General features: G+C 64.1%; 45 protein-coding genes and 2 pseudogenes (1 of these 47 only partly in view). 18 read left to right on the forward strand and 29 right to left on the reverse strand.

All coding sequences use genetic code 11. The features are described from left to right. The first annotated feature begins 173 nt into the window (after positions 1 to 173). Positions 174 to 515, forward strand: a complete 342-nt coding sequence (locus BLQ92_RS25740; RefSeq protein ID WP_244106301.1) for a hypothetical protein — start codon at positions 174 to 176, stop codon at positions 513 to 515. 125 nt (positions 516 to 640) lie between these two features. Here the strand turns inward: BLQ92_RS25740 and bamA are convergent, their stop codons facing one another. The 3 genes from bamA to BLQ92_RS25755 all read right to left on the reverse strand — a co-directional run bounded on the left by bamA (position 641) and on the right by BLQ92_RS25755 (position 4831). Beyond that, positions 641 to 2956 (reverse strand): outer membrane protein assembly factor BamA, encoded by a 2316-nt coding sequence (gene bamA / locus BLQ92_RS25745; RefSeq protein WP_090688193.1) that lies wholly within the window; start codon positions 2954 to 2956, stop codon positions 641 to 643. A 96-nt stretch (positions 2957 to 3052) separates the two neighbouring features. Next, positions 3053 to 3451: a hypothetical protein gene (locus BLQ92_RS25750; protein WP_090688196.1), complete on the reverse strand. Its 399-nt coding sequence runs from the start codon at positions 3449 to 3451 to the stop codon at positions 3053 to 3055. Positions 3452 to 3934: 483 nt separating this feature from the next. Continuing rightward, complete coding sequence (locus tag BLQ92_RS25755) at positions 3935 to 4831, reverse strand: LysR family transcriptional regulator (protein WP_090688201.1); 897 nt, start codon at positions 4829 to 4831, stop codon at positions 3935 to 3937. Between the two features lie 104 nt (positions 4832 to 4935). Here BLQ92_RS25755 and BLQ92_RS25760 point away from each other — a divergent pair, with 104 nt between their 5' ends. Next, positions 4936 to 6171 (forward strand): MFS transporter, encoded by a 1236-nt coding sequence (locus BLQ92_RS25760; protein WP_090688204.1) that lies wholly within the window; start codon positions 4936 to 4938, stop codon positions 6169 to 6171. A 55-nt stretch (positions 6172 to 6226) separates the two neighbouring features. Then, positions 6227 to 7120 carry an alpha/beta fold hydrolase gene (locus BLQ92_RS25765; protein WP_090688207.1) on the forward strand — a complete coding sequence of 298 codons (894 nt, stop codon included), beginning with the start codon at positions 6227 to 6229 and terminating at the stop codon, positions 7118 to 7120. 22 nt (positions 7121 to 7142) lie between these two features. Here BLQ92_RS25765 and BLQ92_RS25770 read toward each other — a convergent pair whose 3' ends face one another. Beyond that, on the reverse strand, positions 7143 to 8951 hold the full coding sequence (locus BLQ92_RS25770) for a putative bifunctional diguanylate cyclase/phosphodiesterase (protein ID WP_090688210.1): 1809 nt from the start codon (positions 8949 to 8951) through the stop codon (positions 7143 to 7145). Positions 8952 to 9103: 152 nt separating this feature from the next. Then, complete coding sequence (locus BLQ92_RS25775; RefSeq protein ID WP_090688213.1) at positions 9104 to 10021, reverse strand: LysR family transcriptional regulator; 918 nt, start codon at positions 10019 to 10021, stop codon at positions 9104 to 9106. A 147-nt stretch (positions 10022 to 10168) separates the two neighbouring features. Here BLQ92_RS25775 and BLQ92_RS25780 point away from each other — a divergent pair, with 147 nt between their 5' ends. The 4 genes from BLQ92_RS25780 to BLQ92_RS25795 all read left to right on the forward strand — a co-directional run bounded on the left by BLQ92_RS25780 (position 10169) and on the right by BLQ92_RS25795 (position 14494). Next, positions 10169 to 11116 carry a hydroxymethylglutaryl-CoA lyase gene (locus BLQ92_RS25780; protein ID WP_090688216.1) on the forward strand — a complete coding sequence of 316 codons (948 nt, stop codon included), beginning with the start codon at positions 10169 to 10171 and terminating at the stop codon, positions 11114 to 11116. A gap of 20 nt (positions 11117 to 11136) precedes the next feature. After that, the gene (locus BLQ92_RS25785; RefSeq protein ID WP_090688219.1) at positions 11137 to 12288 is read left to right on the forward strand and encodes a CaiB/BaiF CoA transferase family protein; all 1152 of its coding nucleotides are present in this window, start codon (positions 11137 to 11139) and stop codon (positions 12286 to 12288) included. A gap of 147 nt (positions 12289 to 12435) precedes the next feature. After that, positions 12436 to 13872 carry an MFS transporter gene (locus BLQ92_RS25790; RefSeq protein WP_090688222.1) on the forward strand — a complete coding sequence of 479 codons (1437 nt, stop codon included), beginning with the start codon at positions 12436 to 12438 and terminating at the stop codon, positions 13870 to 13872. A gap of 154 nt (positions 13873 to 14026) precedes the next feature. Then, positions 14027 to 14494, forward strand: coding sequence for a VOC family protein (locus tag BLQ92_RS25795; protein ID WP_090688225.1), 468 nt, complete (start codon positions 14027 to 14029; stop codon positions 14492 to 14494). A 78-nt stretch (positions 14495 to 14572) separates the two neighbouring features. Here BLQ92_RS25795 and trpS read toward each other — a convergent pair whose 3' ends face one another. The 9 genes and pseudogenes from trpS to BLQ92_RS25840 all read right to left on the reverse strand — a co-directional run bounded on the left by trpS (position 14573) and on the right by BLQ92_RS25840 (position 23551). Next, positions 14573 to 15607 (reverse strand): tryptophan--tRNA ligase, encoded by a 1035-nt coding sequence (trpS, locus tag BLQ92_RS25800; RefSeq protein WP_090688228.1) that lies wholly within the window; start codon positions 15605 to 15607, stop codon positions 14573 to 14575. Between the two features lie 274 nt (positions 15608 to 15881). Continuing rightward, a pseudogene (locus tag BLQ92_RS25805) lies at positions 15882 to 16151 on the reverse strand (type II TA system antitoxin MqsA family protein); the annotation flags it as partial. 59 nt (positions 16152 to 16210) lie between these two features. After that, positions 16211 to 16345, reverse strand: a pseudogene (locus tag BLQ92_RS25810) (mRNA interferase MqsR); the annotation flags it as partial. A 335-nt stretch (positions 16346 to 16680) separates the two neighbouring features. Continuing rightward, on the reverse strand, positions 16681 to 16905 hold the full coding sequence (locus BLQ92_RS25815) for a hypothetical protein (RefSeq protein ID WP_090688235.1): 225 nt from the start codon (positions 16903 to 16905) through the stop codon (positions 16681 to 16683). Positions 16906 to 17086: 181 nt separating this feature from the next. Then, entirely contained in the window at positions 17087 to 17917 is an 831-nt protein-coding gene (locus BLQ92_RS25820) for a transglutaminase-like domain-containing protein (RefSeq protein ID WP_090688239.1), read from the reverse strand. A 28-nt stretch (positions 17918 to 17945) separates the two neighbouring features. Further along, a complete protein-coding gene (locus BLQ92_RS25825) occupies positions 17946 to 18863 on the reverse strand; it encodes a transglutaminase N-terminal domain-containing protein (RefSeq protein ID WP_090688550.1) in 918 nt (305 codons plus the stop codon). Between the two features lie 327 nt (positions 18864 to 19190). Next, a complete protein-coding gene (locus tag BLQ92_RS25830; protein ID WP_090688242.1) occupies positions 19191 to 20603 on the reverse strand; it encodes an HdeD family acid-resistance protein in 1413 nt (470 codons plus the stop codon). A 278-nt stretch (positions 20604 to 20881) separates the two neighbouring features. Continuing rightward, a complete protein-coding gene (locus tag BLQ92_RS25835; protein ID WP_090688245.1) occupies positions 20882 to 22009 on the reverse strand; it encodes an OpgC domain-containing protein in 1128 nt (375 codons plus the stop codon). 618 nt (positions 22010 to 22627) lie between these two features. Next, on the reverse strand, positions 22628 to 23551 hold the full coding sequence (locus BLQ92_RS25840) for a recombination-associated protein RdgC (protein WP_090688553.1): 924 nt from the start codon (positions 23549 to 23551) through the stop codon (positions 22628 to 22630). A 368-nt stretch (positions 23552 to 23919) separates the two neighbouring features. On the opposite strand from BLQ92_RS25840, the gene BLQ92_RS25845 reads away from it, so the two are divergent. From BLQ92_RS25845 to BLQ92_RS25850, 3 genes are all read left to right on the forward strand, one after another. Further along, positions 23920 to 24477 carry an ester cyclase gene (locus tag BLQ92_RS25845; RefSeq protein WP_090688248.1) on the forward strand — a complete coding sequence of 186 codons (558 nt, stop codon included), beginning with the start codon at positions 23920 to 23922 and terminating at the stop codon, positions 24475 to 24477. 89 nt (positions 24478 to 24566) lie between these two features. Beyond that, positions 24567 to 24713, forward strand: a complete 147-nt coding sequence (locus BLQ92_RS40160; protein WP_175772598.1) for a hypothetical protein — start codon at positions 24567 to 24569, stop codon at positions 24711 to 24713. Continuing rightward, positions 24703 to 25008 (forward strand): hypothetical protein, encoded by a 306-nt coding sequence (locus BLQ92_RS25850; protein WP_090688251.1) that lies wholly within the window; start codon positions 24703 to 24705, stop codon positions 25006 to 25008. Before BLQ92_RS40160 ends, BLQ92_RS25850 begins: the two co-directional genes overlap by 11 nt. A gap of 46 nt (positions 25009 to 25054) precedes the next feature. Here the strand turns inward: BLQ92_RS25850 and BLQ92_RS25855 are convergent, their stop codons facing one another. From BLQ92_RS25855 to msbA, 5 genes are all read right to left on the reverse strand, one after another. Then, on the reverse strand, positions 25055 to 26338 hold the full coding sequence (locus BLQ92_RS25855) for a glycosyltransferase (protein ID WP_090688254.1): 1284 nt from the start codon (positions 26336 to 26338) through the stop codon (positions 25055 to 25057). Between the two features lie 66 nt (positions 26339 to 26404). Beyond that, positions 26405 to 27694: an O-antigen ligase family protein gene (locus BLQ92_RS25860; RefSeq protein ID WP_090688257.1), complete on the reverse strand. Its 1290-nt coding sequence runs from the start codon at positions 27692 to 27694 to the stop codon at positions 26405 to 26407. Next, a complete protein-coding gene (locus BLQ92_RS25865; RefSeq protein WP_090688261.1) occupies positions 27694 to 28821 on the reverse strand; it encodes a glycosyltransferase family 9 protein in 1128 nt (375 codons plus the stop codon). The genes BLQ92_RS25860 and BLQ92_RS25865 overlap by 1 nt, the downstream gene beginning before the upstream one ends. Positions 28822 to 29186: 365 nt before the next feature. Beyond that, positions 29187 to 30269, reverse strand: coding sequence for a glycosyltransferase family 4 protein (locus BLQ92_RS25870; protein ID WP_175772599.1), 1083 nt, complete (start codon positions 30267 to 30269; stop codon positions 29187 to 29189). Positions 30270 to 30416: 147 nt separating this feature from the next. Then, positions 30417 to 32213, reverse strand: coding sequence for a lipid A export permease/ATP-binding protein MsbA (msbA, locus tag BLQ92_RS25875; RefSeq protein WP_090688556.1), 1797 nt, complete (start codon positions 32211 to 32213; stop codon positions 30417 to 30419). A gap of 221 nt (positions 32214 to 32434) precedes the next feature. On the opposite strand from msbA, the gene BLQ92_RS25880 reads away from it, so the two are divergent. After that, a complete protein-coding gene (locus tag BLQ92_RS25880) occupies positions 32435 to 33196 on the forward strand; it encodes a glycosyltransferase family 2 protein (RefSeq protein ID WP_090688266.1) in 762 nt (253 codons plus the stop codon). A gap of 72 nt (positions 33197 to 33268) precedes the next feature. Here the strand turns inward: BLQ92_RS25880 and dnaE are convergent, their stop codons facing one another. Then, positions 33269 to 36844, reverse strand: a complete 3576-nt coding sequence (gene dnaE / locus BLQ92_RS25885) for a DNA polymerase III subunit alpha (protein WP_090688270.1) — start codon at positions 36842 to 36844, stop codon at positions 33269 to 33271. A gap of 326 nt (positions 36845 to 37170) precedes the next feature. Between dnaE and BLQ92_RS25890 the strand changes: the two genes are divergently transcribed. Both BLQ92_RS25890 and gluQRS read left to right on the forward strand, forming a co-directional pair. Continuing rightward, entirely contained in the window at positions 37171 to 38034 is an 864-nt protein-coding gene (locus tag BLQ92_RS25890) for a sulfurtransferase (protein WP_090688273.1), read from the forward strand. A 184-nt stretch (positions 38035 to 38218) separates the two neighbouring features. Further along, positions 38219 to 39154: a tRNA glutamyl-Q(34) synthetase GluQRS gene (gene gluQRS / locus BLQ92_RS25895; protein ID WP_090688559.1), complete on the forward strand. Its 936-nt coding sequence runs from the start codon at positions 38219 to 38221 to the stop codon at positions 39152 to 39154. Positions 39155 to 39643: 489 nt separating this feature from the next. Here the strand turns inward: gluQRS and BLQ92_RS25900 are convergent, their stop codons facing one another. From BLQ92_RS25900 to purT, 6 genes are all read right to left on the reverse strand, one after another. After that, positions 39644 to 41122 carry a DEAD/DEAH box helicase gene (locus BLQ92_RS25900; protein ID WP_090688276.1) on the reverse strand — a complete coding sequence of 493 codons (1479 nt, stop codon included), beginning with the start codon at positions 41120 to 41122 and terminating at the stop codon, positions 39644 to 39646. Positions 41123 to 41487: 365 nt separating this feature from the next. Beyond that, positions 41488 to 42924 carry an aldehyde dehydrogenase family protein gene (locus BLQ92_RS25905; protein ID WP_090688277.1) on the reverse strand — a complete coding sequence of 479 codons (1437 nt, stop codon included), beginning with the start codon at positions 42922 to 42924 and terminating at the stop codon, positions 41488 to 41490. A 93-nt stretch (positions 42925 to 43017) separates the two neighbouring features. Beyond that, a complete protein-coding gene (locus tag BLQ92_RS25910; protein ID WP_090688281.1) occupies positions 43018 to 44670 on the reverse strand; it encodes an acetolactate synthase large subunit in 1653 nt (550 codons plus the stop codon). A 272-nt stretch (positions 44671 to 44942) separates the two neighbouring features. Beyond that, positions 44943 to 45311, reverse strand: a complete 369-nt coding sequence (locus BLQ92_RS25915) for an MliC family protein (RefSeq protein ID WP_090688284.1) — start codon at positions 45309 to 45311, stop codon at positions 44943 to 44945. Between the two features lie 16 nt (positions 45312 to 45327). Next, a complete protein-coding gene (locus tag BLQ92_RS25920; RefSeq protein WP_090688287.1) occupies positions 45328 to 45540 on the reverse strand; it encodes a DUF6726 family protein in 213 nt (70 codons plus the stop codon). A 71-nt stretch (positions 45541 to 45611) separates the two neighbouring features. Next, entirely contained in the window at positions 45612 to 46826 is a 1215-nt protein-coding gene (gene purT, locus BLQ92_RS25925) for a formate-dependent phosphoribosylglycinamide formyltransferase (RefSeq protein WP_090688290.1), read from the reverse strand. A gap of 156 nt (positions 46827 to 46982) precedes the next feature. Between purT and BLQ92_RS25930 the strand changes: the two genes are divergently transcribed. Together BLQ92_RS25930 and BLQ92_RS25935 are read left to right on the forward strand one after the other, a co-directional pair. Next, on the forward strand, positions 46983 to 47519 hold the full coding sequence (locus BLQ92_RS25930; protein ID WP_090688292.1) for an META domain-containing protein: 537 nt from the start codon (positions 46983 to 46985) through the stop codon (positions 47517 to 47519). A 186-nt stretch (positions 47520 to 47705) separates the two neighbouring features. Continuing rightward, entirely contained in the window at positions 47706 to 51521 is a 3816-nt protein-coding gene (locus BLQ92_RS25935; protein WP_143016665.1) for an FtsK/SpoIIIE family DNA translocase, read from the forward strand. A 138-nt stretch (positions 51522 to 51659) separates the two neighbouring features. On the opposite strand, the gene BLQ92_RS25940 is transcribed toward BLQ92_RS25935, so the two are convergent. After that, entirely contained in the window at positions 51660 to 52868 is a 1209-nt protein-coding gene (locus BLQ92_RS25940) for a lactonase family protein (RefSeq protein ID WP_244106307.1), read from the reverse strand. Positions 52869 to 53165: 297 nt separating this feature from the next. On the opposite strand from BLQ92_RS25940, the gene BLQ92_RS25945 reads away from it, so the two are divergent. Next, positions 53166 to 53318 (forward strand): DUF3096 domain-containing protein, encoded by a 153-nt coding sequence (locus tag BLQ92_RS25945; RefSeq protein WP_090688297.1) that lies wholly within the window; start codon positions 53166 to 53168, stop codon positions 53316 to 53318. A 120-nt stretch (positions 53319 to 53438) separates the two neighbouring features. Here the strand turns inward: BLQ92_RS25945 and BLQ92_RS25950 are convergent, their stop codons facing one another. Then, on the reverse strand, positions 53439 to 53684 hold the full coding sequence (locus BLQ92_RS25950) for a hypothetical protein (protein ID WP_090688300.1): 246 nt from the start codon (positions 53682 to 53684) through the stop codon (positions 53439 to 53441). Between the two features lie 253 nt (positions 53685 to 53937). Here BLQ92_RS25950 and BLQ92_RS25955 point away from each other — a divergent pair, with 253 nt between their 5' ends. Both BLQ92_RS25955 and BLQ92_RS25960 read left to right on the forward strand, forming a co-directional pair. After that, positions 53938 to 55911 carry a glycoside hydrolase family 15 protein gene (locus BLQ92_RS25955; protein WP_090688302.1) on the forward strand — a complete coding sequence of 658 codons (1974 nt, stop codon included), beginning with the start codon at positions 53938 to 53940 and terminating at the stop codon, positions 55909 to 55911. A 184-nt stretch (positions 55912 to 56095) separates the two neighbouring features. Next, positions 56096 to 57373, forward strand: coding sequence for a polyhydroxyalkanoate depolymerase (locus BLQ92_RS25960; protein ID WP_090688306.1), 1278 nt, complete (start codon positions 56096 to 56098; stop codon positions 57371 to 57373). A gap of 288 nt (positions 57374 to 57661) precedes the next feature. Here the strand turns inward: BLQ92_RS25960 and BLQ92_RS25965 are convergent, their stop codons facing one another. After that, positions 57662 to 57671, reverse strand: partial view of a TetR/AcrR family transcriptional regulator gene (locus BLQ92_RS25965; protein ID WP_090688310.1) — the 3' end only. Its footprint extends 623 nt past the window's final position; the window shows 10 of its 633 coding nt (coding positions 624–633); its start codon lies off the right edge, out of view; it ends in the stop codon at positions 57662 to 57664.

Here is a 57671-nt window from a genome sequence, read left to right on the forward strand (position 1 = left end):
ATCACAGAAATCGCCGGCAGATCCGGCAGCAAATCCGCCGCCGAATCCGCCGAATCAGTAGGTATCCTCACTCGCTTACCCTTACCCGGCATGCCTTGACTTCATTGAATTTGGGCGTACCGTAAACGGCATCACCGCACGTCTACCGGGACGGTAACTCGCAAGGAAAGACCATGGGCAACAGATATGAACGCTCGCGCCTGTCGCGTTCGTTCACCTATAAAGGCATTCAGTACCATCCCGGCATGCTCCTCGTTCTGGCCGCCCAGGTCGTCTGTCTCGCCGCCTTTTCGTTTGCCGCCAATCTCCTCAGCCATGACAAATGGATGTCATTGACGCTCGGCTTCAGCCTGTTGTTCGGACTGATTCTGTCGCTGGGGTTTTTCGGCACCTGGAGTCAATTCCGTGACGATATCGACCTGTGGACGTTTCTCAACACCAATCCGGTGGAGTCCGCGGTGGCGATCGCCACGGCCGGCGAAGCCATCGCCATTCTGATGATGGGAACGTCCTGAGCGCCCCGGAGAAAATCCTGCCGCGCTGCACAAGCGAAAACAAAGAAAAACCGGCGCCGGAATAGACTGAGGGCAGCACCAGGCTGCCCTCATTACTACGGTAGATAACGCGTCGTCGCCGAGGCCTAGAACGCCGTCCCGATCTGGAACTGGAACTTCTGATACTGGTCGCCAGCGTGCTTCGTGAGCGGGAAACCCAAGCTCAGCTTGAGCGGCCCGATCGGCGAGATCCACGCGAGACCCGCACCGTACGCATAACGCAGACCGTTCGCGCCGATACTGTTGCCTTCGTCGCCCCAGACGTTACCGCCGTCGAAGAACGTGAAGACACGCAGCGTGCGGTCGTAGCCCGTGCCCGGCAGCGGGAACGTCAGTTCGATGTTACCCACCAGCATCTTCGAGCCGCCGATCGGGTCGCCCGTGGTTGCATCGCGCGGACCCAGCGAGCTCGGCTCATAGCCGCGCACCGAACCGATACCGCCGGCGTAGTAGTTCTTGAAAATCGGGTACGGCTTGCCGTCGAGACCGTTGCCGTAGCCGCCCTGGAAGTTCAGGCCTAGCACAAAGCCGCGCGCGAACGAGTAGTAATACTGCGCCTGCACGTCCGCCTTATAGTAAGGCGTACTGCCGATCGGCGAACCCCATTCGGCGTTCGCTTGCGTGAAGTAACCGCGGCTCGGTACCAGTGCGCTGTCGCGGTTATCGCGCGACCAGCCTACCGTCAGCGGAACGTTGTTCGACACGCGGCCGAAGTCGTTCACGTAGTCGATATAGCTTTGCGGTGTGGTCGAGTCGACGTCCAGACGGTTCTGCTCGAAGCCGAGACCGAAGTAGACCATGTCCGATTCGGAGAACGGAATACCGAACTTCATATCCGCGCCCGCCGTGATGATGCGGAAGCTCGTGTCGGTATTGTTCGAGTAGTACAGCGGCTCGCTGGTACGGTAGTAGACGTCGGTAATACGCTTGATGCCGTCCACCGTGAAGTACGGGTCCACCTGGGTGACCGTCAGCGTACGGAACGTCGTTGCCGTATTGATGTTCACCGCGAGGCTGGTGCCCGAACCGAACACGTTGTCCTGCGACACACCCGCCGAAATGATCGGGCCTTCGCCAGAGCCGTAACCGAGACCCAGCGTGACCGAGCCGGTCGGCTTTTCCGTGACCTTGACGTCCACGTCCACCTGGTCGGCCGTGCCTTCGACCGGCACCGTCGTCACGTCGACGTCGGTAAAGTAGCCAAGACGGTTGATACGGTCCTTCGACAGCGCCAGACGGCTAGAGTCGAACCACGAGCTTTCGAGCTGGCGCATTTCCCGGCGCACCACTTCGTCACGTGTGCGGGTGTTGCCAACGATGTTGATGCGGCGCACATAGACGCGGCGGCTCGGATCGACTTGCAGCGTCAGGTCGACCGTGTGGTGTTGCTGGTCGATCTGCGGCAGCGCGTTGACCGTGGCGAACGCATAACCATATTCACCGAGCTTGTCGACCACCGCCTTGGTGGCGGCCTTCAGCTTCGCAGCCGAGAAGCGGTCACCCGGTTTGATCTTGACGAGCTTGGTCAGCTCCGCTTCGCGGTCCAGCAGGTTGCCGGCCAGATGGATGCCGGAAATCGTGTACGGCTCGCCCTCGTGCAGGGTGAGCGTCAGGTACATGTCCTTCTTGTCCGGCGACAGCGAGACCTGGGTCGAATCGATGTTGAACTCGAGGTAGCCGCGGTCGAGATAGTACGAGCGGATGTTCTCGAGGTCGGTGGTCAGCTTGTCTTTCGAGTACAGGTCGTTCTTCGTGTACCACGAGAACCAGTTCGGCGTGGACTGCTGCATTTCGTCACGCAGCGTGCCGTCGCTGAACACCTTGTTACCGATGAAGTTGACCTGGCGGATCTTCGCGCTCGGACCTTCGATCACCGAAAACAGCAGGCCGACGCGATCGCGGTCGATCGGCGTGACCGTCGTCGTGACTTCGGCTGCATAGTAGCCGTGCGTCAGGTACTGGCGTTTCAGTTCCTGCTGGGCGCGGTCGACCAGCGACTTGTCGTAATAGCGGCCCAGCGACAGCCCGACCGAGTTCAGCGCCTTGGTCAGGTTGTCCTTGTCGAATTCGTGCAGACCCGAAAAATCGATCGTGCCGATCGCGGGGCGTTCCTGCACCTGCACCACCACGACATCGCCTTCGGTCGAGATCTTGACGTCGTTGAAGAAGCCCGTCGCATACAGCGCACGGATGGCTTCAGAGGCCTTGTCGTCGGTGAAGGTGTCGCCCTGCTTGATGGGCAGATACGCGAAAACGGTGTTGGGTTCGACGCGTTGCAGGCCTTCGAGGCGGATGTCGCGAACCACGAACGGGGTGGTGGCAAAGGCCGAGACTGCTGTAGCGCTCAGGCCAATAAATGTCAGCGCCCTGGAGCAGCGGGCCGTTAGTGTTTGAACCTTCATGCAGGATAAGCGACAAGAATTCAATGCAACATGGGAACCGCCGCCGCTTGATTTCCAATCTCTGGCCCACGGCGCGGATGGGGATGTCTCTTGGGTCTACTGCAGTCTGATGCCGGAGGTGTCACCGATGGGCGCGAGCCCGGTAGCAACCGCCAGCACTTCCGTCATATGGCGTGCTTGCGAGCGAGGCACCTGGAACGACAATTCGGCACCGCCCGACAGGCGGAAGGTCATGACCAGGTGCGGCGTTTCGCCTGCATCCTTGCCGATTTCCCATGCTTCGCACGGCATCGCAAACTTCACGCTCTGTTTCTTTTGACGGATACGTTCCGACCAGCCAATCGCGTTCGATACAGCCGCCAGCAACTGGTGCATCACCGAGCAATGCAAGGCAATCGGGTCGGGCTGATTACTTTGCAGCATCAGATACTGACCGTCCTCCGTCAGCTCGAATCCGTGGAGCGAGTCGATCGCGAGGGCCACCGTCTGGGACATACAAAGACTCCAGGATAAAGCCAGTTCGGGAGTATAGAACGGAATAGCCCCTGAGCGACCTACCTAGACTCCATACGGTTTACTTCAGCTCTATTACAAAATTCATACATTCCCTACGGTCACACTTACTCTCTCCGAGCATGCCCAGAGAATTTTCATACCATAGCACGAAAAATCTCGAACGCAACATTCTGGATGCCCGGAGCGACAACAACAAGCTTCTCAATCCAGGTATTCACCTGAATCTAACGATAGTCCCGCAGCAGCGCGCCGGTTCGAGCGGCAATTTTCTCTGGCAGACGCCGGTGAAGGACGCTCAGACGTATGCAAACCGTAATTTTACTACAAAGCGCATCGTAATATAGATTACGGGGCATTCTGGCACAAGCCTCGCGGCCGATTGGATAAATTTGTGAGACCTGCGGCCGGGAGGTTGCAAGAAACAGACAAGCTCGGGCCGCACGGCGCCCGAATCGCTGTGGCTTACAGGCGTTCGTTCATCAAGCGTGCGGCGAGGAAGTCGATCAGGAGGCGCGTGCGCGCCGGCAACTTGCGGGTACGCAGCCACAGCGCGTGCAGCGGCAACCCGGCAGGCTCATAGTCAGGCAGCACCAGTTCGACCCGCCCCGCCTCCAGCCAGTCGCGGATCTGCCAGAACGCCGCGAGCCCGATCCCCATACCCGCGGCCACGCCCGCGTTGACCGCCGCCACCCGGTCACTGTCGAAACGGCCGGACACGTTGACCGCGATCTCCTCGCCCTGGCGCGAGCGGAAGGTCCACCGCGACGGGTTCGGCAGGCCGGTGCGAACCACACACGCGTGACTAGCCAGGTCTTGCGGACGCAGCGGCCTGCCGTGCTGCGCGAGATAGCCAGGCGCCGCGTATGCGACCCGTCTGATGGTGCCGAGGCGCCGCGCGACGAGTCGCGAATCGGGCGTCTCGCCGATGCGGATCGTGACATCCGCACCGCTTTCGCTCGGGTCGCGAAAGTCGTCGCTCAGTTCGAGCGACAGCGTCAGGCCTGGATGACGCTGCAGGAACTCCCCTGCCAGCGGGGCGACATAGGCCGGGCCGAACAGCGTCGGAGCGTTGACGCGCAAGCGGCCGGCGAGCTGTTGCGCCTCTTCGGCCAGTTCCGTACGGGCCAGCTCGAGCTCGGCGAACGCACCTTTGACGCGCTCGTAAAACCGCACCCCGGCTGGACTCGGATGACAGGTACGCGTGGTGCGCACGATCAGCGTCGCCCCGTGCGCTTTCTCGAGCATCTGCAGCGACCGGCTGACCGCCTGCAGCGAGCGGCCGAGCCGGCGCGCCGCGTTCGTCAGACTGCCCTCTTCAACAACGGCCACCAGCGTTTCGAGTTCCCGCAACGCATCCATGCCCAATTCTCCCGTTTAACGTGATTATGTCTCCCTCTCTAGGCCAATTATGTTTTGCAAACGTGAGAGTAGCATCGAAAGCTCCTTCACTAGCCGAACTGACCATGACCGCTCCTTTGTTCGAGAACTCAGTGGAAGCGAACGGCGTGGCGCCCTTCGCAAGCCATGTCCCGACCCTGCGTTTTGCCCTGATGGTGGCCGTCGCGGTCCTGCCGCTCTATGCCTCGCAGACCTTGATCCCGGCGCTGAACGCGTCACTGCATCTCGGTTCTGCGATCACGCTCGTCACGGCCTTGACCCTGCTCGGCTATGCCGTGGGCCTGGTGTTGCTGGTGCCGCTGGTCGACCGCTGGCCGAACCGGGCCTTGATCGCCGGCACGCTGTCCGCCCAGGTGGTGTGCCTCGCCGTCGCCGCGGCAGCGCCGAGCGCCGCGCTGTTTCTCTGCGCGTCCTTCGCGGTAGGCGTAAGCGCAAGCGCGGTGCAGATGCTGGTGCCAGCGGCCGCGTCGCTCGCGCCGCCGCAGGCACGCGGCAAGGTAGTCGGCAACGTGATGAGCGGGCTGATGCTCGGCATCCTGCTCTCGCGGCCGCTCGCCAGCATCGTGGGCGGCGCCTTCGGCTGGCGCGGCTTTTTCGCCGCCGACGCCGTACTGGTTGCCGCCGCCACGCTGCTGGTGGTGCCGCGGCTGCCGGATATTCGCCCGAGCGGCGCGCCTTCGTATGCCGCGCTGATCGCCTCGATGGGCCGGCTGATCGCGACCGAACCGGTGCTGCGCCAGCGTGCGCTTTACCAGGGACTGCTGATGGCCGGCTTCAACGCATTCTGGAGCAGCGTCGCGGTCGTGCTGACGCGCACACCCCTCAACCTCGACACCACGCACATCGCGCTGTTCGCGCTGGCGGGCGGCGGCAGCGTGATCGTTGCGCCGCTGGCCGGGCGTCTGGGAGACCGAGGGCATACCACGCGGACGACGGCTGTCGCGCATTGCATCACGCTCGTGGCGACAGTCTGCGCCGCTTGCGCGTTGGGCGGCATGCCGCGCGGCGTGTCGATTGGGTTGCTGGTGGTGGCCGCCTGCGCGATCGACGGCGGCGTCATCGCCGATCAAGCACTTGGCCGGCGCGCGATCAACCTGCTCGCGCCGCAGTCGCGCGGACGCGTGAACGGCCTGTACACGGGGCTCTTTTTCATCGGTAGCGCCTGCGGCGCGGCGATCGCGGGTCCGGCGCTGGCGCGCTGGGGCTGGCCCGGCGTATGCACGGCGACCTTCATCTTCTTCGCCGCAGCCGCGCTGCTGCACATCGTCGACCGGTTGCGTGCGAACGCTCCCGGCCGGTGATCGCGACCGGTGTACCGAGCCGCGCTCTCCCACCATCCCTTAAGGAGGTTCTGTGATGCCATCCACTCGCGCAGACATGCGTTACCAAAGCGTCGACATCGACGGACTCGACATCTTCTACCGCGAAGCCGGGCGTGCCGATGCTCCTGTCATTCTTCTGTTGCACGGATTCCCGTCATCGTCGCGCATGTACGAGACGTTAATGCCCCTGCTCGCGCCGCACTACCGGTTGATTGCGCCGGACTACCCGGGCTTCGGTCATAGCAGCGCGCCGTCTCCCGGCGCGTTTCGCTACACCTTCGATCAGCTCGCCCAGGTGATGATCCGCTTCACCGAACGACTTGGACTCACCCGCTATGCGCTGTTCGTGCAGGACTACGGCGGCCCGGTTGGTTTCCGGCTGGCGCTCGCACATCCGGAACGCGTCGCGGCGCTGATCGTACAGAACGCGGTCGCCCATGAAGAAGGCCTTGGACCGTTATGGGAGACCCGCAAAGCGTTCTGGCGCGAGCGAGCCACGCACGAAGCGGCGCTGCGCGCCAACCTGCTGTCGTTCGAGGCGACCCGGTTGCGCCATGTCGGCCGCAGCCCGCATCCCGAGCGCTACGATCCGGATAGCTGGCACGACGAGTTTGCGTTTCTGTCGCGCCCCGGCCAGATCGACATCCAGACCGAGCTCTTTTACGACTATCGGACCAATGTCGAAAGCTACCCGCAGTGGCAGCGGTACCTGCGCGAGCACCGGCCTGCTACCCTCGTGTTGTGGGGCAAATACGATCCGTCGTTCGCGATCGAAGGCGCGCACGCCTACCGGCGCGATGTGCCCGAAGCGGAGGTTCATCTGCTGGAGGGCGGGCATTTCGTGCTCGACGAAGCGTGCGACGAAGTTGCGCAGCATACGACGCGGTTTCTTGCCAGGCTGGAAATGCGAACGGGTTCGTCTGCTTGACGGTAGAGTGGACCGCAAACCGTCAAGCCGACTCATGCCCCAACGGCTCCAGCAGGTTGCGCAGCGCCGCCAGGTTCAGCGGGCGCGCGAACCAGAACCCCTGGACTTCGTCGCAGCCCAGCTCGCGCAGCCGCTCGGCCTGCTCCTCGGTCTCCACGCCCTCCGCCGTGACACGGAGTTTCAAGGCGTGCGCCATGGCGATGATCGCGCCGACCAGCGCGGCGCATTGCGGATCGGTCGTCATTCGGATCACGAACGATCTGTCGATCTTCAGGCGGTTCAGCGGAAAGCGCGTGAGGTACGCGAGACTCGAATAGCCGGTGCCGAAATCGTCCACCGCCACGTCGACACCCAGCTTGCGCAGCGCGTGCAGCGTCTGCAGCGCCTGCTCGGTATCGCCCAGCAGGACGCCCTCGGTGATCTCCACTTCGAGGTAGGACGGATCGAGCGCGGCGTCCTGCAACGCGCTTTCGATCGTCGCCAGCAGGTTCTGCCGCTGGAACTGCTGTGGCGACACGTTCACCGCCACCCGCGGCAAGCTGCCGGTGAGCCGCAGCAACTTGCCTGCATCGCGGCAGGCGGTGCGAATCACCCATTCGCCGATCCGCTCGATCAAGCCCGTTTCCTCCGCCACCGGCACGAACTCGGCCGGACTGATCAGGCCGCGCTCCGGATGACGCCAGCGCAGCAAGGTTTCTACCTGGGTGATGCGCCCGGTCGCGAGCGTGATCTGCGGCTGATAGACCAGATGCAATTGCTGACGGTCGAGCGCCTCGCGCAGCATGGTCTCGAGTTCGAAGCGGCGCGCGGCCTGGCCCTCGAGCGCCGCCGAGAAGCGCCGCACGACGTTGCCGCCCGCTCCGCTCGCCGCCGACAGCGCGACGTGGGCCCGCCGCATCAGCGTCGGCACATCGTCGCCATCCTCCGGATAAGCTGCGCTGCCGAAGCTTGCGGTGATGGTGACCGGTGTGCCCGAGCAGTCGATCGGCTCGGCGATGCGGGCGAGCGCCGCAGCCGCCAGCGCATCGGCTGCGGCACCTGTCTCGTTGACCAGCAACGCGAATTGCGTGCCGCTCACCGAGGCGATCGTCCCTTCGTAGGCAATCAGGCTGCGCAGGCGCTCGCCGACAATCTGCAACACCAGTTCGGCCGCGTAGGAGCCCAGCGCGTCGCGCACTTTGCGCAAGGTGTTCAGTTCGACCAGCAGCACGGTAAAGCTCGCGCCGTCACGCCGGCAGCGCGTCAGCGTGAGGTCGAGCCGCTCGGCAAAGAGCGTCTGGTTCGGCAGACGCGTGACGCCATCGTGGTGCGACACGTACCAGAGCCTCGCTTCTGACTGCGCATAGCGCGTCATCTCGACTGCGATACCCACATAGCCGGCTGGATTGAGGCGAGCGCCGTCATCGAAAGCGACGGGTTCGTCGGCACGGTGAGGTTTCGGCGCTACCGCCGGGTCGCCTGCCGGGAGTGGCGAAAGTGGCGAGAGGGCCAGCATGACCGGGATGCGGGTGTTATTGCGCCGTACGTAGGTCCATTCGCTTTCGTAGCGGGTGGGGGCCATGACGGAGCCAGGCGAGACCGAGCCCGGCGTACCCACGCCCCAGCTTCCGACGCCTGGCAGCTCCGCGCGCCGCCTCGCGAGCTCTGCCGGATCGTGCAGCGAATCGAAACTGCGCCGGCCGATCAATTCCTCGGCCCGGTATCCGGTCAACTGCTCGTAGGCGGCGTTGACGTAGCGGAACCTGCCGTCCGCCGCGCAGATGAAGGCGCCATACGGCGCGGCGGCGAGCGCGCTCTCGTGCAGCAGCGTTTCGGCATTGCGATCTGGCATGACGCTATCCCGCCCTCTCAGTGATTCGAATGACAACACCCGCAACCGGAACGCCTCCCGAGCACCACTCCGGTTGAGCCGCCAAGCGATGAGCGGCGCATAACGCGAATCTGATCACAACGGCTTTTGTGCAGCCATCCGCATTTACGCCGTCATGCCACGGGCTGCGCGCGGGTAGCACGCTCGGCGAGATGGTCGACCATGCGCTGGGCGGCCGGCTGCAACGCGTCGAAATCCCGGTAGCACACCACGAAGCGGCGCCGCGCCCACGCGTCGGTGAGCGGAATCAACTGGATGCCGAGCGTCGGGCGATACGCGTCGCCCACTTCGACCGGCACGACGCTGATGCCGAGGTTGGCCGCGACAACCCTGAACGCCGCATCGAAATTCGACACGATCACCCGGTACGAAACCGTGTGTCCCGCCCGGGCCGCCGCGCGTTGCAGCATCGTATGCACGGCGGTGGACGGCGGCAGGCCAACGTGGTCGTAGCCGAGCGTCTGTTCGAAGGACACGCTCGCGCGGCTTGCCAGCGGATGCCCCGGATGAACCGCCAGCGCCAGCCGGTCCTGGCGGTAGGGGCGCACCTGCAGGCCTTCCAGATCGACGTTGTCCCAGCACACCCCCACCGACGCCGCCCCTTCGCGCAACTGCCGCACCAGATCCGCCGAGATCCGTTCCTCGATGTCCACCTTGATGTTCCGGTTGGCGGGCTCGCGCATGAAGGCGGCGACATCGTCCAGCAGCGCCTCCGCGATTGCCGAAGCCGACGCGCACAGGCTCACGCGCCCGGCCAGCCCGGCGCTGAACGCGGCCACGTCGGTGGCGATCCGCTCCATGGTGAACAGCATGCTGCGTGCATGTTCGAGCAACACCAGACCGGCCGGCGTAGGCTGCACGCCGCGCCGCGAACGGGTCAGGAGCGGCACGCCGAGTTCGTTCTCCAACTGGGCGATACGCTTGCTGACCGCCGACGGTTCGATATGTTCTTCTTCGGCGGCGCGCGCCATGTTGCGGTGCTCGCACACCGCCACCAGCAGGCGCAGCGTCTTCAGGTCGATGTCGCGCATGGTGGTCTCCCGGATGGTTTGTGGGTTTCCCGATGGGAAACCTAACGGTTCCAAAATACCTCTTTATAGAAGTTCTGGAATGCCTCAAGTTAGCACAATGCCAGCCGCAAGAGACTGGTGAGGCCCCAGCACTTAGGAGACACCCTCATGCCCCCGTTCCCCTCGAACGTCGTCGTCCGCGAAGTCGGCTTGCGCGACGGCTTGCAGAGCATCCAGACCGTGCTCCCGACCGCGCGCAAAATCGAATGGATCGCCGACGCCTATGCGGCCGGCCAGCGCGAGATCGAAGTCGGCTCGTTCGTGCCGGCCCGGCTGCTGCCGCAACTGGCCGATACCGCCGAACTGGTGGCGTTTGCCAAAACCCTCCCTGGGCTCTTCGTCTCGGTGCTGGTGCCCAATCTCAAGGGCGCCGAACGGGCCCTCGAAAGCCGGGCGGATCTGCTGCTCGTGCCGCTCTCGGCAAGTCACGCGCACAGTCTCGCCAATCTGCGCAAGACGCCCGACGAAGTGATCGCCGAAGTCGCGCGCATCCGCGCCGCCCGCGACGCTTCCGGCTCGAGGACATTGATCGAAGGCGGTATCGGCACCGCCTTCGGTTGCACGCTGCAGGGCGCGGTCGCGCCCGCCGAAGTGCTGCGCTGTATGCAGGCGCTGCTCGACGCCGGCGCGGACCGCGTCAGCCTAGCCGATACGGTCGGCTATGGCGGCCCCGCGGCCGTGCGCAGCCTGTTCGGCGCGGCCCGCAAGCTGGCTGGCGAGCGCTTCTGGTGCGGCCATTTCCACGACACCCGTGGCCTCGCGCTCGCCAATGTGTATGCCGCGCTGGAGACCGGCGTAGCCCGCTTCGACGCGACTCTTGCGGGTCTCGGCGGCTGCCCGCACGCACCGGGCGCCAGCGGCAATGCCGCCACCGAAGACCTCGCTTTCATGCTGGCCGACATGGGCATTGCCACCGGCATCGACCTGCCTCGCCTGCTGACGCTGCGCGCCAGGCTCGCGCAGTGGTTGCCCGACGAAACGCTGCGCGGCGCATTGTGGCGGGCGGGTCTGCCACAGACCTTTGCCGCCCCCGCCAACGTTCGAATTTCTGCCTAAGATTTCCGCCTGAGGTTTCCATGAGCACTCCCAACAACCTTCCGCTCGATGGCGTGCGCGTCGTCGAATTCACCCACATGGTGATGGGCCCGACCTGCGGCATGATCCTCGCCGACCTGGGCGCCGAGGTCATCAAGATCGAACCGCCCGGCGGCGACAAGACGCGCAAGCTGCCGGGACTTGGCATTGGCTTTTTCCGCTCGTTCAACCGTAACAAGAAGAGCGTGGTGCTCGATATCACGACGCCCGATGGCCACGCTGCCGCGGTTGAACTGATCGGTCAGTGCGATGTGATGCTGGAGAACTTCCGCCCCGGCTTGATGAGTCAGTTAGGCCTCGACTACGAGAGCTTGGCGAAGCGCTATCCGCGTCTGATCTACGTGTCGCACAAAGGCTTTCTGCCCGGTCCGTACGAGAAGCGCCTCGCGCTCGACGAAGTCGTGCAGATGATGGGCGGGCTCTCGTATATGACCGGCCCGGCGGGCCGGCCGTTACGCGCCGGCACCTCGGTCAACGACATCATGGGCGGCATGTTCGGCGCCATCGGCGTGCTGGCGGCGCTGCGCGAGCGCGATACCACCGGACGGGGCCAGGAGGTGCAAAGCGCGCTATTCGAAAACTGCGTCTTCCTCAGTGCCCAGCATATGCAGCAATATTCGATGACCCACGAGCCGCCGCCGCCGATGCCCTCGCGCGTCTCCGCATGGAGCGTCTACGACGTGTTCACGTTGGCAGGCGGCGAGCAGCTCTTTATCGGCGCGGTCAGCGACAAGCAGTTCCTCACGCTGTGCGACGTACTGCAATGCCCGGAACTGGCCGCCGAGCCGCAGTTCGCCAACAATGCGCTGCGGGTTGCCGTGCGGCCGGAACTGCTGGCGCGGCTCGGCGCGATCCTGAAGGACCATCGGGCGGAGGAGCTGTCGCCGAAACTGGAGGCGAACGGCATACCGTATGCGCCGATCGTGCGGCCCGATCAGTTGCTCGACGATCCGCATCTGAAAGCGAGCGGCGGCCTCGTGCCGATGGAGACCGAAGACGGCAGCACGACCGACGTCGTTCTGCTGCCGCTGCTGATGGGCGGCCGCCGCCCGGGCGTGCGCCAGGCGCTCGCCAAAGTGGGTGAGCACACCCAGGAGATTCTCGCCCGGCTAAAGGGGCGTGCCGCTTCTTAACCTGGCACTCGCTTATCGGCAGTCGCACCTTCAACCATACCGTCAGGCATCCTAAAACTAACCCGTGCCGGCGGCTCCAACCAACAAACATTTTGCATGCGATCGGAGTAAGCGTTGAAGCGCTAACTTCGATCGGGAGGAGACATCATGCAGCCCATCGTCGCGGCACGTACGCACCCGGCCGCCACCCGGCCCGTGGCCCCTGATGCATCGGCAACCGCGCTGTCTGCCCGCATGGACCGGCTGCCGGTCACACGCTATCTGTGGATGCTGGTGTTCCTGATCTCGCTCGGCGGCTTCTTCGAGATTTACGACCTGATCTTCACCGGCTATATCGCCCCCGGCATGGTCAAAAGCGGCCTGCTGAAAGCGACCACTGCGAGCTTCTTCGGCTTCGACGGCGTGGCTGGATTCATCGCCGCTACCTTCGCGGGACTCTTCGTCGGCACCTTCGGACTCGGCTGGTTGCCCGACCGCTATGGTCGGCGCGCGGTGTTCACGTTTTCGCTGCTGTGGTACTCGCTCGGCTCGGCGATCATGGCTTGCCAGCACTCGGCGGAAGGACTGGTGGTGTGGCGCTTTATCACCGGCATAGGTGTGGGCATCGAAATCGTCACCATCGACAGCTATATCACCGAACTCGTCCCGCAGCAGATGCGCGGCCGCGCCATGGCCTTCAACCAGGCGGTGATGTTCAGTGCCGCGCCTGTGGCGGCGATTCTGTCCTGGTGGTTGGTGCCCACGACGCTATTCGGCATAGACGGCTGGCGCTGGGTGGTGCTGGCCGGCTCAGCGGGCGCGGTAATCGTCTGGCTGATTCGCCGGGCCGTGCCGGAGAGCCCACGCTGGCTCGCGCTGCAAGGCCGCGTGAGCGAAGGCGACGAGGTCGTGCAGACGATCGAAGCAGCGGTGGCGCGGCAATCGGGAGCCGCGCTGCCCGCACCACCGCCGGTCGCCGAGCAGCCGCGGCGCGCCACCGCGACGTTTGCGCAACTGTGGCAACCGCCCTATCGCTCACGCCTGATCATGTTGATTGTCTTCAACTTCTGCCAGGCAATCGGTTACTACGGCTTCGCCAACTGGGTGCCGACACTGCTGATCGGCCAGGGCATCACAGTGACGAAGAGCCTGCTTTACTCGTTCGTGATTGCCATCGCATTGCCGGTCGGACCGCTCATCGCCATTCTGTACGCCGACAAAGTGCAGCGTAAATGGCTGATCGTCGGCGCGGCGCTTGCCGTGATCGTGTTTGGGCTGCTGTTCTCGCAGATGCGAAGCGCGCTTGCGCTGATCTTGCTCGGCGTGCTCATCAGTCTCGCGGGTCAGACCATCTCGGTGTGCTATCACGCCTATCAGGCCGAGCTGTTTCCCACCGGGGTACGCTGTCGCGCCAATGGCTTCGTCTATTCGGCAAGCCGCGTGGGCGCGATGATGTCGGGCTTTACCATTGCCTTCCTGCTGCGCGACTTCGGCGTGGTGGGTGTGTTCCTCGGCGTAACGGTGTGCATGTTGGTCGTGGCGCTGGCGGTCGGGGTGTTCGGGCCGCGGACCAATGGGCTGCGGCTGGAAGAAATTTCGCATTGACGGTGGGCTAAGGGCAGCCGGCCGTCGCCCTCGGCGACAAAATTTATTCAGACCGTGTCGATTCCCGGTCGGCTCGCTCGTCGTGGTGATGAAGCCCTGCTGAAAACAGCCGGAACTTCCGATTCATCAACCCGCCCATCCGAGGAGCGACACCATGTCTGCAGCCGCTGTAAAACCGATTCCGGAAGGAATGCACTCGCTGACCCCGCATCTGATTTGCGCCGGCGCCGCTGAAGCGATCCGGTTCTATGCCGAAGCGTTCGGCGCCGTCGAACAGTTCCGCCTGCCCGGGCCGGAAGGCAAATTGATGCATGCATGCCTGAAAATCGGCGATTCAATGCTCATGCTGGTCGACGAAATGGCCGGCTGCGGAATGCTCGGACCGCGCGCGCTGAAAGGCTCGCCGGTCGCGATTCACCTGTACGTGACGAATGTCGATGCCGTGGTCGAGCAGGCGGTCAAGGCCGGCGCCCGCGTCACGATGCCCGCCGCCGACATGTTCTGGGGCGACCGCTTTGCCCAGCTCGAAGACCCGTTCGGCCACCGTTGGTCCGTGGCGACGCATCAACGCGATGTGTCGATGGAGGAGATGCAGGAAGCCGTACGCGCGATGGAGCACTGATGACCGTGCCGACGCCCGAACCTGCGGACACGGAGGGCGTGCCCGCAGGTTGCTCGCAGGGTGCTTTAACCCAAAGGTTTAACGCGTTACGGCATCGAACGAAAACGTGCCGAGCGCCGCGCGCACTTCGTCGAGCGTGGCCTGGGTAACGGCTTTCGCCCGTTGCGTGCCTGCGCGCAGCACGTCGAACACATAGCCCGGCTCGCGCGCGAGCTGTTCGCGCCGCTCACGGATCGGCGCGATCAATGCCTGCAACTGCTCTTCGAGGCGGCGCTTGACCACCATATCGCCGAGGCCGCCTGCTCGGTACTCCGCCTTCAGGCGCTCGACGGTGGCACGATCTTCGTCGAAGGCATCGAGGTAGGTGAACACCATATTGCCCTCCACCGTGCCCGGGTCGGACGCGCGCAGATGGTTCGGATCGGTGTACATGCTCTTGACCGAATCGCGGATCGCGTCGGCGGAGGACGACAGCGGAATCGAGTTGCCCTGCGACTTGCTCATCTTGGCTTTACCGTCGACGCCGGGCAGCCGGCCCATGGTCGGAATCAACGCCTCGGCTTCCGGCAGCACGTCCTTGCCGACTTGCCGGTTGATGCGGCGCACGATTTCGTTGGTCTGCTCGATCAGCGGCGCCTGGTCTTCGCCGACCGGTACGACGTGAGCCTTGAAGCCGGTGATATCAGCCGCTTGCGCGACCGGGTAACAGAGAAAACCCGCCGGGATATCGCGGCCGAACCCGCGCGCCTGAATTTCGTCCTTGATCGTCGGATTGCGCTCGAGGCGTGCGACGGTCACAAAGTTCATATACAGCAGAGTCAATTCGGCCAGCGCCGGCAGCGCCGATTGCACCGCGATGGTGGTCTTTTGCGGGTCGATGCCGACCGCCAGATAGTCGAGCGCGACCTCCAGGACGTTACGGCGCACCTTGTCGGGGTCATGCGCGTTGTCGGTCATGGCTTGGGTGTCCGCGACCAGCACGAACTGCTGATGCGTTTCCTGCAGTGCCAGACGCGTTTTCAGCGAGCCGACGTAGTGGCCCAGGTGCAGCGCACCGGTGGGACGGTCGCCGGTCAGGACGGTACGGCGCGGGGAAGAGGTGTTGTCTTGCATAAACGGGCTCTTTTGAAACACCGCTGCAGGACAAGCTAACCGGGAATACAGCACCATGTCAGCCGGACTGCAGCGGCCATGGTCGTAGTAAAGACGTGACGATGCCGCTCTTTCAGGAGCGCCACCAAGCGTGAAGCAGGGAAAGGTTCATCGGGTACATGGCGTAAGGATGCCATATCCGGGCGGGGGTTGCCAATGAGGGGGCAATCGCGACACGGCTAACGGGTGCGACTTCGCGCCAGCGAAAATACCTGGTCAATCAATGGGCATGCTGCTACGCCGCCCTCACCTCGGCCAACAGTTCCGGATGCCGGTCCAGCACCTTGAGCAGTTTCACCAATGCCAACGGAGGCTTGGTCTTGCCGTTTTCGTAACGCGAGAAAGCATTGATGCCACCGCCGAAGATCTCGGCAGCTTCACGCTGGTCCAGTGCAAGTTTCTTACGAACGCTAGCAATGAAGGCTGGATCGACGGTCGATGCATTGACCTGCTTGTTGAACTCGAGCATCGCCGCACTGGTACGAGCCGATTCGGCCATGTCCAGCGATGATCGCCGTACGTCGTCATACTCTTATAGAAGTCGGTCGAGGTCAGCGCCATGAGGACACTGAGTATCCCGTCGAAGTCGAATCCTAGCGCACCGCCGCCTGCCAGCGCCGAGACGGTTGAGCGCACCTTCTTTGCCTCGATCCATGCTTTGACGACGGACAGCTTGCAATGTGGTGTGCTCTTTTCCATGGAATATTAACCTAGTTGGTTAGTTCCAGTGGATGCTTTCCCCTCTCAGTTGAGATCAGGCGTCCCCTTCCCGTTCGCGCATGACGTCTTCCGCCAACGTCCTGGTTATGTGGATTTCATCCGCCACAGCGCTAACAGGCCGTCACTTAACGTCAACTACCGGCCCGATTAAATTACCAAGGAGACCATAGAAAATTTTTGATCGGAAAGTGCATCCCGAAATTGAATCTGACGAGAGACATCAACGTCCTCGCGGACGGCGATATCTTCATGGCAGCAAGGGGGGAAGTGACGGCCCGATGGTGACGCATCGGGCCCGGGGGAGCGGAGAACAACTACGAGAAAAACGCAAACGGCAGCGTAGCCGCCAGATAAATCGCCAGCCCCGTCGACGGCAGGCCGGCAGAAATCGCGACGATCGCCAGCACGCTAGCCGTAACCGTCAGCACGAGCAGACGTATGCGGCGAGCACGCCGCGCCGTCAACGCCTCGCAGCGTTGCAACGCCGGCAAGTCCTCGGATGCCGGTGAGACATGCTGACCGATATTCGTTCCTGCCATGATCGTGCCTCGTCGATTGATCCGCCGATTCTGGCACCGCCGGCATATCGGATTTCTAAATAGCGCGCAGTGAAATGCAAAGGAAACGTATAGGACAGCCACATGCCACAACGAAAGCCGCGGCGGCCCAAACGACCAAGGCAACGGCCAGGGCCGAGGCCACAGCCACGCTCACGCCAACTCAAACCACCGGCGCAACAAACGGCTCGGCCTCCGGCGCGCAATGCACATTGAATCCGATCAGCTTCGCCGGACCAAACGTGTTGCTCAACGCCACGTCCGCAGCATCACGCCCGCGCGCCATCAGCACCCTGCCCGTGCGCGGCACGTTATTACGCGGGTCGAAGGTCTGCCAGGTCCCACCCAGATAAGCCTCGAACCACGCAGCAAAATCCATCGCGGAATGCGGCGGTGGCACGCCGACATCGCTGATATAGCCGGTGCAATAGCGCGCCGGAATATTCATCGCGCGGCACAGGGTCACGCCCAGATGCGCAAAATCGCGGCACACGCCGGTGCGCTCGTGCCAGGCCTGCCAGGCGGTTTTGGTCGGCCGTGCGTGGCCGTAGCCAAACACAATATGACGGTGCACGAAATCGCAGATGGCCTGCACGCGCTCGCGGCCGAGCGGCGTCTTGCCGAACAGGCGCCATGCGAGATCGGACAGCAGATCGGTTTCGCAATAGCGGCTGCCGAGCAGGAAGATCAACGTTTCGCTGGGCAGTTCCTCGACCGGATGCTGGTAGCCGTTCGCCTCGACCGTTTCGGGCTCGGGGGAAATCTCCAGCACCGCCGTAGTCGACAGCGCAATGCGCCCCGCCGGCGCCACAATGCGGCTGCACAGATTGCCGAAACTATCGCGGTACTGCGTGATCGGCACCGGCGGATCGACCTTCAGCACATCGGCGCTCAGCACATCCTGCACGCGCGAGTAATGCGTATTCAACATCAACAGCATCGGAGTGGCTTGCTCACACTCGTAGACCAGATCGTAACCAACGCGCAATTTCATCGAACCGCCCTTGCCTTACTCAGGATCATCAAACATCTTCTGTCACGCGGACATCCACTTGCAGGCCACGGAACGAATGCGCCGCGCCATGCCACGTGCCCCACAGCGGCAACGCCTGGTAGTAGTTCCAGGCCACCGCCACCCGAATCAGATGGCGGTTGCCGATAATGCTGTTGGTCGGATCGAAATCGACCCAGCCTGCTCCCGGCAGGTAAATCTGCAGCCACGCATGCGTGGCGCCACCGCCGAGCGTCGTGTCGAAATCGGGCACGAAGATATAGCCGCTGACGAAGCGCGCGGCGAGTCCGAGCGAGCGCACCGCGTCCATCATCAACACCGCAAAATCGCGGCAACTGCCGCTGCGGTGGCGCAAGGTATCGGCCGGACGGTAGACGCCCTTTTCCGAGCGCCGCATATAGCGAAAGCCGCTCTTGATCTCCTGGGTCATGGCCCGCAGCATCTTCATCGTGCTGGTCGGCCCGAGCGGCGCGAGAAAGCGGCGCGCCCACTGATCCACTTCGCCATCCGGGTATTGACGGCTGCGCGCATTCACGAGATCCGACGCTTCCTCGTTGGTGTACGCGAAGGGCCACGTCGCCGCGTAGGGTTCGAGCGCATAGTCGGGCAGCGGCGACTCGTAGTGCTCAAGGGTCACCTCGCTGTCGAACTGCAGCTCGGCCGCCTCGCCGCTAAAGCGGGCCACCGCCACCGAATTGTCGAACACGTCATGCAGCCAGTGCAGCCGCGCCGGCGTCGGCGTGATGACCAGTTGGGTGGCAACGACGCGAACGTCGTGCCCCGAGCGTGGCCGGAACATCATCCGGTGTTCGCCGAAGCGCACCGGCTCCGAATACCGGTAGACACTGACGTGCCGCACGGTCAAACGCTGCGGCTCGATCTTCTTGCTAGCCGCCTGGAGCAACTCGATGGTCACGTTACCGCCCATGAAAACCTGCTGCAACCGCAGGGCCGGCAGCATGTGCCGCCGGCGTTATGTTGCCGCGTCTAACGTTCAGGGTGGTTGGACTGATTGCGCAGAAAACATCCTCCGGCTCAGCATACACCTGCCAATTTGCCGCAAGGCACTCATTTGAGGGTGGTTTGTAAGATCGCGTGGAAAGCGGAGAGTTATCAACAGATTCTGTTTGCAAATCTGTTGATAACTCGCTGGCGAATCCCGTAAGTGCTTGATGCGGCTCGACTTTACTGGGTGAAGCCGAATCGGGTCAGATTGCCTGCGCCGCAGGGCCGCTGGCGAGCCTCATCGCGCGACTTACACGCCCCGGCCTGCCGTGTCGGTGCGTTCGGCCTCATGCACATTGGGCGCGCTTCTCTGTTCCTCGGCCCACTGCTGGCGCGAGCGGTACATCGTGGCGAGCGCGAGGCGCGCCATCTTGACCCAGCCCGACGGGCGCGGGTCGGCCAGCATGCTGAGCGCGCGTGCATAGTCGAGCGTGAGACCCGGCGTCCATGCCATGGTGGCGGCACGCTTGCGCACCTGCGCCGCCACCCACAACTCGGGCGTCGCGATCACGCGCAGGAACGGTTTCCAGCCGCGGTGACGGCCCCATACCCGGGCCGACGCGCCTTCGAGCGCCGCTTCCAGCGCGCGCGACACAGTGCTGGAGCAATTGCGGTAAGTGAGGTTGTAGGTCGTGTCCTGGCGATACGTCTCCCAGAAGCGCCGCAGCCGCTCGGGATCGTAGTTGCGGATCCGCACCTGTACCGTCGACGGGCACCATGCCTTCGATTCCGTCCCATAGTCGGGCTGAAACAGACCGGGTACGTCGTTCTCGCGTGTGGCGCGCAGCAGCCGCGTGAACTCGTCCGGCGAACGGTCGATTTCCACGCCTGGATAGAGGCTGATATAAACGCCGTCTGGCGACTCGAGGGCGGCGTGGCCGGTCGAGATCACGCCGTTGCGGTCCACAGCGGCAATGTAGCGGTCGATGATCGGCTGGCGGCGCGCTTCGCCCTTCGAGGTGCCGACCGGCGTCCAGACGTGCACGGTCAGCGCCGGTTCATCGGCGGCCGGCGGGCCATCCCACTCCCGCGCCGTGGGAGCCGCCTGCTGCGACCCGGCGGTCGCGCTGGCGGCCTGTGCAGCGCCGTCTGCGGCCACCGCCGGGTTCGATGACAGGCGCCGAACGCGCGAGGCCAGCAGGATCATGTTCCAGCCGCCAAACATCAGGCCGAGTCCTAAACAGTACGGCACGGTGCCCACGTAATGCGTCGGAAACGGCTGATAGAAGAATATCGCCAGCACGATTTCAACCACGCCGCCCGCCACCGCGAGACGCCAGGTCCGGAAGCGCACCACTCTTGCCGAGATGATCTGCAACAGGCCGTCGGCAAGAAAGAGCGTGCCGAAGATCATCGACAGGATGAAATTGCCGTGATGATGCCCGGCGAGGATCAGGGCCGCCGCCACGCAGAACGCCAAGCCCTTGACGTAGCGCAGCGTACGTTGGCCGCCCATGCCGGTCCACGCGACCGCGAGCGTGGCAAGCCCTTCGACGAGGAGCAGACAGGCGAACGGCGTGATCGGGAAGTACAGCGCGCTATCGAGCGCATCGATGAAGATTGCGATACCCACCAGAAGGCTGATCCAGCCGAGCGTCGTCAGCGTCCGCCAGCGGGTGCGAAGATAGTCGACTCCCAACAGGATCATCACCAGGCGAACCATCGTCAGTCTCCGGATGCCAGCGCTGTGATCGAGCGCCGCCGTGCCAACGAGGCCGGGCGGCGCAGTGCCTTTCAGCGTTATATAGCACGCGCCCGGCAAGCTGCAATGGAATTGCAGTGAGGCCGCGTGCGGCGCGCGCCGTCGGCATCGGGAGTGCTGCTGCCGCTCCCGGTGGAAGAGAACGTGATTGAGCCTGTTGCGCGCGGCTCTACGCCGCCTTGAGCAAGCGCTGGATCGCTTCTGCGATCAGATGATGGAGAAACGCCCGGACCACTGCTTCAACCGTCGCGCCGCCCCACCCGCACGGCAACCGCAGCACCGCGCATCGGCGCAGGACGCGCACGCAGCGCCTTCCATTTGCTGGCGACAACCGCAAGCAGCAACATCGTACCGATGGCCAGCAGGTCGCCGGCCAGCCCATTCAACCAGGCCGGCCCGCGCGCGAGCCGCACAGCCGTATCGACGCCGATCGACACCACCGTGCCGCCGACGAAGCACACGAGTCCCTGCTTGCCCACCGTCACCACCGCGGGCAAGCGCTCGGCGATCCGCCGCAGCATCTGCATGCGGACCGCCTGGGCCACCAGCCACGCAATGGCCAGAAAGCTAAGAACGCGCACCGCGGCGAGGTTCTGCTTCATATACCCGGGCGTCGCCTGGGTTTCGAGGCACAGCTTGATGAACGCGAAGGTCAACGCCACCGCAAGTGCCGCGCAACTCAACCAGCGCCCTGCCTTCGAGATCTGGAACTCATGCGACACCGGATGCAGACGGCACAGAATGCCCAGCATGAACATCAGTTGCCAGGCAAACGGATTGAACGCCCAGCCTCCGGGATCGGCACTCGGCAAGGCGCGCGCCAGCCACGCAGCGGCCAGCCACACCGCGAGGCTCAAGCCTAGCGCGACGGCCGGCCTCCGATTGGCGAGCGGCACCGAGAGTGGCACGCACAGCGCGAACAGGGTGTACATCGGCAATACGGCGGACAAGAACGGCTGATGCCGCAAGGTGAAGATACCCAGCAAGCTGCCCACCGGGTGGTGCAGCAGATCGGTCCAGCCAGTCTCTCCCAACACCGGCGAGTCGACGTGCCACAGCATGAGCGACGCGCCCGCCAGCAACATCAATGCGGCCGTGAGCAGATAGGCGCGGTAGATCTCCCATGCGCGCAGCAAGAAGCGCCGCTTGGCCGCGTGTTCGCTGCGATAGGTCGCGACATTCGTGTAGGCCGCAGCCGAGGCGTAGCCGCCCAGAAACACGAAGACTTCGGCCGCGTCGCAATACGCATAGTTGTGCAGCATGAAACGCGACAGGACGCTGCCCTGAATATGATCGAGGGCAATGACGATCAACACGACTCCGCGCAGGAAGTCGATTTCGAGCGAGCGCCGGACGGGGGAATTCATGAACGGTAACTCCGTTTGCTCTGCGGCCGTAACCTGCAAAGATTGCCGGGACGCGCGGGTGGATAACCGGACTGCATAAACGCTGCGTCCCTAGACCCTATGTCACGCGAGACTGCGATTCAATGACGTGCGCTCAGCGCGATTTTTCAACGTGTTACGTCGTGGCCAGCGAGGTCGTGATGCTTGTCCGACACAAGCCCCCATGGGCGGTTCCTCGCAGAACTGCATCAATATGTTTCATCGCATCGGTATGCCAATTGCTTGACGCGGATCGATGCGGCGTGCGCTCGAACAAGACGTGAGCGCACCTCGCAGAAGGAAGCTGCGAGGGTTAGCCAATGATGAGGGAGGGGTGATGACCGGAGGCTGGCAGCAGCCTGTCATTTCTGCAATCGCGCTAGCGCGGCCCGGCAAAGGCGAGCTAACGGCGCAGGAAGGAGCCCGCGTACTGGCACCTCGCAGCGGAGGTTCTGCGCTGCTGCGGTGAGCCCCACAGCAACGCCAGGATTGACACCTGGTTACAAAATAAACCGGCAGAAATCGAGCGACTTTCTGCCGGCTTGCGCAGCCCTTTCAGCTTACAGAGCGCGCTTGATTGAGCCCGCTGCAGCCGCTGCTTCAGGCCGCCGCGGCGTGCAGCAGCGCGTCGCCCTGCTCGCCGCCCAGCACTTCGACGATGTCGGCAAACATGCGCGCGAGTTCGCCCGTCATCAGCGTCATGTCCGAGTCGAATTGCTCGTCGTCGTTGTGCGCGGTCGGGTCGCTCGCTTCCTTGATGACGTCGAGCGGCGTCACGCGCTTGATGGTCAGCGACGGGGTCAGGACAAACGACACGCGGTCGTTCCATGTCATCGCCAGACGCATGCACTGCTTGCCCGCTTCGATGTGCCGGCGCATGTCCTCGACATCGAGCGCATGCCCCACATATCGCACGGTCGCGTTGCCCTGCGCTGGCGAGCGCAACTCGGTGTCCTGATCGAGCGTGAAGCCGGCAGGCGCATCGCCCGACAGGAGCCATTCGGTCATCGCCGCCACCGGCGATTGCGCAACCCGCACGCTGGCGAGCGGCAATTGATCGACCGATTTCACCAGCAGTCCGAGCACTTCGTCCGCGACGGCTTGCGACGATGCATCGATCACGAGCCACCCGTGCGCCGTGTCGATCCATACGCGCGTGTCGCGGCGAATGCTGAAGGCGCGCGGCAGCAGTTCGTCGGTGACCTGCTCCTTCAGTTCGCGCATCTGCTTGCGGCCGACCTTGAAGCCCTGTTGCTCTTCGAGCTCGAGCGCACGCGCCTTGGTCACCTGATTGACGACCGAGGCGGGCAGCAACTTCTTTTCGGTGCGGAACACCAGCAGCATCTGGCGGTTGATCGAGTAGACGAGCGAGTCGTTATCGCGCGGCGACGCCCATCCCTGCGTCTGCATCTCGACGCTGCTGCCCGGCTGGAACGCGTGCGGCGCGAGCCACTTGTCCATCTGCTCGGGGGTGACGGACCACGGAACGGGGAGACGATGAAGCTGAAGGTTTTTGAACCACATGGGCGTACGGGCAAAGCGCATCATTCTATACGACACTCGCCGCCGCGAGGGATCGCAATGCACGCAGCGAACAATTGCGGTGTATCGGTGAAGCGGCGTAGCCTGCCGCTACCCGAGCGCGGACGGCCTTCGCGCCATTGATTAGCATAACTACGGTAATTGCAAACACCGCGGCGAGGCAGGCTCACGAGGACCGGCCACAGCACACACACGCCCGCAGCACCCGCGCGCAGCGAGTCCCCACCGCTTGCGATTATCAAATCCGTTGGGACACGCCTTCAACCGCCAAACCCATTCTCAGCCGGCGCGGTCCGCATCGAGAATACGGCCAGTTTCAACCCCGAACCCACTCTTGAACGGAGCCGTCCATGTCTACTCTGCTTTCTCCAGCTATCCGCGTTGCGCTCGCCGGCGCGGTCTACGCCAGCGCCCTGCTCGGCACGGGCAGCGCAAGCGCTGCCACCGATGAAGCCTTGCCCGTGCCGCACCACGTCTCAGCCGACGCCGGCTCGCCCAGCGCGGCGCAGGTGGTCCTGACGGCACGCCGCTACGCCGCCTTCTGGAACACCGGCGACGAAGTCTATGCCCGTCTCGCGCTGTCGCCGGACTTCGTGGACCGCACCCTGCCGGACGGTCGCCCGCAGGGCCCCAGCGGGCCGCTGGCGGCTTCGAAAGGCTTTCGTACCGCCGTGCCGGATCTGAGCGCCGAAATCGACGATCTGGTCGTCTCCGGCGACCGCGCCGCAGTCCATCTGCATTTCCGCGGACATTTCACCGGACAGTTCCAGAACCTCAAAGGCACGGGCCAGACCGTCGACTTTCAGGCCTTCGATCTGTACCGGGTAGAGGACGGCCGCATCGTCGAAAACTGGCATCTGGAAGACAACCTGACGCTGCTCAAGCAACTGGGCGTCGTCAAACCGTAAAAAGGCGCGGGCGGCCGGGCCGCTGCCCTCCGCTTTCCGTGCAAATCACCTAGACTTTTGGCATGCAGTGGAAATGGATGGAGGCTGCCATGGCGGAATCAATGGTCAGCATCGTAGTGGGATTGGTGGTGATCGTCACCGGAGTCATGATCCTCGGCGCGCACTACCGGCGCGATCACCGGACCCGGTCGCTCGGGCGGCTGCACGGCCCGAATGGAGACAACCATGTCCGATGAAACCCATGCCTGGCAAATGGTTGAATACGAAGGCTTCGAAATCCATCTGTCGCCGCGCCCTACAGAGCCCGACGCGCCGCCCGGCCGGAACCGTTTCACGTACCTCGGCTACGTTTGCCACCCAGGCGCCGATCCGGCGATTCCCGGGCACGTGGTGCCGTTCCATGCGGGCGGCGAGGAATGGTTTGCCAGCCTAGAAGACGCGTGCTACGAGGCGGTGCATGCCGGACGCAGTATCGTCGACGGCACGCATCCGGACCTCTCGGTGCTCTCACTGGTGACAGGCGGCGTATAAGCCGCCGCCCGGGGCATCCGGCCCACGAAGGCCGACGACGTAAGGCCTAAGGCAGGCGCCCGGCCACCGCCGAGTCGCGCCCGTTCCACGCGAGGCCCGCAGGACCGTCGCGGCCGGAAATCTGCTGCGCGAGCAGCAGCATGCGCTGATTTGCGCTGTCCGGCGCAAACGTCGCCACTTTCTTCTGTGCGTTCTGCACCAGGGTTCGCCGCAACAAGGTGTCCGTATGCAGGCGTTCGATGGCGCGCGCCATTTCGTCGATATCGCCGATCGGCACCAGCATGCCGGCCTTGCCGCCTTCGAGCAGGTCGCGCGGGCCGGTCGGACAATCGGTGGAGATCACCGGCGTGCCGAGCGCCATTGCCTCGCCGAGCACCATGCCGAAGCCTTCGTAGCGGCTGCTCAGCACCAGCATTTCCGCCTGACGAATGTACGGGAACGGGTTCGAGCAGAAGCCGAGAAAATGAACGCACTTGCGAATGCCGAGTTCGACGGCCAGTTGCTCGAGCGCCGCCTGATCGGGCCCCTCGCCGATCAGCACGAGGTCGGCTGAACTCAGCCGTTGCGCCCGCACCTGGGCGAACGCGCGCAGCAAGGTCTTGTGATCCTTCTGCCCTTCATCGAGGCGCGCCACCGAGACGATAAAAGTCTCCGCCGGACGCTCGATCTCCTTGCGCGCCTTCAGGCGCAGCGACTCCACGTCGATGACGTTCGGCAGCTCCACCAGATTCACGCGATCGGCCGGGAACAGCTGCTGGGCTTCGCGCAACATGTCGGGCGTCAGCACGGCAATGGCGGCATAGCGGGAATATTGCTTGACGCGGCGCGCGAGGTAGCGCGCGCTCTTGTCGCCGAGGCGCGTAGCGAGACTGAAATGACTCACGCCGAACCACGGCACCTTGCCCGCGCCAGCCAGGTGGCGCAGCGAGAAATCGAAGTCGCAGACGATATCGTGATCGCGCACGAGCTGCCGAAAACGCATTCCTGCGAGGGGCCGGATCAGGCCATAGGTGAGCACCTTGTGCAGCAGCTTGAGCGGGGCGCCGAGCTTGCCCTGGCGGCGCGTCTCGTGCAGCGAGTGCATCCACTTCGACGCCGCCAGCACGTGCACGGGCACGTCGTCGGGAATCGAATGGGCGCGCCAGAACAGCAATTCGTCAGTGGGATAGGTGACACACACGCTGGGCGCAAAGAGCTGCCGGTCGAGCGTTTTCAACCACGCGAGCAGCGACGTTTCCGTGCCGCCCTTGCCGAAATCGTTGATGTGAAACAGGATGCGCCGCGGCGGATCGAGCAGTTCGGTGCGGTCGTGTCGACTATCGTATTTCATACTCTCAATGCGTCCAGACCTGACTTCAACGGGTGACAGTGACAACAGATCGCACGCGGGCGCGGCTCAGCGGAGCTCGCGCGACGGGCGCCGCGACGCCCCGGCCGGTTCGGCGAGCGACTGGGCGCTGCCCAGCAGGAGGCCCGCGAACGACCAGAAAGCGAGCATGGTGGTCTGCCACATAAAATCGTCGGTGGTATTTTTCGCGATCATACCCGCAACCAACGCGATGCCAGCCGCGCACAGCCACGGGTCAGCGCGCCGCACGCGCCAGAAACTCAGCACCAGAGCCAGCAGCAAGGCCGTTTCGAGCACGACGCCGATCACGCCAGTCTGCAGCCAGGTATTGAGGAACAGATTGTGCGCGTGGGTCAGCGCCTGGGGTTCGATGGTCAGCAGGCTTTGTGGCATCTCCCGCTGGTACACCATGCCCGGCAGCGGCTTGCCGAAACCGATACCGATCCACCGGTGCCGCTTCGCCTCAGCAGTGTAAAACGCCCACAGTTTCGGCCGCGTGTCGGACGACACCGTGTCGCCGATACTGGAAAACGCCTGCGGGAAAAATATCTGATGGCCATCGATCGCGACGTCTCGCGACGCCGCAGCGGGCTCGGTGGCGCCAAGCCGCAGCCGCGCGCTGTATTCCAGCGTGGCGACGCCTGCCGCGCCGACCACGGCAAACGCTAGCAGTGCTAGCAGCGCGTGGCGCCGATACCAGGGAAACAGCGCCACTAGCAGCGTGGCCCCGGCGGCTGGCCAGAAAAACCGGTTGAGCGTGGCGAGGCCGATGAACAGGCACAGCACGAGGCCGCTCAGACCGAAGACACGCCAGCGCGAACGCAACAGCGCGCCGGCGAACAAGGCCATGGCGAACACCGCCAACGTGCTGGTATGGCCGACCCGGTTATAGAAATGCAGCGGAAATGTGTTGGCGGTAGGCGGCTGCAGATGCCCCCAGTAGCGTGCGCTGATCAGCGCCAACAGCACGCAGGCCACCCAGCTCACCAGCACGAACGGGGCGAGCCGCTGCGTGCGCGAGCCGAGCAGCCAGAAGCCCCAGAACGCCACCAGCGGATACAGCACCTCGTCGCACCACGCATGAATGCTGACCACGGGATACGCCGACCATGCAACCGCGCCGAGACTCCAGAGCGCCCAGCAGGCGATCGGCACGAGCAGAGGCCATTGAAGGAACGAGGGACGCTGCGGCGAAAAGGCCGCCGCCAGCGTACCGAGCGCCAGCAGCGCGAGCGCGTTGAAGACGATGGCCGTCATGTGCCCGAACATCACCGCGAACAGGATGACTGGACACGCAATCCACAGGACGCGCTCGACGCGCGCGAACGTGTTAGTCATTACACTTCCACCAGAACGTTTTGCAATGCGTTGTAGACCGAATCGACCGAGATGCGCCCCATACAATCGGCGTGGTCGCCCTTCCAGGCGACGCAGGTGGTCGAATTGCGGTCACAGCGCCGAACCCATGCCACTTCGCGCCGGAAAATAAACGGTTGATCGCGGCATGGCATCTCAGCGATCGTCACCGGGACGAACGGTACTTCACTCCAATAACGGCCCGCGCCATGAATCTGCGCGTTGCCGGGGCCGAACAGCGCCACCGTTGGCACGCCGATCAGGCGCCCCAGGTGGGCGACGCCCGTATCCGGGCACACCACTGCTCTCGCGCCGGCGAACAGATGCCACAACTCGCCCAGCCCGAGCCGCCCCGCCAGATTCGGGTGGTGCGGATCCGGGTCGATGGCGCGGATCAGTTCCGCCTCGCCCGGGCCGCCGCTCCAGACCGGCACATAGCCAAGCGCCTCGACGCGCTGCGCAAGTTCGCGCCAGCGCCCATCCGGCCAGCGCTTGACTGCGGTGCTGGCGCCGGGATGCAGCACAACATAAGGTTGCGTAAGCAGATCCGCATCCGGCAGCGCCGCATGTGCAGGCGCCGGCCAGTCGCCCGGCCGGTAAGCACGCGGCGGCGCGCCTTCGATCAATTCGGTGGCCAGATCCGCCCATGCCGCCGGCGCAGCCGGATACGGCACGCTCTGGTTGACCGGCCAGTTCTTCCACGCCGGCACGTCACCCGCATGCGCGACGATCCAGCGACAGCCCGCGCCGAGCGCGAGCCAGCTATGCCGGTTGTCGCCGAGCACCAGACCGAGATCGTACGGGCCGGAATCTAGCACCCCTTTGACGGAAGCGAGGTCACGCGGGTCAAACGGTAAGGCAGTGACATCGAAGGGCCGCCCGGCATACAGCGGCACGATCGCCTTCGGACAGGCGAGAGCGATCTGCGCCTGCGGATACTGCGCACGCAGCTTCGCCAGCAGGGGCGTGAGCAACAACGTGTCGCCCAGCAACAGATGATGCGCGAGGAGAATGCGCTGCACAGATGCCGGCCGGCGACGCAACGGCTTGAGCACGAGGCGCGGAATGGCCCGCCCGAAGATGCGGATACGCCCGGAAAGCCGGCTCATTGGGGCATCGGCACGTTGGTCCCGTCCGCGATCTGACTGGGCGCCGGCAGCCGGCTCGAGGTCGCGTTCCCCATGCAAAATCTCCAGCGGTATTCTTGTCGATAAAACTGACTTACGCTCCAGCGCCGGGCTGCGCCGCACGCGACAAAGCCGACGCGGTGACTGCGGGTACCCTGCACCCACCGTCTGACTGCGCCGGCACTGGAAGCGAAGTGAGAAACACAAATTGGCCGGTATTTGGTCTGACCCAATACCATATCGCGAAAAATTATAGCATGCGCGGCAGGCTGGAAAGCCGCCCGGACGGGCCTGTGCGGGCGGACGCCGGGGGTATCTGGGCAGCATCGGCACGAGCTGTGCATCGGTCAATTCCCGCCGTGGATACGCTTGGCCAACACGAGCAACGCGTCGACATGGCCAGCCACGCTCGCGTCGTATAACACCGCGCCGCGCGCCACGCCGGACTGCAACGACTGCATCGGCGCTGTGGCGGCAAGCCGCTGCTGGACCGCACGCGCGAGCGTTGCGCGCAGGTCGGCCTCGTCATCCGGTGTGAAGACGAACTTGGCGTGCGCCGCGATCGCATCGCAACAGCCGATGCTCGACGGAAAGATCACCGGCGTGCCGCACATCACCGACTCGACGCCGACCAGCCCGAACGGCTCGTATTTCGAGGCGAGGATCGTGAAATCGGCCGCGCGGTAGCCGTCCTCGATCTCCTTCACGTAGCCGATATAGCGCACCCGCTCCGAGGTGCGCGCAGGCGGACGCCCCGCCACGGCGAGCACCACGGGCAGCGCGGTATCGCGCAGCGCCGCTTCGATCAGCGGCAAACCCTTGCGCTCGTGACTGCTTGATGGAAACAGCAGCACGATCTCGTCATCCGCGAAGCCGAACTTGCGCCGCAACTCGGCGCGCCGCGTGGCATCGACCGGTGTGAAGCGCGCGCCGTCGACGGGCGGATACAGCACCTGGATTTTCGCTGCGTCGATGCCATAGAGTTCACGCAGTTCGTCGTGCATCAACTGCGAGTGCGCGACGATCACGTTCGACGTCTCGTACTGACGGCGCTCGAGCGCGATCTGCCAGCGGTCCGAGCGCTTGTGCGGCCGCCCGGTCGCACGCAGGAATCCGAGGTGGGTGCCGCCGCAGATCGCGATCTCGGACGAGTCGACCCGATTGCAGCCAATCAGCACATCGACCTTGGCAGCGCGGCGCGCGTGGCGCAGCCGCCAGGAAAACCAGCGATCGCGCAGCTTGCCCGGCAAGAACGAGACATTGATGCGATGCGCCTCGACCATGCGGCTTTCCGGCACCGACATATCGAACCGGCGCGCGAAGAAGGCCAGTTCGCTGCCCGCGGCAGCGAAGCCGCGCACCAGGTCCATCGCATAGCGCTCGAGGCCGCCACTATGTTTCAGCGCATTACTGGAGAGTCCGATTTTCATTATTCAGACGAGTACGCGCGGGGCGCCGGTCAAACGTAAAGGGGAAATCAGCCGCGCGGCTGCCGGAACAGCCGTGCCACAGCACGGCTGCGGCACGGATTAGAGCACACGCAGGATTCGATTGACTTTCAGCGTGGCGTCAAAACGTCAGGCCGCGTTCTGCTGGAACTGGATGCGATGCAGATGCGCGTAGAGGCCGTCTTGCTCGAGCAGTTCGCGATGACTGCCGCGCTCGACGATACGCCCTGCTTCCAGCACCAGAATCCGGTCCGCGCGCTCGATAGTCGAGAGCCGGTGCGCGATGACGAGCGTGGTGCGTCCCTTCATCAGTGTTTCTAGCGCCGCCTGGACGTGGCGCTCCGACTCCGAATCGAGCGCCGAGGTGGCCTCGTCGAGGATCAGGATCGGCGCATTCTTGTAGATGGCGCGTGCGATCGCCAGACGCTGGCGTTGACCGCCCGAGAGCATCAGGCCGTTGTCGCCGACCAGCGTCTCGGTGCCCTTCGGCATGGACTGCACGGTGTCCCACAGATTGGCAGCCTGCAGCGCGGCCTTGACCTTCTCCGGATCTGCCGTTTGGCCGTAGGCAACGTTGTGCGCAATCGTGTCGTTGAACAGCACGACGTCCTGGCTCACCATCGCGATCTGGCTGCGCAGCGCGTGAATGCCGTATTCCGGCAACGCCACGCCGTCGACCAGGATCTCGCCGCTGGTCGGATCGAAGAAACGCGGCAGCAGATTGACGAGCGTGGTCTTGCCGCTGCCCGAGGGACCCGCGAGCGCCACCATTTCGCCCGGCGCAACCTTGAACGACACACGGTCGAGGGTCTGCCGGTCGTGCGTGCTGGTGGCGCCGTAGTTGAACGAGACATCGCGGAATTCGACTTCGCCGGATGCGTGCTCGAGCGGCTTGCCGCCGCCTTGCGGCTCGGCCGGTTCGTCGATCAGGCCGAAAATCAGCTCGGCCGCGGTCATGCCGCGTTGCAGCGGCTGGTTGACGTCCATCAGGTGCTTGAGCGGCGAGACGATCAGCAGCATCGACGTAATGAACGCAACGAAGCCGCCCACCGTCGTGCCGCCGTGCGCCGATTGCACGACCGCAATCGTCACCACCACCGCAACCGCGACCGACGCCAGAAACTGGGTCAGCGGCTGGGCGAGTCCGCCGGAAGTCGTCATGCGCAGCGAGTAACCGCGCAGACGCCGGCTCATTTCGGCGAAGCGGTCAATCTCGTACTTCTCGCCGTTATGCACCTTGACCACCTTGTAGCCGCCCACTGTCTCCTCGACGATGTAGGACAGCTCGTTGGTGAGCATCTGGTTTTCGCGGTTAAGCCGGCGCAGCTTGCGGTTGATCTTGCCGATCACCCAACCGATCAACGGCAGCATCACCGCGACAATCAGCGTGAGCTTCCAGTCCAGGTAGAACAGGTAGCCGAGCAGGAACAGGACTGTCAGCGAATCGCGCACCAGCGTGACCATGACGCCCAGCAGCACGTTGAGAATCTGGTTGACCTCGAAGACGATGGCATTGATCACCGTGCTGGCCGTCTCGCGCTGGAAAAAACCCACGCTGGTATGGACCATCCGTTCGAACATCTCCAGGCGCAAGCGGAGAAGGATCGTATTCGAGACGTATGCGATCAGATAACCCGAAGCGTATTGGGAGACGCCCCGCACCAGCGCGAGCCCGATCACGCCGAGCGGCACCATCCACGCCAAACCGTGGACGGCATGCGTGCCAAAGCCCTTGTCCAGCAGCGGCCTGAGCAGCACGGGAATGAGTGCGTCGGTGCCGGCGCTGACGCCCATGGCGGCAATTGCACCAATCAGGGTCCACAGGATCGGCTTGATATACGGCCAGAGCCGGCGGAGTAAGACGAAAGGCGACGAGGCATCGCCTGATCCACCGATGACTTTGCTTAAAGTGGGCTTCGCGCTCAAGGAATCCTCTAGGAAGGCGAACTTGGCGCCCACCCGACAGGTCGACGCACAAAATACCGCATTGTAAACGCTTGGGCGGTCGCAGCGACCGCCCCGTTGTGCCAGGCTAACACCTTACTGACAACGGGCTTTCAGCCGTGTGTCCATGGGTCGAAAGGGGCGCGCTGTGTATACTTGCGCGACGCGTTTTGCCCACCCCGCACCCTCTCCGCTATTCAGGCATGAAAGAAACCACCCTCGGCGTCGCCCTCATCACCAGGAATGCGGCGCCGCGCCTGGCCGAATGCCTCGCCGCTGTGGCGTTCGCCGATGCGATCGTCGTGATCGACGGCGGCAGCACCGACGGCACCGTCGAGATTGCCCGCGCCCACGGCGCCCGGGTGCTGCAGCAGACCGACTGGCCCGGCTTCGGGCCGCAAAAGAACCGCGCGCTCGACGCGCTCGACACCGACTGGATCCTGTCCATCGATGCCGACGAAATCGTCACGCCGGAACTCGCTGCCGCGATTCGAGCCGAGCTGGCCGCACCGGCCGCCGAGGTGTACGCCGTGGACCGCCTGTCGAGCTTTTGCGGACATTGGATCCACCACAGTGGCTGGTATCCGGACTGGATCCCGCGCCTCTTCAAGCGCGGCGCTGCGCGCTTCTCGGACGACCTCGTGCATGAGCGGCTGGTGTTCGACACCCCAGCGCAACGGCTGACCGGCAAGCTGATGCACTACTCCTACGAAGACTTCGACACCGTGCTGCGCAAGCTCGACGCTTATTCGACGGCGGGCGCGCAGCAGCGTCATGCTGCAGGTAAAGGCGGGAGTTTCGGCAAGGCGCTCGGGCGTGGGCTATGGGCATTCGTCCGCACCTACGTGCTGCGGCGCGGCTTTCTCGACGGCCGAGCCGGCTTCATGATCGCGGTGTTCAATGCGGAAACGGTGTACTACCGGTTTCTGAAGCTCGCGCACCTGAGCGAGCGCGAGCGGCGTTAAGCCCGGCTTCGCGCCGGGCGCCACGTAAAAGCCCGCGCCAGCCCGATTGGGCAAAAACGCGGGCCATATCGGTCAATACACGATTTCGATCGAACTACCGGCGAACTCGCCACGCAGCGCGGCGAGCAGTTCGTCAGTGGGTTTGACGCGCCAGGCATCGCCGAGACGAACCTCACCTTGCGCATTCTCGCTGCGATAGACGATCTGCACCGCGAGACCGTTCGGAATCTGCACGGCCTGACGCTGACGCCCGCCGTCGCCGCCGAAGCCACCGCCATTTCGGCCACCGCCACCACCGCCGCGCGTTGGCGCTGCAGGCGCTTGCGCGGCTTGCGGCTCGTCGGCGCCGGCGCTGTGCGCCTCCAGCACGCGACGCAGCGCGAGCGCATCGGCATTGCCGTTCATCTGCACCTTGACGGCTTCCGCATAACGGCAACGGGCGCGGCCGAGGTCCATCACGGTGTCGACCGTGAAGCGGATGCCGCCGGTGAACGCGTCGTTACGCGCCATGCCCTGCACCACCAGCAACTCGTCTTCCTTGAAGAGTTGCTTATACGCTTCGAACGTCTCGTTGAAGACCGTCACTTCGCATTGACCGGTGCCGTCGTCGAGCAGCGCGATCAGCATCTTGCCGCGCTGGGTCATCTGCGTGCGCAACGAGGCGATCACGCCGGCAATCAGCTTGTCGCGCCCTTCCTTCAACTCGCCGATCTTCTGGCGCGCGAAGCGGCGCACTTCGTCCTTGTAGGCGTCGAACAGATGGCCTGACAGGTAGAAACCGAGCGCGCCCTTCTCTTCCTGCAGCTTCTTCTTTTCCGGCCATTCGGGTTCGTCGACCAGCTCATGGCCTTGCGACGGCGCGTCGCCCATGTCGAACAGGCCTGCCTGCATGGCGTTGGCGCTCGCCTGGTCGGCGGCTTCCATGGCGAGCGACACCGACGCGATCAACTGCGCGCGATTCGCATGCAGCGTGTCGAACGCGCCGGCGCGGATCAGCGCCTCGATCGTGCGGCGATTGACCACACGGCGGTCGATGCGGTTGCAGAAATCGAACAGGTCGATAAACGGACCTTCTTCGCGCGCGCGCAGGATTTCTTCAATCGCGTTCTGGCCGCTGCCCTTGATGGCGCCGAGACCGTAGCGGATCGTCTTCGAACGCTTGCCGTCCGCTTCCGCCACCGGCTCGAAGCGATACGCCGACAGATTGATGTCCGGCGGCAACACGGCCATCTTGTTCGTGATGCAGTCTTCGAACAGGATCTTGACCTTGTCGGTATCGTCCATGGCGAGCGACATATTCGCTGCCATGAATTCGGCCGGATGGTGCGCCTTCAGCCACGCGGTGTGATACGCGAGCAGTGCGTAGGCGGCCGCGTGCGACTTGTTGAAGCCGTAGCCGGCGAACTTCTCCATCAAGTCGAAGATTTCGTCGGCCTTCTCGCCGGTCAGCCCGTTTTTCCCGGCGCCCTGGCGGAACAGCTCGCGATGCTCGGCCATTTCCTCGGCCTTCTTCTTACCCATCGCGCGACGCAGCAAGTCGGCGCCACCGAGCGAGTAGCCGCCGATGATCTGCGCCATCTGCATCACCTGCTCCTGATAGACCATGATGCCGTAGGTCTCTTTCAGAATGGGCTCGACGCGCGGATCGGGATACTCCACCACCTCGCGGCCGTGCTTACGCGCACAGAAGCTCGGGATCAGGTCCATCGGGCCCGGACGGTACAACGCCACCAGCGCGATGATGTCCTCGAAGCGGTCTGGCTGGGCGTCTTTCAGCATGCCTTGCATGCCGCGGCTTTCCAGCTGGAACACGGCGACCGTGTTGGCCTTCTTGAGGATCGAGAACGAGGCCGGATCGTCGAGCGGCACCTGCGCAAGCGACCAGTCCTGCTTCGACGGATCGAGCCTGCGGATATAGCGCTCGGCCCAGTCCAGAATGGTGAGCGTGGTCAGGCCCAAGAAGTCGAACTTGACGAGGCCGACCGCTTCCACGTCGTCCTTGTCGTACTGGCTAACGACGCCGCTCTCGTCACCCTGGGTGTAGAGCGGACAGAAATCGGTCAGCTTGCCCGGGGCGATCAGCACGCCGCCGGCGTGCATGCCGACGTTACGCGTCAGGCCCTCGACACGCTGCGCGAGCTCGAGCAGCTGATGCACTTCGTCTTCGTTGTCGAAGCGCTCCTGCAGGAGCGGCTCTTCCTTCATCGCGTCGGCGATGGTGACGTGCTTGCCGGGCTTGAACGGAATCAGCTTGGCGATACCGTCCGTGAACATGTAGCCGAGATCGAGCACGCGGCCGATGTCGCGCACCGCAGCCTTCGCCGCCATCGTGCCGAAGGTGGCGATCTGCGAGACCGCATCCGCACCGTACTTTTCCTTCACGTACTGAATCACACGGTCACGGCCGTGCTGGCAGAAGTCGATGTCGAAGTCAGGCATCGACACCCGTTCCGGATTCAGGAAACGTTCGAACAGCAGGTTGTAGCGCAGCGGATCGAGGTCGGTCACGCCGAGCGCGTATGCGACGAGCGAGCCCGCGCCCGAACCCCGGCCCGGCCCCACCGGCACGCCGTTGTTCTTGGCCCAGTTGATGAAGTCTGCAACGATCAGGAAGTAGCCCGGGAAGCCCATCTTGATGATCGTGCCGCACTCGAATTCGAGGCGCTTGTAGTACGTCTCGCGCTGCGCGTCGCGCTCGGCCTCGTTCGGGTACAACTGCTCGAGCCGCTTTTCCAGCCCCTCTTTCGACAGATGCACCAGATAGTCGTCGAGCGACATGCCGTCCGGCGTCGGGAACAGCGGTAGCTTCGGCTTGCCGAGTTCGAGCGTCAGATTGCAGCGGCGGGCGATTTCAACGGTATTGGCAAGCGCCGACGGAATATCCGCGAACAGCGCGGCCATTTCGTCTTGCGTGCGGAAATACTGCTCGGTCGTGAAGCGCTTCTGGCGACGCGGATTAGCGAGCATGTCGCCTTCCGAAATACACACACGCGCTTCGTGCGCGGTGAAGTCGTCGGGCGTCATGAACTGCAACGGGTGGGTGGCCACCACCGGCAGTTTCAGCGAGGCCGCGAGCGCCACCGCCTGCTGCACATAGGCTTCACCGCCCGGCTGGCCGCAGCGCTGCAACTCGATGTAGAAAGCGTTGGGGAAGACCTTGGCCCAATGCTGCGCATTGCGCTTGGCCGCTTCCTCGTTGCCGGCGGCGAGCGCCATGCCGATATCGCCCGTCTGCGCGCCGGACAGCGCGAGCAGCCCTTCGCCGAGACCGGTCTCGAGCCAGCCGGCTTCGAGTTCGGCGCGGCCGCGATATTGATTGGTGAGCCACGCTTTGGTCAGCAACTCGCACAGATTCAGATAGCCGCGTTTGTCTTTAACCAGAAGCAGCAACCGCGAAGGCTTGTCGCGATCATCCGGATTGGTGATCCAGACGTCGCAGCCGGCAATGGGTTTGACCCCTTTGCCGCGGGCTTCCTTATAGAAACGGACGAGGCCGAAGGCGTTGCCGAGGTCGGTGAGCGCGAGCGCGCCCTGACCGTCTTTGGCCGCGGCCGCGACGATGTCGTCAAGGCGCACAATGCCATCGGCAATCGAGAATTCGGAGTGAACGCGGAGATGAACGAAGCGAGGATCTGACATGGGCGTTATTGTAACTCCACCCTCCCGAAGATTTGAGACGAAGCGGACACGTTAGCCATCCGGCCAGGGGGCTGACGGGCGGCGCGAGTCGCGAACGGTTATCGAGCCGGTTGTGCGAGTCAGGAATTGCGCGCTACACCGGACAAATCACGTGCACCTTGCGCTGCCGCAACCTGATAGCTATTCGGCCGACTCGGGCAATCCGGCCGGTTGAGGGATAATACGGGTTTCGCCCAATTTGCCGTGGCCGCGCCACGCACGCGGCGCTTGCTGCCGCACGCGCGGCTTACAACGCTGTTTGCAGCGCCGCCGGGCCACTTTACCGCTGGACCATCATGAGCATCGTCAATCTCGCCGCCTACCAATTCGCGACCCTCGAAGCCACAGCCGAGTGGCGTCCGCTCGTCACTGAGCGCTGCAACGCACTCGGTCTGCGCGGCACGATCCTGCTCGCGCCGGAGGGTATCAACCTGTTCGTCGCGGGCGCGCCGGAAGCGGCCAGCGCGTTTATGGACTACATCCGCCACGACCCGCTGTTCGAGGGCAAGTTCGCGAACCTGCAGTTCAAGGAAAGCGTGTCGGAGAAGCAACCGTTCCGCCGCATGCTGGTGAAGCTGAAGCGCGAGATCATCACCATGAAGAAGCCGGCGATCCGCCCGGAACTGGGCCGCGCGCCGTCCGTGGACGCGCCCACGCTGAAGGCGTGGCTGGACCGCGGCCACGACGACGCAGGCCGCCCGGTGGTGATGCTGGACACGCGCAACGCATTTGAAGTGGACGTAGGCACGTTCGACGACGCACTCGACTACCGAATTAACAAATTCAGCGAGTTCCCGGCGGTGATCGAGCAGAACCGCGCGGACCTGGAAGGCAAGACGGTCGTCTCGTTCTGCACGGGCGGGATTCGCTGCGAGAAGGCGGCGATCCACATGAAGGAAGTGGGCATCGAGAACGTGTACCAACTCGAAGGCGGCATCCTGAAGTATTTCGAGGAAGTGGGCGGCGCGCACTACCACGGCGAGTGCTTCGTGTTCGACTACCGCACGGCGCTGGATCCGGAACTGAAGCCGACAGCGACGGCACAATGCTTCGGCTGCCGGGCGGTGGTGAGTCCGCAGGCGCAGCAGTCGCCGCTGTATGTGCCGGGCAAGACATGCCCGGAGTGCCACCCGGAGCGTAACGCCGCGCGCGCGGCGTGATGGTCACGGCGGATTTCGTGCGTTGATCGATGCGTAGACGACGTGATCCGATGCACGATTCGATACGCGCTCATAGACCTCTGCCGCTACGCGAATGGAGGACCTGCACGAACGCCACCTCTGCGGCGGCAACGCGCAGGCGTTGGAGCAAGAGCGAGAACGGCACCGGATCGAGAACCAGAACATGAGCTACCGAGGCCGCTTCGCCCCCTCGCCTACTGGACCGTTGCATTTCGGCTCGCTGGTGAGCGCGCTCGCTAGCTGGCTGGACGCACGCGCACATGGCGGCGCGTGGCTGGTGAGAGTCGAAGACATTGACGGCCCGCGCACGGTCCCAGGAGCCGCCGAGGACATCCTGGCGACACTCGAGGCGTTCGGCCTACACGCGGACGAACCACCGCTATGCCAAAGCGAGCGCACGGCACGCTATCAAGAGGCGCTGGAGCAACTACGGGATGCTGGGCTCGTTTATCCATGCGGCTGCACCCGGAAAGAGATCAGCGACTCGCTGCTGAACGCTCGCACCCGCAACACGACGCTTGCCTACCCGGGCACTTGCCGCAACGGCCTGCACGGCAAACCCGCGCGCGCGTGGCGGCTGCGCGTGCCGGATGGGGACGCTGGGCGAGGGGTTGCCGGAGGGATTACTGGAGACGCAGCAACGATCACATTCGAAGACCGCTGGCAGGGCTTGCAGACACAGAATTTAGCGACTGAGGTAGGCGACTTCGTGTTGAGGCGAGCGGACGACCAGTGGGCGTACCAACTGGCGGTGGTGGTAGACGATGCTGACGCAGGGATCACGCACATAGTGCGGGGGGCGGACCTGATGGACTCAACGGCACGGCAGATCTACTTGCAACGCTGCCTGGGCGTGCCGACACCGAGATACCTGCATGTGCCGGTGGTAACGAACGGTTTGGGCGAAAAGCTGAGCAAGCAGACGGGCGCAACGGCGCTGGACCCGAGCCGACCGCTGGACGCGCTGTACGCGGCGGCGGAGCACCTGAAACTGGAGATGAGTGGCCGTACCCAAGAGTCGCTGCAAGCGTTCTACGACGCGGCGACAACAGCGTGGGCACGACGAATCGAAACGCTGCGTACGATCACCCCGCAGTAACGCGGACACAATCCCTTAGCCAGGCGCGAACCACCGACCCAAGAGCCCCGAACGCAACACCTGGCGCGAACCGCATGGTCTGAGACACCAGCGCCGAGCCGTGTGCCGTGTGCCGTGTGCCGTGTGCCGTGTGCCGTGTGCCGTGTGCCGTGTGCCGGCAGGCTAAGCCAGGAACATTCAGAGGGGGGGGCCGAAGGGGAGAAAGACCCGACGGCGGCGCGAAGCGCGCGCTGGAGCGGATGACTGCTGTGTCACTGGGGGATGTGGTGCGAGAGCACGTCTCGTCTCGGACCACTCTGGGGTCACACAAGAGGTGGACACCTACGAGCTGGCGGTGTGAGCCCGCTTTCTTTGCTTACTTTCTTTGCGGCGGCAAAGAAAGTAAGTGCCGCCCCGCACAGGGGCAACGCAAATAGACCACTAAGAACGCAAGGAAAGGCCAACACCGCAAGAACAACCACCAAAGCGCCACGCAGGCAAAAAAACCGCTTACGAAGAAGAGGAAGAAGTACTCTTCCTGGGCATCCCAAACCCACCCAGCAGAGCAGCGAGCGGCTGCTTAGAAACCGGCTTCTGCGCAGCAGCAATATCGGCAACTTCATCCGCCTTACGACTAGAAGGCGAGGGCTCATAAGGCTTGGAGAAGAAATCATCCACAGGCGCTTGCCGATGATGATGCGGCCGATCAAACGACGAAGAAGAGCCCGCACCGGAAGCACCCGTACGCCGACGGCTGCCCCGTTCCTCGCGCCCTTCCCGATCACGCCGCGGCGCACGCTCCTCATGATGATGCCGCACAGGCAAATCAACGGTAAGCCGTTGCACATCAAGCGGCCGCTTGATCAACTTCTCGATATCGGCGAGCTGCTTACGCTCATTCGGGCTACACAAAGAAAGCGCATCCCCGGAAGCCCCAGCACGCCCAGTGCGCCCAATCCGGTGCACATAATCTTCGGCATTAAACGGCAGATCGAAGTTAATCACAGCCGGCAACTCAGCAATATCGAGCCCCCGCGCAGCGACATCCGTCGCCACCAGAGCCTCGATTTCACCACGCTTGAACGCATCCAGAGCCTGCATGCGCTCGTTCTGGGTCCGATCGCCGTGAATCGCGGTCGCCACCACACCATCACGCTCGAGACTACGCGCCAAACGGCTCGCGCCAATCTTGCTGTTACAGAACACGATCACCTGCTTCAGACCGCGCTCGCGAATCAGTTGCACCACCGCACCGGTCTTGTCGCCCTCGGCCACTTCATAAACCGTCTGGGTAACATTAGTCGCGGTGGAATTGCTGCGCGCCACTTCAATAGTCTGCGGGTTGCGCAGATACGTCGCCGCCAGCTTCTTGATTTCACCCGAGAACGTCGCCGAAAACAGCAGCGTCTGGCGTTCCTTCGGCAGCAGATTCAGGATGCGCTGCAAATCCGGCAGGAAGCCCATATCGAGCATACGGTCGGCTTCGTCGAGCACCAGCATCTGCACCTGCCCCAGATTGGCCGTCTTCTGTTGCACGTGATCGAGCAGACGGCCCGGCGTGGCGATCAGAATCTCCACACCGCGACGCAGTTGCTCGGACTGCGGGTTCATATCCACGCCGCCGAACACCACCGCGCTGCGCAGCGCCGTATGCTTGGCGTAAGCGTGCACGTTGGCAGCCACCTGGTCGGCCAGTTCGCGGGTCGGGGTGAGAATCAGCGCGCGCACCGGGTGGCGCGCGGGCGAAGCGCTCGTGCTGGCGTGCGGCAGCAGGCGCTGGATGATCGGCAGCGAAAAACTCGCGGTCTTGCCAGTGCCAGTCTGCGCGGCGCCCATGACGTCGCGACCCGACAGTACGACCGGAATCGCCTGCTCCTGGATCGGCGTAGGCGTCGTGTAACCCTGCTCCACGATGGCTTTCAGGATGTCGGGCGCAAGGCCAAACTGGTCAAAGGTCGCGGTACTGGGCGTGACGGCTGTGTCGGACATGGTGGCTTTCGCTAAAAATGCGCCTGCGCGGGGGGCGCGGCTGCGGCCGGGGCCGCGGAGGGCATCAGGATGAAGCGGAGCCACGGCGTGCCGCACGGTACCCGATTTAGTCAGGGAAGGATGCAGCCGGCTCCGGCCGACGGAAACACCCGCCGGAAAGGCCGGTATTGTAGCACTTCAGCAAAAACACTCATGGCGCATGCGTCTGCTTTCTGCTTACACCCCAGAAAGGCCGACCGCAACGCGCCGGAAACCGCCACAGGCCCGCACAGACTAGGGTACGCAGACGACAGTCCTGTGACAGCCCGTCAAGGCGGCGTGGGCCACGGCGGATGGCCGGCCACCGCCGCGCCCTCCCTACCCCCTCACCAGGTTTCGCGCATCACCATCAGCCGCATCTCGGTCATATCCTCGATCGCGTAGCGGATGCCCTCGCGCCCGAGCCCCGAGTCCTTGACGCCGCCATACGGCATGTTGTCTACCCGGAACGACGGCACGTCGTTGATCACCACCCCGCCCACGTCGAGCCGGTCCCACGCCAGATGGGCATGGGCGAGCGAATCGGTGAACACACCGGCCTGCAGGCCGAAGTCGCTATCGTTGACGGTCTCGAGCGCCGCGTCGAAGTCGTCGAAACGCTCCAGAATCGCCACTGGGCCGAACGCTTCCTTGCGATACAGGTCCGAATCGCGTTTCACGTCTTCGAGCAGTGTTGCTTCGAACATCGCGCCTTCCACCTTGCCGCCCGCCACGATCTTGGCGCCGTCCAGCACCGCGCTCTCCATCCAGCCCGCGAGGCGCTTCGACTCCGACTCGGAGATCATCGGCCCAACGAACGTCTTCTCGTTCTTCGGATCGCCCATGATCAGCGAGCGGGTCTTGGCGATCAGCCTTTCGCGCAGCGCGTCGTAGATGCTTGAATGCACGAGAATCCGCTGCACCCCGATACAGCTTTGCCCCGACTGATAGAACGCGCCGAATGCCAGCCGCTCGACCACGTAGTCGAGCTTGCCGCCCTGGTCGCCGTCGACGATCGCCGCCGCGTTGCCGCCCAGTTCCAGAATCACCTTCTTCTTGCCGGCCTTTTTCTTCAGCTCCCAGCCCACCGCCGGTGAGCCGGTGAACGACAGCAGCTTGAAGCGCTCATCGGTGGTGAAAAGGTCGGCACCATCGCGATGGGCCGGCAGGATCGAGAACGCACCCTTGGGCAGATCCGTTTCCGCGAGAATCTCGCCCATGATCAGCGCCCCGACCGGTGTGCGGCTGGCCGGCTTCAGCACGAACGGCACGCCCGCGGCCAGCGCCGGCGCCACCTTGTGTGCGGTCAGGTTCAGCGGGAAATTGAATGGCGAGATGAATGAGCACGGGCCGATCGGCACGCGCTTCACGTAGCCGTGATAACCCTTGGCGCGCGGCGAAATCTCGAGATTGATGATTTCACCGTCGATGCGCACCGCTTCCTCCGCCGCCACCTTGAAGGTATCGATCAGCCGCGTGACTTCGCCGCGCGAATCGTTGATCGGCTTGCCGGCTTCGATGCACAGCGCCATCGCCAGCTCGTCGTAGCGCTCGCGGAACCGGCTCACGCAATGTTCGAGCACCGCCTGGCGCTTGAACGGCGGAAATGCGCGCAGCGCGGGCATCGCCTCGACGGCGGCGCCAATCGCCTTGTCGATCGCAGCGGCGTCGGCCATCGCCACACGGGTGGCCACCTCGCCGCTGAATTTGTCGGTGACTTCGAGATCGGTGTTGGCTGCCACCGCCACATTCGCGAGGTAGTACGGGTAAGTCTTTTTCAACATGACACGTTCTCCTTGATGCGGTCTGTTCCATCCCTCTTCCAAACGGTCACACGCAGCAAGCCGCATGCCCCGGCGAGGTTCCGAGGGCGGGGCTCAGAGTTGCGCGCTCAGGCGCTTGATCTCACGGTTAAGCACGCGTTCGTTGTCCGAGTAGTCGATCGGCAGATCGATCACATGCACACCCGGTGTCGCAAAGCACTCGCGCAGCAGCGGTGCAAATTCGTCCGCCGCTTCGATGCGATGCCCTTGCGCCCCATAACTCTGCGCATAGGCCACGAAATCGGGGTTCTTCAGCGTCATCCCATAGTCGGGGAAGTTCATGTTTTCCTGCTTCCAGCGGATCATGCCGAAGGCGTCGTCACGCAGTATCAGCACCACCAGATCGAGCTTCAGACGCACCGCCGTTTCGAGTTCCTGCGAATTCATCATGAAGCCGCCGTCGCCGCACACGGCCATCACCTTGCGGTCCGGGTGTACGATCTTGGTCGCAATCGCCGACGGCAGCCCCGCCCCCATCGACGCCAGTGCATTGTCGAGCAGCAGCGAATTCGGCTCATGCGCACGGTAGTAACGAGCAAACCAGATCTTGTACATGCCGTTGTCGAGACACACGATGCCGTCCACCGGCGTCGTCTCATAGACGTCATTGACGATCCGCACCGGATACATCGGGAAACGGCTGTCGAGCTGGCCTTTGACCAGATGCTCGTCGAAGTGCTGCTTGATCTCCTTGAAGCGCGCAAAGTCCCAATGCTCCTGGCGCTGCTTGAGGCTCTCTTTCAGTTGCCACACCGCGTTGGCAATGTCGCCCACCACTTCGATCTGCGGGAAATACACCGGATCGACTTCGGCGCCGAGAAAGTTCACGTGAATCACGGTCTTCTCGCCCGAGTCGGTGCCACGCATGAAGAACGGCGGCTTCTCGATCACATCGTGGCCCACGTTGATGATGCAGTCCGCGTGATCGATGGCGCGGTGCACGAAATCACCGTCGGAAAGCGTAGCGTTGCCGAGCCACATGGGATGCGATTCGTCGATCACGCCCTTGCCCATTTGCGTCGTGAAGAACGGAATGCCGATCTGGTCGACGAACTCGCGCAGCATCTTGGTGGTGGTCTTGCGATTGCCACCCGCGCCGATCATCAGGAGCGGATGCTTGGCGCTGGTGATCGCCTCCACCGCCCGCGCAATCGCCTTCTCTTCGGCAATCGGCCGGCGGCTATAGCTCTTGGGAATCGGCTTGCCGTCGCCCTCTTCGTCCGCGACGTCCTCGGGCAACTCCAGATGGGTCGCGCCAGGCCGCTCCTCCTCGGCCCGGCGGAACGCCTCGCGCACCAGCGCCGGGATATTGCCGATCGAGACGATCTGCCGCGTGTATTTGGTGAGCGGCTCCATCATCCGCACCACGTCGACAATCTGAAAGTGCCCCTGCTTGCTGGTCTTGATCGGCTTCTGGCCGGTGACCATCAGCATCGGCATGCCACCCAGTTCCGCATAGGCGGCGGCCGTGACGAGGTTGGTGGCGCCCGGCCCGAGCGTGGACAGGCACACGCCCGTGCGGCCCGTCAGACGCCCGTAGGTCGCCGCCATGAAACCGGCGGCCTGCTCGTGGCGCGTGAGGACCAGCTTGATTTTGGAGCGGCGCAGCGACTCGAGGAGATCGAGATTTTCTTCCCCTGGAATGCCGAACACATACTCGACACCTTCGGCTTCCAGCGACTTGACGAACAGATCCGATGCTTTCATTGAGAGTCTCGCTTGACGAACGAGCGCGGACGGCACGCCCACGCAGTGGGATCCGGGAACGGATGATCGAAGACGATGACAGGCGCGGCCACGCACGAAGTGGTGGGCGCGTCGAACAGCTTACTACCTGGGAGAAAAACCTGCGCGCAGGTGGGCACCGAAGGGACGCGTGCGGCAATGCGGCATGAAGCGGCGGGGATTGACGCCGCGGCGCTCAGGCGGCGCGGATGCCTGAGCGCCGCGAGCGGTGGACTAGAGGCTTGGCGGCCAAGCTACCGCACTATCGTCACGCAGTCGGACAGAATCGGCGGCGCATTCTCGCCCGCCATCGCATCGTAGAGATCGGCGCGCGGCCCCTTGGTCCACCACGTATAGCTGCCGGCCTGGTACTTCGCGCCGGAGGCGGAGAGCGTGTTGACGAACAGCATCGCCTGCCCTTTGACAGGCACGAGCGCAAAGCTCTGTCCATTAGCTGCGTTCCAGTAGGTGACCTGCAGGATCTTGCCGGTCGCGCAGGTGTATTTGTGGGTTTGACGGTCTTTCGTCTGAATTTCGGCGAGGCGCAGAGGCGCACCCGAGGCGCTGGCGATCGCCGCCGTCACGCCCAACACACCCGTTACCGCAACGAGCCATGTTCTCATCCGATTCCTCGCCTCGTTATGGATCGATCACATCGGCACAGGCGTCGGTCGGTGCGGCTGCCACGTGCCCGACCACCGGCACGATTTTCAACCCGGCAGAAGCGACGCGGCACGGCGCGGCGGCAAGGCCGCAGCCCGCCAACCCCGTGCATAGCGCCACCAGCACGCCCAGCGCACCGAAGCGGCTCAACTGGCGAAGCCGCGTAATCTTGCGGGTGTCTGAGTTCATGGGCACTGCTCCTGCCGTTAATGCTGAAATGCCTCGCGCGTCCGCGGGATGCGGGACGCGCCATTTGCAACTTACTGCGTCGACACTGGACGCACTGCAGCCGCTGCCTGCTTTGCCCGTGCGCGGGCCTCGTCGGTATTCGCGCCGGTGGCCAACGCCACGCCCATGCGCCGCTTGACGAAGCTCTCAGGCTTGCCGAACAGGCGCAGATCGGCTTCCGGCACGGCCAGCGCGGCGGCGACGCCCTCGAATGCGATGGCTGCCTCGTCCAGCCCGCCATAGATCACCGCCGACGCCCCAGGCGAGCGCAGCGACGTATCCACCGGCAACCCGAGGATGGCGCGCGCGTGCAGTTCGAACTCGGACAGCCGTTGCGAGCACAGCGTGACGAGACCCGTGTCGTGCGGACGCGGACTCACCTCCGAGAACCATACGTCATCGCCGCGCACGAAAAGTTCCACACCGAACAGCCCGCGACCGCCGAGCGCCGCCGTGACCTTGTGGGCGATCTCGCGCGAACGCTCGAGCGCGAGCGGGCTCATCGGCTGCGGTTGCCACGATTCGACGTAGTCGCCGGCGACCTGCACATGGCCGATCGGATCACAGAAACAGGTGCTCGTTTCGCCCGTTGCCGGGGCGATTGCGCGCACCGTCAATTGCGTGATTTCGTATTCGAAGTCGATAAAGCCTTCGACGATCACCCGGCCATGATTGACCCGGCCGCCCGCCATTGCGTATTGCCATGCCGGTTCGACATCGGCGTCGCTCTTCAACACCGACTGGCCCTTGCCCGACGACGACATCACCGGCTTCACGACGCACGGATAACCGACCTTGGCGATGCCGGCCTTCAGTTCCTCGAGGGAATCGGCAAACGCGTACGGCGAAGTCGGCAAGCCGAGTTCTTCCGCAGCCAGACGCCGGATGCCTTCGCGGTTCATGGTCAACTGCGTGGCGCGGGCAGTGGGAATGACTTCCGCAAGACCGTCGGACTCGATGGCGGCGAGCGCGTCGGTCGCGATGGCCTCGATCTCCGGCACGATCAGATCCGGCCGCTCCTGTTCGACCAGCGCGCGCAACGCGGCACGGTCGGTCATGTCGATCACGTGGGCGCGATGTGCGACCTGATGCCCCGGTGCATTCGGATAACGGTCGACCGCGATCACTTCCACGCCGAGGCGCTGCAACGCGATGATCACTTCCTTGCCCAGCTCGCCCGCGCCGAGCAGCATGACGCGCGTGGCCGAGTTCGAAAGCGGGGTGCCGATCCGTTGGCCGATCTGCATGAGGTCTCCAGAAAAATGTCGGATGAGATGGAATGGGTAGATCAGCAATGTTAACATGCGCAACCTCTGCACCGGGCGTTGCGCCATGAGCGCTCGCGTGCGGCAACCTGAGTGCGTTACCCTTACGCCTTCGCCAGTTTGAAGAGGATCGACGCCATGTTCCCAACGTCTTCAGCGCGACGTGTTGCGCGTCTCGTTGCAGCCCGCACCACGCTCGCCGCGCTGGGCGTTGCCAGCCTGTTGGCCGCCTGCTCGATGCCAACCCATCCGGATGACAAGGCGCCGCCGCCCGATCCGTTCAACCCGGCGGCAACCCAATTGCTGGACGATACGGCGTGGGACCTGACGAGCTGGAAACAGGCGGACGGCAGCTTGCGCGACGTCCCCAGCGGCGCGAACGCTACGCCGATCACCCTCACCCTCTCGACGTCCACCGGCCAGCGCCACGCCAGCGGCTTCTCCGGATGCAACCGCTACATGGGCACGTACGGACTGAAAGACGGCAAGTTGAGCTTCGGTCCGCTCGCCGGCACGCGCATGGCCTGCGCGACGCCCGGCGGCCAGATCGAAGGCGCCTATCTCGACGCGCTGGCGCACATCGATCGCACCGGCGTGCAGATGCGCGCGCCGCAGCAGCTGGAGCTGATTCTCGAGGACGGCGATACGCTGATCTTCGCGCGGCAGGCTCAATGAGCACGCGGACGGCTGGCTGCCGGAGCAGCGCCGCAGCCAACGCCGCCCGCACAGTCTGCTAAGCTCACCGGGCGATTTTTCACTCAGGCGCAAGTTCTCGCGCGCCTGTCTCCAAAGCGTTACGCTTTGCCGGTTTAAACTCGACGGATTGCGTTTTCGCGGATCCGTCATTCGTTGATGTCTAGCATGCACACGGTAGTTTTCGGCTGGTTCGGCGGGTCGGCCGTCTGGTTCATCCCTCTCTTGTGGCGTCTCGTGAAGTCTGTGCTGCCAGGCGGCGTCGGCCTGCGCGGGCCCGGCACGATCCGCCTGTGGCTCGGTTTTATCTGCGTCCTCGTGGCGAGTTGCACGCTGGAGGCGTCGCTGCTCGGCATCGTGGGCGTCGACGGCCTCGGGCACGCGCTCGCGGCCGGCTTTGGCCGGCTGCTCGGCTATATCGGCACGCCGCTCGCCATGCTTGCGCTGCTGATCGTGAGCCTGCCCTGGCTGCTCGAGTTTCGCTGGAGCAGCGTCGCCATGTGGGCGGATGGCGCCTTCGGCCTCGGCCTCTCCCGCGGCCTCGCCAAGCGTGACGAGGATGCGCGCCGGCGCAGCAGCGTCGACGATACGCTGCCTGCGTACGCATCGACCCCGACCAACACGATGGCTCCCAAGAGCAACGGCCGTTACGCGCGCCCGACCGTTTGGCGGCCGCCCGCTGCAACGCGTGGCGCAACGGGGGGTGTCGGCGCTGCCGGTGCCGCTGGTGCTACCGGCGCGAAGGATGCCTTCGCCGGCGATGCGCGCGCGAGCGCCGCGCCCGGCAACGCGGCTTGGCAAACGCGGACGCCAACACCGCGCGCACCGGCAGCTACGCCTGAAAACACTGGCCGGGCGGCGCGGGCCGGAACGCCGGTTCGGCGAGCCGGCGGCGCTCAGGCGCCGGCGCAGACATCCGGCACAGCGGTCGATAAGGCCGCCGCGCCTTGGGCGCCGGCCGAACCCGTCGCCCCAGCGGGCTGGTTGCGCGAGCCGTCGACGGCGCCGCGCGGTGCGGGCGCGACCGTAGGCGCAGCCATAGCCGCGGCTGCGGCCGGTGCGAGCGAGGCCGCTGCGGCGTCGAAGGGATTCGTCGCCAGCCGCAGCGTGAGCGGTGCAGCGCCGGCGGGCTCCATGGCAGCGCCACATCGCACCCCGGCCACTCAACCCATGCCGACGCTGGCGCGTGGCGGTACGACTGCGGGGTCAACTGCAGGTTCGGCTGCGGGTTCGACCACCGGTTCGGCTGCGACGGGCTCTCCTTCGAGCCTGGCACGCCACGCGCTGCCGCCCTCGTCAATCCAGAGACCGGTGCAAACGCCCGGGGCTGCCAACGCCGCAGCGCCGACACGTCCGGCTGCGAGCGCCGCGCCGGTTACGCCACGGCGCCCTGGCACACCCGCTCGTCCGCAGGCGCCGAGTTTTTCCCGCCCCGCGGCGGCGACAGAGCGTGCCACGCCGCCCGCCAGCGTGCAGGAAACGCTGCGCAGTATTGAAGAGAATGCGGCCCGCTGGACCACGATCGCAGGCGCGAGCCTCGCCCGACGCGGCGGCGCCGAGACGGTCAAGCTCACAAGCGATGCGTCCGCGACGCCGGTCACAGCGGCGCCGGTTCGTTCGATTGCGGCGCCCGAGACATCCGCGCTGCGCTCAGGGTCCGCTGACGCACAACCTGCTGCCGACGCCGCCGCGCCTGCATCCGCTCAAAGCGCGGAGCTCGCACGTGCCGGAAACGCCGAGCACGCCGGGACCGTGAACTGGCCGATCGTGCCGCCCGAGGCGGCGCAGTCCGTCGCCGCAGAGCCGGTCGAACAAGCCATTGCAAATACGCTCGCAGCAAGCGTCGCGAAACCTGCCGCTGAAACGCCGTTGGAGTGGTTGCCGGTTACGCGGACGGCAGACGAGGTGCTGCTGACCACCGACGAGCAGGCAGCGCCGGCGATACTGGAAGCAGCGAATGCAGCAATCGAAACCAAAGCCGAAGCCACCCCGATCGCCGCAGCACATGCTGCGCCCACCGCGACGCTCTCTGCAAACCTCGCGGAGAACGCCGCACAAGTAGCCGCAGCCGGCGTAGTGCACGCGCCTGTTGCTGAGGTGATCATCGACAAGGCGCTGGTGCCTTGGGAGGCGGAGATTGACGCAGCGCCCGCTCCATCGAACGTCGTTCGCTTCCCCGGCTTCGCTGCCGTGACTGCGGCGAGCCACGAAGCGCAAGGTCCGGCAACCCCGCTCAAAGCAACCGTCGACCTCCCCGAACCCGCTCCTTGGGATTCGGCTGACGCCCTCGACGACCCGCTCGACGAAACCGCGTCCGCCCACCCGACGCGAGACGAACTCGACGACGAGTTCATCGACGAGCCCCCGCCCGTCGGCGCCCTCACCGCCTCCGCCGCGGCCCTCACCCTGCCGCGCAGCGAACCGGCAAACGAACCCGTCACCCCGCGCGCACCGGTGCGCGGCCACGCGCCGACCGGGTTCGAATTCCGCGCCCCGGCGGCATCGATGGTCGAACTGCCGACCCTCGACCTGCTTGCCCGCGCCGACACGGACGTCGAACCTGTCTCGGAAGAGCGGCTTGCCGAAACCGGCCTGCTGATCGAACAGCGTCTGCAGGAGTTCAAAGTACCGGTGACCGTGGTGGGCGCCTCCGCCGGCCCAGTGATCACGCGCTTCGAAGTGGAACCCGCGCTCGGCGTACGCGGCAGCCAGATCGTCGGCCTGATGAAGGACCTGTCGCGCGGCCTCGGCCTCACCTCGATCCGGGTGGTCGAAACGATTCCCGGCAAAACCTGCATGGGTCTCGAGCTGCCGAACGCGAAGCGCCAGACGATCCGCCTGTCGGAAATCCTCGAAGCGAACGTCTACCAGCACTCGCATTCGATGCTCACGCTCGCGATGGGCAAGGACATCACCGGCCATCCGGTGGTCGCCGATCTGGCCAAGGCGCCGCACATGCTGGTGGCCGGCACGACCGGTTCGGGCAAGTCGGTGGCGATCAACGCAATGATCGTCTCGCTGCTCTACAAGGCGACGCCCGAAGACGTGCGTCTCATCATGATCGACCCGAAGATGCTCGAACTGTCGGTCTACGAAGGGATTCCGCACCTGCTCGCGCCAGTCGTGACCGACATGAAGCTCGCCGCCAACGCGCTCAACTGGTGCGTCGGCGAAATGGAGAAACGCTACCGGCTGATGTCGGCCGTCGGCGTGCGCAATCTCGCGGGCTTCAACCAGAAAATCCGCGACGCGGAGGCCGCCGGCAAGAAGCTCGGCAATCCGTTCTCGCTGACGCCCGAAGCGCCCGAACCACTCGCGACGTTGCCGCTGATCGTGGTCGTGATCGACGAGCTGGCCGACCTGATGATGGTGGCCGGCAAGAAGATCGAAGAACTGATCGCGCGTCTCGCACAGAAGGCGCGTGCGGCCGGCATCCACCTGATTCTGGCGACGCAACGCCCCTCGGTCGACGTGATCACCGGCCTCATCAAGGCCAACATTCCTACGCGAGTCGCGTTCCAGGTGTCGTCGAAGATCGACTCGCGCACGATTCTCGACCAGATGGGCGCCGAGTCGCTGCTCGGCCAGGGCGACATGCTATTCCTGCCGCCGGGTACCGGCTACCCGCAGCGCGTGCACGGCGCGTTTGTCGCCGACGAGGAAGTGCACCGGATCGTCGAATATCTGAAGCAGTTCGGCGAGCCGCAATACGAGGAAGGGATTCTCGACGGCCCCGCTAGCGAAGGTGCGACCCAGGACCTGTTCGGCGACACGCCCGATGCCGAAGCCGACCCGCTCTACGACGAAGCGGTCGCCTTCGTGGTGCGCACGCGGCGTGCGTCGATCTCGTCGGTGCAGCGGCAATTGCGCATTGGCTACAACCGCGCGGCGCGACTGGTGGAGCAGATGGAGACGGCGGGTCTGGTGTCGTCGATGGGCATCAACGGCAGCCGCGAAGTGCTCGCGCCTGGACCTGCCGAGTAAGCGGCGGCCGCTACGGCGGCCAACGAGGACGCTGATCCAATGAAACGGGCCTCGGAGGCATGCATGCTTCCGAGGCCCGTTTTGCTGATAGCTAAAGCGCGTCACGACGCAACCTCCTACGGCTGCGTCACGCCCCCCTTACGACGGCGACACCAGCTTGAAATCCACCGGCGAACCAATCTCGATCTTCCGCGGATTCGCTTCGAGCAAACCGCTCTGCTGATCGCGCTTGAACACATAGACGGTATCGCTGTTCTGATTGCCGACGATCAGCCAGTTGCCGGTCGGATCGATCGCGAACTCGCGCGGCGACTTACCAAGGCTCGATTGCCGGCCCACCAGTTTCAGATGCCCATTGGCCGGATCGACCGAGAAAATCACGATTTCGTTCGCGTCGCCGCGGTTGCTCGCATACAGGAAACGCCCATCCGGCGAAAGATGGATCGCCGCCGCCCCCACCTGCCCCTTGAAGCCCGGCTCGGTGAGCGGCGATACCTGCAGCAGGGTCAACCTGCCGTCGTCGTAGCGGAACGTGCTGACGGTCGCCGCCAGTTCGCTTGTCAGATACGCGTACTTCCCATCGGGCCCAAACACCAGATGACGCGGACCGCTGCCGGCCTTCACATCGGTATAGCGCCACTCGGTAGGACCGAGCAGACCGCGGCTGCCATCGGGCGTATAGCGGTACGAATACAGCTTGTCCGCGCCGAGGTCCTGGGCGAACAGATAATGGCCGTCCGGCGAGAACACCGTCGAATGCACATGCGCGTTGTCCTGGCGTCCCTTCACCGGGCCGCTGCCGTCATGATGCACGGTCAACACCGCTTGACCCACCTGGCCGTCGGCCTGCAGCGGGAACACCGCGAAGCTGCCGCCCGGGTCGGCCGCCACCGAGTAGTTGGCCGTCAGCAGATACTTGCCGTCCGGCGAGATCTTCAGGTAGCAAGGGTCGTTGCCTTCCGACGACACCTTGTTGAGAAACGTCAACTGGCCGCTCGCCGGATCGAAACCGAACGCGCTGATGCCGCCGCGTTGCGAAGCCGGACCGTTGTCGCCAGGCAGTTCGTTGACCGCATACACATGACGGCGGTCGTTGCTCACCACCAGATACGACGGGTTGACCGTCTGCGCCACCGACACGCGGGTGGCCTCGCCCGTCTTCGTATCGAAGCGGTAGACATAGATGCCTTCGCTCTTGCCGCCCGTGTAGGTGCCGACAAGCATGTCGTAGACACCATCGGCCGGCGCCGGACCGGCGTCCTGGGCAAACGCCTGTGAAGCAGCGATCGAGACCATAAGCACGAAACCTTTTATTATCGAACGGGCTGACCGCGCGGACCACGTCATTGCGGGTTTACGGGCGGGCTGAAGTGAGGACTGGCGCGCGGCACGGGCGCCGGCTCGGTCACTACGATGCATGTCGACCTCCTGAACATCGGGTTATTCGGTTGGTTGGTGCCGCTGATCTGCCAGGCGCTCGAGGGCATGCGCTTTGGAACCCCGGGGTTGAAGCCCTCTGGGCTAAAACCCTATTAGTTATCGGCGCAAGTATAGAGAAGATAGAACCAAAGCGTTGAGCCGGGCCGCGCAGCATGCGGCCCGCCGAAGTCCCCTCCCGCACCTGCCTCACCACTCGGAGAATTCATGAACGTCACATTCAGTCTGGGCCCGGTCGTTTCGCTGATCGCCGGTATTCTTATCCTCGTGACGCCGCGCCTGCTGAACTACATCGTCGCGCTCTATCTGATCATCATCGGCATCATTGGAATCTTCGGCGTGGGGGCATCCCATTTCTGAGCGCAGAAAGCCCCGCAGGCCTTAACCTCGGGGCATACCCGTGTCGCATATGCGCGTGGTTTGTTCGCGTTGCTTGCTCTCGGGACTTCCTCAGGACTCCCCCGGCACCAGCTCAGGGACTTACCCGTTGGCGAGCTGGTCGAGCCGCAGCCGCCCCTGCAGGGACAGGCTGCCGACGGCATAATGGCCGTCACCTTCCCGCACGCGCTTGAAGCAGGCCCGCGCGATCAGGAACGACGCGGCGACCTGCATCCCATTGCGGGACAGGCCTAGACGGCCGGCATCGAGCGGTAGCATGGAATCGTCAGCCAGTTCGCTGGCGGCTGAGAGTATGGTGATGCAATCGGATTTCGACGGGTTCAGCATGGCTTTCATCCTCGAAAACAGTATTGGCGTGCGTGATGGACCGGCGTTCCCACACCTGCAACCCAGCCCTCCCCCATTTACTCGAAGTCCGATTGTAGGCAGCCTTATCTCAAAATGCCAAGACGAGTTGTCCCCAAGGCGCGCAGATCTAAAATGCATGCCGCGGATCCGGTAATAACAACGTCCCGGCGCGCTCCCAGGGGTACGCTTTACACGCCCGGCTTACCCGCTCAAACCGCTTAACCCGTCACCTATGCCCGCACTCATCGAAGACTATGCCCTCGTCGGCGACGGCCACACCGCCGCACTGATCTCCCGTGACGGTTCGGTCGACTGGCTCTGCTGGCCGCGTTTCGACTCGGGCGCCTGCTTCGCCGCGTTGCTCGGCACCGAACAGAACGGACGCTGGCTGATCGCGCCGGTGTCTACCGGGTCCGGCGAGTCCGATACGCCTGTGAAGATTACCCGCCGCTATCGCGGCGAAACGCTGATACTCGAAACCGATATCGAGACCGCCGAGGGCGCCGTCACAGTAATCGACTTCATGCCGCCCGGCAACGGCTGGTCTGAGCTGGTGCGGATCGTGGTAGGCCGGCGCGGCACGGTGCGCATGAAAATGGAACTGGTGCTGCGCTTCGACTACGGCTTTTCGATTCCGTGGGTCAGCCGTCTGAAGAATGACAGCGGCATCAAGGCGATCGTAGGACCGGATACGGCGGTGCTGCGCACCCCCGTCGAACTGCGAGGCGAGAACATGCACACCGTCGCCGAATTCACCGTGTCGGCGGGCGAACGGGTGCCGTTCTCACTGGCGTACTCGCCGTCGCATCTGCGCATTCCGCCGGCGCGCGATCCGCACACGGCGCTGGCCCGCACCGAGAATCACTGGCTCGAATGGTCGGCGCGCAGCACGGTCGAGGGCAAATACGCCGGGCCGATCCGGCGCTCGCTCATCACGCTGAAAGCGCTCGCCTACGAGCCGACCGGCGGCATCGTCGCGGCCCCCACCACGTCCCTGCCCGAACAGTTGGGCGGCACGCGCAACTGGGATTACCGCTATTGCTGGCTGCGCGACGCCACCATCACGCTGCTGGCGATGATGCGCGGCGGCTACTTCGACGAAGCGCGCGCCTGGCGCAGCTGGCTCGCCCGCGTGATGGCGGGCTCGCCCGAGCAGTTACAGATCATGTATGGGATTGCCGGCGAGCGGCGTCTGCCGGAATTCGAAGTGGAATGGCTGCCGGGCTACCAGGGCGCGAAACCGGTGCGCATCGGCAACAACGCGGCCGGCCAGTTGCAACTCGACGTGTACGGCGAAGTGATGAACGCACTGCATCTCGCGCGTGTAGGCGGCCTGCAGCAGGACGACACCGCGTGGAACGTCCAGCGCGAGATGCTCGATCATCTGGAAACCATCTGGCAGCAACCCGACGAAGGCATCTGGGAAACGCGCGGCGGCCGCCAGCATTTCACCTTCTCGAAGGTAATGGCGTGGGTCGCCTTCGACCGCGCGATCAAGTCCGCCGAAAAGTTCGACCTCGCGGGTCCGCTCGACCACTGGCGCGAGATTCGCGCACAGATTCATGCCGAAGTCTGCGAGAAAAGCTGGAACCCGACGCTCAATGCCTTCACCCAAGTCTACGGCGGCGACGAACTTGACGCCAGCGTGCTGCTGCTGCCGCAAGTTGGTTTCCTGCCGCCGTCGGACCCGCGCGTGATCGGCACGGTCGCCGCCACCGAAAAGTATCTGATGCGCGACGGCTTCGTGATGCGCTACCGCACCACCGAATTCGACGACGGCCTGCCGCCCGGCGAAGGCACCTTCCTTGCGTGCAGCTTCTGGATGGTCGACAACCTCGCACTGCAGGGCCGCGTGGCCGAAGCGGAAGCGATGTACGAGCGGCTGCTCGCGCTCGCCAACGACGTGGGCCTGCTAGCCGAAGAGTACGACCCGGCGGCAAAGCGCCTGGTCGGCAACTTCCCGCAGGCGTTTTCCCATGTGGCCCTTGTGCATACCGGGTTCAACCTGATGAAACACGAGCAGGAAATCGCCAAGGCGGCCGGACAGCCGTCGCACAACGGCGCAGCGCACGACGAGCCGTCGTCCAGCACGCCGTCTCAAAACGAGCCGTCTCAAAATGCGTCCGCTCATAACGGCACAGTGGCGGACAAACTTGACCCTGCGGCAACCCCGGATAGCGGCACAGCAACATCGCCAGTACCATGATTCCATGACATTTTGCGCGCGAAAAAGGTAACCGTTGCTGCGTTGCACAATTTCGCGTTGTCCGATATCATCAAACGAGACTGTTGGCCGATAATCAAGCGCCACCACAACCAATACGGCCCGCCGCAACGCGATACGCGTGTTTGCGAAGCCCCATGCGAATCGCCCCAACACCGGAGCACCCATGCTCTATCAACTGCACGAATTCCAGCGGGCTCTGCTCAGCCCGCTGACCGCCTGGGCCCAGGCCGCGTCGAAATCCTTCGCGAATCCGGCCAGCCCTTTCGCCTACGTTCCGGGCGCTACACGTCTTTCCGCCGGCTACGAATTGCTCTACCGGCTAGGCAAAGACTACGAGAAACCCGAATTCAACCTGCACCAGATTGTTAAAGATGGTCATAACATCCCGATCATCGAACAGACGATCGTGGAGAAACCCTTCTGCCGTCTGCTGCGCTTCAAGCGTTTCGCTGACGACAGCGGCGCTGTCAGCCAACTGAAAGACGAACCGGTCGTGCTGGTGTGCGCACCGTTGTCCGGCCACCACTCCACCCTGCTGCGCGACACCGTGCGCACGTTGCTGCAAGACCACAAGGTGTACATCACCGACTGGATCGACGCGCGCATGGTGCCGCTCGAAGAGGGCAAGTTCCACCTCGACGATTACGTTGCTTACATTCAGGAATTCATCCGTCACATTGGCGCGAAAGATCTGCACGTGATCTCGGTGTGCCAGCCGACGGTGCCGGTGCTGGCTGCCATCTCGCTAATGGCGAGCCGCGGCGAAGAAACGCCGCGCACGATGACGATGATGGGTGGCCCGATCGACGCGCGTAAGAGCCCGACCTCGGTAAATTCGCTCGCCACGCAACACTCGTTCGAATGGTTCGATAACAACGTGATCTACACGGTGCCGCCGAACTATCCGGGCGTGGGCCGCAAGGTCTATCCGGGCTTCCTGCAACACACGGGTTTCGTGGCCATGAATCCGGAGCGCCACGCGGCTTCGCACTGGGACTATTACCAGAGCCTGCTGCGCGGCGACGAAGACGACGCCGATGCTCACCGCCGCTTCTACGACGAGTACAACGCCGTGCTCGACATGGACGCCGACTATTACCTCGACACGATCCGCGTCGTGTTCCAGGAATTCCGCCTGGCCGAAGGCACCTGGGATGTGGCGGGTGAACGCGTGCGGCCGCAGGACATCAAGAAGACCGCCCTCTTCACGATCGAAGGCGAGCTCGACGACATCTCCGGCGACGGACAGACACGCGCGGCGCAGGATCTGTGCAGCGGCATTCCGCCGGAGCACAAGCAGCATTTCACGGCGGAAAAGTGCGGCCACTACGGCATTTTCTCGGGCCGCCGCTGGCGCACCATCATCTATCCGCAACTGCGCGATTTCATCCTCGCGCACAACAAGGCCCCCAAGGTCGCGAAGGAAAAAGTCGAAGCCTGAGTGGCTTTGCCTTGCGGGTCCGCTCGAAGCGGACCGCTCTCCTGAAAGTTGCGTGCGCATCAAATGCAAAAAGCGACGGCCCCCTCGGGGGCCGTTGTTGTTTACTATGCCGTCTGCGAAGCAGGCGTGCATCGATTTATTACAGATTGGTAAGCCGATAGCATGCCTAAGCGATTGGTATTTACCCTGCCTGTATTGCTTGCCCGCTGCTTGCACCGTTAAAGCGCGCTTCCGGCCGCCAGATCGCCATGGGTGGCGCTTAATGACGCTTAAGACGCTCAGTATCGCTTAGCGCCTA

The sequence above is a fragment of the Paraburkholderia phenazinium genome, from assembly GCF_900100735.1.
Classification (GTDB): domain Bacteria; phylum Pseudomonadota; class Gammaproteobacteria; order Burkholderiales; family Burkholderiaceae; genus Paraburkholderia; species Paraburkholderia phenazinia.

Excerpts from the sequence above, each read along its gene's own strand:
- BLQ92_RS25770 (WP_090688210.1), bottom strand. The coding sequence starts at position 8,951 with ATGCCAGATCGCAATGCCGAAACGCTGCTGCACGAGAGCGCGCTCGCC.
- BLQ92_RS25740 (WP_244106301.1), top strand. The coding sequence starts at position 174 with ATGGGCAACAGATATGAACGCTCGCGCCTGTCGCGTTCGTTCACCTAT.
- BLQ92_RS25765 (WP_090688207.1), top strand. The coding sequence starts at position 6,227 with ATGCCATCCACTCGCGCAGACATGCGTTACCAAAGCGTCGACATCGAC.
- bamA (WP_090688193.1), bottom strand. The coding sequence starts at position 2,956 with ATGAAGGTTCAAACACTAACGGCCCGCTGCTCCAGGGCGCTGACATTT.
- BLQ92_RS25780 (WP_090688216.1), top strand. The coding sequence starts at position 10,169 with ATGCCCCCGTTCCCCTCGAACGTCGTCGTCCGCGAAGTCGGCTTGCGC.
- BLQ92_RS25955 (WP_090688302.1), top strand. The coding sequence starts at position 53,938 with ATGCCCGCACTCATCGAAGACTATGCCCTCGTCGGCGACGGCCACACC.
- BLQ92_RS25870 (WP_175772599.1), bottom strand. The coding sequence starts at position 30,269 with ATGAAAATCGGACTCTCCAGTAATGCGCTGAAACATAGTGGCGGCCTC.
- BLQ92_RS25860 (WP_090688257.1), bottom strand. The coding sequence starts at position 27,694 with ATGACTAACACGTTCGCGCGCGTCGAGCGCGTCCTGTGGATTGCGTGT.
- BLQ92_RS25785 (WP_090688219.1), top strand. The coding sequence starts at position 11,137 with ATGAGCACTCCCAACAACCTTCCGCTCGATGGCGTGCGCGTCGTCGAA.
- BLQ92_RS25750 (WP_090688196.1), bottom strand. The coding sequence starts at position 3,451 with ATGTCCCAGACGGTGGCCCTCGCGATCGACTCGCTCCACGGATTCGAG.
- BLQ92_RS25915 (WP_090688284.1), bottom strand. The coding sequence starts at position 45,311 with ATGAGAACATGGCTCGTTGCGGTAACGGGTGTGTTGGGCGTGACGGCG.
- BLQ92_RS25950 (WP_090688300.1), bottom strand. The coding sequence starts at position 53,684 with ATGCTGAACCCGTCGAAATCCGATTGCATCACCATACTCTCAGCCGCC.
- BLQ92_RS25790 (WP_090688222.1), top strand. The coding sequence starts at position 12,436 with ATGCAGCCCATCGTCGCGGCACGTACGCACCCGGCCGCCACCCGGCCC.
- BLQ92_RS25815 (WP_090688235.1), bottom strand. The coding sequence starts at position 16,905 with ATGGCAGGAACGAATATCGGTCAGCATGTCTCACCGGCATCCGAGGAC.
- BLQ92_RS25910 (WP_090688281.1), bottom strand. The coding sequence starts at position 44,670 with ATGAAAGCATCGGATCTGTTCGTCAAGTCGCTGGAAGCCGAAGGTGTC.
- BLQ92_RS25945 (WP_090688297.1), top strand. The coding sequence starts at position 53,166 with ATGAACGTCACATTCAGTCTGGGCCCGGTCGTTTCGCTGATCGCCGGT.
- BLQ92_RS25940 (WP_244106307.1), bottom strand. The coding sequence starts at position 52,868 with ATGACGTGGTCCGCGCGGTCAGCCCGTTCGATAATAAAAGGTTTCGTG.
- BLQ92_RS25825 (WP_090688550.1), bottom strand. The coding sequence starts at position 18,863 with ATGGGCGGTAACGTGACCATCGAGTTGCTCCAGGCGGCTAGCAAGAAG.
- BLQ92_RS25760 (WP_090688204.1), top strand. The coding sequence starts at position 4,936 with ATGACCGCTCCTTTGTTCGAGAACTCAGTGGAAGCGAACGGCGTGGCG.
- BLQ92_RS40160 (WP_175772598.1), top strand. The coding sequence starts at position 24,567 with ATGGCGGAATCAATGGTCAGCATCGTAGTGGGATTGGTGGTGATCGTC.
- BLQ92_RS25960 (WP_090688306.1), top strand. The coding sequence starts at position 56,096 with ATGCTCTATCAACTGCACGAATTCCAGCGGGCTCTGCTCAGCCCGCTG.
- BLQ92_RS25820 (WP_090688239.1), bottom strand. The coding sequence starts at position 17,917 with ATGAAATTGCGCGTTGGTTACGATCTGGTCTACGAGTGTGAGCAAGCC.
- BLQ92_RS25880 (WP_090688266.1), top strand. The coding sequence starts at position 32,435 with ATGAAAGAAACCACCCTCGGCGTCGCCCTCATCACCAGGAATGCGGCG.
- BLQ92_RS25830 (WP_090688242.1), bottom strand. The coding sequence starts at position 20,603 with ATGGTTCGCCTGGTGATGATCCTGTTGGGAGTCGACTATCTTCGCACC.
- BLQ92_RS25835 (WP_090688245.1), bottom strand. The coding sequence starts at position 22,009 with ATGAATTCCCCCGTCCGGCGCTCGCTCGAAATCGACTTCCTGCGCGGA.
- BLQ92_RS25855 (WP_090688254.1), bottom strand. The coding sequence starts at position 26,338 with ATGAAATACGATAGTCGACACGACCGCACCGAACTGCTCGATCCGCCG.
- BLQ92_RS25840 (WP_090688553.1), bottom strand. The coding sequence starts at position 23,551 with ATGTGGTTCAAAAACCTTCAGCTTCATCGTCTCCCCGTTCCGTGGTCC.
- BLQ92_RS25850 (WP_090688251.1), top strand. The coding sequence starts at position 24,703 with ATGTCCGATGAAACCCATGCCTGGCAAATGGTTGAATACGAAGGCTTC.
- BLQ92_RS25865 (WP_090688261.1), bottom strand. The coding sequence starts at position 28,821 with ATGAGCCGGCTTTCCGGGCGTATCCGCATCTTCGGGCGGGCCATTCCG.
- BLQ92_RS25795 (WP_090688225.1), top strand. The coding sequence starts at position 14,027 with ATGTCTGCAGCCGCTGTAAAACCGATTCCGGAAGGAATGCACTCGCTG.
- BLQ92_RS25890 (WP_090688273.1), top strand. The coding sequence starts at position 37,171 with ATGAGCATCGTCAATCTCGCCGCCTACCAATTCGCGACCCTCGAAGCC.
- BLQ92_RS25920 (WP_090688287.1), bottom strand. The coding sequence starts at position 45,540 with ATGAACTCAGACACCCGCAAGATTACGCGGCTTCGCCAGTTGAGCCGC.
- BLQ92_RS25775 (WP_090688213.1), bottom strand. The coding sequence starts at position 10,021 with ATGCGCGACATCGACCTGAAGACGCTGCGCCTGCTGGTGGCGGTGTGC.
- BLQ92_RS25905 (WP_090688277.1), bottom strand. The coding sequence starts at position 42,924 with ATGTTGAAAAAGACTTACCCGTACTACCTCGCGAATGTGGCGGTGGCA.
- BLQ92_RS25755 (WP_090688201.1), bottom strand. The coding sequence starts at position 4,831 with ATGGATGCGTTGCGGGAACTCGAAACGCTGGTGGCCGTTGTTGAAGAG.
- trpS (WP_090688228.1), bottom strand. The coding sequence starts at position 15,607 with ATGCAAGACAACACCTCTTCCCCGCGCCGTACCGTCCTGACCGGCGAC.
- gluQRS (WP_090688559.1), top strand. The coding sequence starts at position 38,219 with ATGAGCTACCGAGGCCGCTTCGCCCCCTCGCCTACTGGACCGTTGCAT.
- BLQ92_RS25900 (WP_090688276.1), bottom strand. The coding sequence starts at position 41,122 with ATGTCCGACACAGCCGTCACGCCCAGTACCGCGACCTTTGACCAGTTT.
- BLQ92_RS25930 (WP_090688292.1), top strand. The coding sequence starts at position 46,983 with ATGTTCCCAACGTCTTCAGCGCGACGTGTTGCGCGTCTCGTTGCAGCC.
- BLQ92_RS25845 (WP_090688248.1), top strand. The coding sequence starts at position 23,920 with ATGTCTACTCTGCTTTCTCCAGCTATCCGCGTTGCGCTCGCCGGCGCG.
- purT (WP_090688290.1), bottom strand. The coding sequence starts at position 46,826 with ATGCAGATCGGCCAACGGATCGGCACCCCGCTTTCGAACTCGGCCACG.
- BLQ92_RS25935 (WP_143016665.1), top strand. The coding sequence starts at position 47,706 with ATGCACACGGTAGTTTTCGGCTGGTTCGGCGGGTCGGCCGTCTGGTTC.